At 53.5% G+C, this 57671-nt stretch carries 50 protein-coding genes and 2 pseudogenes; 38 read left to right on the top strand and 14 right to left on the bottom strand.

What is annotated here, in order from left to right; translation table 11 throughout:
- Nucleotides 1–340: 340 nt before the first annotated feature.
- Nucleotides 341–1825, bottom strand: coding sequence for a malate dehydrogenase (quinone) (gene mqo, locus Q8W22_RS12465; RefSeq protein ID WP_305414941.1), 1485 nt, complete (start codon nucleotides 1823–1825; stop codon nucleotides 341–343).
- A 586-nt stretch (nucleotides 1826–2411) separates the two neighbouring features.
- Here mqo and Q8W22_RS12460 point away from each other — a divergent pair.
- From Q8W22_RS12460 to Q8W22_RS12430, 7 genes are all read left to right on the top strand, one after another.
- On the top strand, nucleotides 2412–2768 hold the full coding sequence (locus Q8W22_RS12460) for a hypothetical protein (RefSeq protein ID WP_305452513.1): 357 nt from the start codon (nucleotides 2412–2414) through the stop codon (nucleotides 2766–2768).
- Nucleotides 2769–3118: 350 nt separating this feature from the next.
- On the top strand, nucleotides 3119–4318 hold the full coding sequence (locus tag Q8W22_RS12455) for a glycosyltransferase (RefSeq protein WP_305452512.1): 1200 nt from the start codon (nucleotides 3119–3121) through the stop codon (nucleotides 4316–4318).
- Nucleotides 4279–5364: a PilZ domain-containing protein gene (locus Q8W22_RS12450; protein WP_305452511.1), complete on the top strand. Its 1086-nt coding sequence runs from the start codon at nucleotides 4279–4281 to the stop codon at nucleotides 5362–5364. The genes Q8W22_RS12455 and Q8W22_RS12450 overlap by 40 nt, the downstream gene beginning before the upstream one ends.
- A gap of 101 nt (nucleotides 5365–5465) precedes the next feature.
- Nucleotides 5466–7727, top strand: coding sequence for a cellulose biosynthesis cyclic di-GMP-binding regulatory protein BcsB (locus Q8W22_RS12445; RefSeq protein ID WP_303434772.1), 2262 nt, complete (start codon nucleotides 5466–5468; stop codon nucleotides 7725–7727).
- Entirely contained in the window at nucleotides 7727–8788 is a 1062-nt protein-coding gene (locus tag Q8W22_RS12440; protein ID WP_303434770.1) for a glycosyl hydrolase family 8, read from the top strand. Before Q8W22_RS12445 ends, Q8W22_RS12440 begins: the two co-directional genes overlap by 1 nt.
- Nucleotides 8785–11340 (top strand): cellulose synthase subunit BcsC-related outer membrane protein, encoded by a 2556-nt coding sequence (locus Q8W22_RS12435; protein WP_305452509.1) that lies wholly within the window; start codon nucleotides 8785–8787, stop codon nucleotides 11338–11340. The genes Q8W22_RS12440 and Q8W22_RS12435 overlap by 4 nt, the downstream gene beginning before the upstream one ends.
- 374 nt (nucleotides 11341–11714) lie before the next feature.
- Entirely contained in the window at nucleotides 11715–13169 is a 1455-nt protein-coding gene (locus Q8W22_RS12430; RefSeq protein WP_303434767.1) for a sigma-54 dependent transcriptional regulator, read from the top strand.
- A gap of 54 nt (nucleotides 13170–13223) precedes the next feature.
- Here the strand turns inward: Q8W22_RS12430 and Q8W22_RS12425 are convergent, their stop codons facing one another.
- The 3 genes from Q8W22_RS12425 to Q8W22_RS12415 form a co-directional block, all read right to left on the bottom strand.
- Entirely contained in the window at nucleotides 13224–14039 is an 816-nt protein-coding gene (locus Q8W22_RS12425; protein WP_303434765.1) for a hypothetical protein, read from the bottom strand.
- A 250-nt stretch (nucleotides 14040–14289) separates the two neighbouring features.
- Nucleotides 14290–14859 carry an NUDIX hydrolase gene (locus Q8W22_RS12420; protein WP_305414947.1) on the bottom strand — a complete coding sequence of 190 codons (570 nt, stop codon included), beginning with the start codon at nucleotides 14857–14859 and terminating at the stop codon, nucleotides 14290–14292.
- A gap of 82 nt (nucleotides 14860–14941) precedes the next feature.
- On the bottom strand, nucleotides 14942–15277 hold the full coding sequence (locus Q8W22_RS12415; RefSeq protein WP_303434763.1) for an MGMT family protein: 336 nt from the start codon (nucleotides 15275–15277) through the stop codon (nucleotides 14942–14944).
- A 339-nt stretch (nucleotides 15278–15616) separates the two neighbouring features.
- Between Q8W22_RS12415 and Q8W22_RS12410 the strand changes: the two genes are divergently transcribed.
- The 7 genes from Q8W22_RS12410 to Q8W22_RS12380 all read left to right on the top strand — a co-directional run bounded on the left by Q8W22_RS12410 (nucleotide 15617) and on the right by Q8W22_RS12380 (nucleotide 23574).
- On the top strand, nucleotides 15617–16096 hold the full coding sequence (locus tag Q8W22_RS12410) for an FxsA family protein (RefSeq protein ID WP_303434762.1): 480 nt from the start codon (nucleotides 15617–15619) through the stop codon (nucleotides 16094–16096).
- A gap of 165 nt (nucleotides 16097–16261) precedes the next feature.
- Nucleotides 16262–16555, top strand: coding sequence for a co-chaperone GroES (locus Q8W22_RS12405; RefSeq protein WP_303434760.1), 294 nt, complete (start codon nucleotides 16262–16264; stop codon nucleotides 16553–16555).
- Between the two features lie 57 nt (nucleotides 16556–16612).
- Nucleotides 16613–18253, top strand: coding sequence for a chaperonin GroEL (groL, locus tag Q8W22_RS12400; RefSeq protein ID WP_303434759.1), 1641 nt, complete (start codon nucleotides 16613–16615; stop codon nucleotides 18251–18253).
- Between the two features lie 1001 nt (nucleotides 18254–19254).
- Complete coding sequence (ltrA, locus tag Q8W22_RS12395) at nucleotides 19255–20958, top strand: group II intron reverse transcriptase/maturase (protein WP_305452508.1); 1704 nt, start codon at nucleotides 19255–19257, stop codon at nucleotides 20956–20958.
- A gap of 807 nt (nucleotides 20959–21765) precedes the next feature.
- A complete protein-coding gene (locus tag Q8W22_RS12390) occupies nucleotides 21766–22134 on the top strand; it encodes a NirD/YgiW/YdeI family stress tolerance protein (RefSeq protein WP_303434758.1) in 369 nt (122 codons plus the stop codon).
- Between the two features lie 220 nt (nucleotides 22135–22354).
- Entirely contained in the window at nucleotides 22355–22744 is a 390-nt protein-coding gene (locus tag Q8W22_RS12385) for a GFA family protein (RefSeq protein WP_305414949.1), read from the top strand.
- 41 nt (nucleotides 22745–22785) lie between these two features.
- Nucleotides 22786–23574 carry a hypothetical protein gene (locus Q8W22_RS12380; protein WP_305452507.1) on the top strand — a complete coding sequence of 263 codons (789 nt, stop codon included), beginning with the start codon at nucleotides 22786–22788 and terminating at the stop codon, nucleotides 23572–23574.
- A gap of 52 nt (nucleotides 23575–23626) precedes the next feature.
- Here Q8W22_RS12380 and Q8W22_RS12375 read toward each other — a convergent pair whose 3' ends face one another.
- A complete protein-coding gene (locus Q8W22_RS12375) occupies nucleotides 23627–24265 on the bottom strand; it encodes an NAD(P)H-dependent oxidoreductase (RefSeq protein WP_303434869.1) in 639 nt (212 codons plus the stop codon).
- 163 nt (nucleotides 24266–24428) lie between these two features.
- Entirely contained in the window at nucleotides 24429–26150 is a 1722-nt protein-coding gene (locus Q8W22_RS12370) for a sensor domain-containing diguanylate cyclase (protein ID WP_305452505.1), read from the bottom strand.
- A 364-nt stretch (nucleotides 26151–26514) separates the two neighbouring features.
- Here Q8W22_RS12370 and Q8W22_RS12365 point away from each other — a divergent pair, with 364 nt between their 5' ends.
- Together Q8W22_RS12365 and Q8W22_RS12360 are read left to right on the top strand one after the other, a co-directional pair.
- Nucleotides 26515–27432, top strand: a complete 918-nt coding sequence (locus tag Q8W22_RS12365; RefSeq protein ID WP_305414953.1) for a glutaminase — start codon at nucleotides 26515–26517, stop codon at nucleotides 27430–27432.
- A 96-nt stretch (nucleotides 27433–27528) separates the two neighbouring features.
- Nucleotides 27529–27918 (top strand): hypothetical protein, encoded by a 390-nt coding sequence (locus Q8W22_RS12360; protein ID WP_305452504.1) that lies wholly within the window; start codon nucleotides 27529–27531, stop codon nucleotides 27916–27918.
- 55 nt (nucleotides 27919–27973) lie between these two features.
- Here Q8W22_RS12360 and Q8W22_RS12355 read toward each other — a convergent pair whose 3' ends face one another.
- Nucleotides 27974–28414, bottom strand: a complete 441-nt coding sequence (locus Q8W22_RS12355; RefSeq protein ID WP_305452503.1) for a group II truncated hemoglobin — start codon at nucleotides 28412–28414, stop codon at nucleotides 27974–27976.
- Between the two features lie 206 nt (nucleotides 28415–28620).
- Between Q8W22_RS12355 and Q8W22_RS12350 the strand changes: the two genes are divergently transcribed.
- The 14 genes and pseudogenes from Q8W22_RS12350 (at nucleotide 28621) to Q8W22_RS12285 (ending at nucleotide 45566) form a co-directional block, all read left to right on the top strand.
- Nucleotides 28621–32223, top strand: coding sequence for an ATP-binding protein (locus Q8W22_RS12350; RefSeq protein ID WP_305414955.1), 3603 nt, complete (start codon nucleotides 28621–28623; stop codon nucleotides 32221–32223).
- The gene (locus Q8W22_RS12345; protein ID WP_303434863.1) at nucleotides 32220–33155 is read left to right on the top strand and encodes a response regulator transcription factor; all 936 of its coding nucleotides are present in this window, start codon (nucleotides 32220–32222) and stop codon (nucleotides 33153–33155) included. The genes Q8W22_RS12350 and Q8W22_RS12345 overlap by 4 nt, the downstream gene beginning before the upstream one ends.
- Before the next feature lie 350 nt (nucleotides 33156–33505).
- The gene (gene urtA / locus Q8W22_RS12340) at nucleotides 33506–34792 is read left to right on the top strand and encodes an urea ABC transporter substrate-binding protein (RefSeq protein WP_305414956.1); all 1287 of its coding nucleotides are present in this window, start codon (nucleotides 33506–33508) and stop codon (nucleotides 34790–34792) included.
- 135 nt (nucleotides 34793–34927) lie between these two features.
- Nucleotides 34928–36655 (top strand): urea ABC transporter permease subunit UrtB, encoded by a 1728-nt coding sequence (gene urtB, locus Q8W22_RS12335; protein WP_305452502.1) that lies wholly within the window; start codon nucleotides 34928–34930, stop codon nucleotides 36653–36655.
- The gene (gene urtC / locus Q8W22_RS12330) at nucleotides 36652–37878 is read left to right on the top strand and encodes an urea ABC transporter permease subunit UrtC (protein ID WP_305414959.1); all 1227 of its coding nucleotides are present in this window, start codon (nucleotides 36652–36654) and stop codon (nucleotides 37876–37878) included. Before urtB ends, urtC begins: the two co-directional genes overlap by 4 nt.
- Nucleotides 37875–38720: an urea ABC transporter ATP-binding protein UrtD gene (urtD, locus tag Q8W22_RS12325; RefSeq protein ID WP_305414960.1), complete on the top strand. Its 846-nt coding sequence runs from the start codon at nucleotides 37875–37877 to the stop codon at nucleotides 38718–38720. Before urtC ends, urtD begins: the two co-directional genes overlap by 4 nt.
- Complete coding sequence (gene urtE, locus Q8W22_RS12320) at nucleotides 38717–39439, top strand: urea ABC transporter ATP-binding subunit UrtE (RefSeq protein WP_303433080.1); 723 nt, start codon at nucleotides 38717–38719, stop codon at nucleotides 39437–39439. Before urtD ends, urtE begins: the two co-directional genes overlap by 4 nt.
- A 49-nt stretch (nucleotides 39440–39488) precedes the next feature.
- Nucleotides 39489–40415, top strand: coding sequence for an urease accessory protein UreD (locus Q8W22_RS12315; protein ID WP_305452500.1), 927 nt, complete (start codon nucleotides 39489–39491; stop codon nucleotides 40413–40415).
- 48 nt (nucleotides 40416–40463) lie between these two features.
- Nucleotides 40464–40766, top strand: a complete 303-nt coding sequence (locus Q8W22_RS12310; RefSeq protein ID WP_303433078.1) for an urease subunit gamma — start codon at nucleotides 40464–40466, stop codon at nucleotides 40764–40766.
- 109 nt (nucleotides 40767–40875) lie between these two features.
- A complete protein-coding gene (gene ureC / locus Q8W22_RS12305) occupies nucleotides 40876–42936 on the top strand; it encodes an urease subunit alpha (RefSeq protein WP_305452499.1) in 2061 nt (686 codons plus the stop codon).
- Between the two features lie 18 nt (nucleotides 42937–42954).
- Nucleotides 42955–43404, top strand: a pseudogene (ureE, locus tag Q8W22_RS12300) (urease accessory protein UreE); the annotation flags it as partial.
- Between the two features lie 10 nt (nucleotides 43405–43414).
- Nucleotides 43415–44188: an urease accessory protein UreF gene (locus tag Q8W22_RS12295; RefSeq protein WP_370693292.1), complete on the top strand. Its 774-nt coding sequence runs from the start codon at nucleotides 43415–43417 to the stop codon at nucleotides 44186–44188.
- A gap of 37 nt (nucleotides 44189–44225) precedes the next feature.
- Nucleotides 44226–44873, top strand: coding sequence for an urease accessory protein UreG (ureG, locus tag Q8W22_RS12290; RefSeq protein ID WP_303433076.1), 648 nt, complete (start codon nucleotides 44226–44228; stop codon nucleotides 44871–44873).
- 105 nt (nucleotides 44874–44978) lie between these two features.
- Nucleotides 44979–45566, top strand: coding sequence for a HupE/UreJ family protein (locus tag Q8W22_RS12285; RefSeq protein WP_305452498.1), 588 nt, complete (start codon nucleotides 44979–44981; stop codon nucleotides 45564–45566).
- Between the two features lie 93 nt (nucleotides 45567–45659).
- On the opposite strand, the gene Q8W22_RS12280 is transcribed toward Q8W22_RS12285, so the two are convergent.
- The gene (locus tag Q8W22_RS12280) at nucleotides 45660–47213 is read right to left on the bottom strand and encodes a tetratricopeptide repeat-containing sulfotransferase family protein (protein ID WP_305452497.1); all 1554 of its coding nucleotides are present in this window, start codon (nucleotides 47211–47213) and stop codon (nucleotides 45660–45662) included.
- 133 nt (nucleotides 47214–47346) lie between these two features.
- On the opposite strand from Q8W22_RS12280, the gene nudC reads away from it, so the two are divergent.
- The 4 genes from nudC (at nucleotide 47347) to Q8W22_RS16710 (ending at nucleotide 49477) form a co-directional block, all read left to right on the top strand.
- A complete protein-coding gene (gene nudC / locus Q8W22_RS12275; RefSeq protein WP_305452495.1) occupies nucleotides 47347–48198 on the top strand; it encodes an NAD(+) diphosphatase in 852 nt (283 codons plus the stop codon).
- Entirely contained in the window at nucleotides 48195–48740 is a 546-nt protein-coding gene (locus Q8W22_RS12270; protein WP_303433072.1) for a sugar O-acetyltransferase, read from the top strand. Before nudC ends, Q8W22_RS12270 begins: the two co-directional genes overlap by 4 nt.
- Nucleotides 48741–48820: 80 nt before the next feature.
- Nucleotides 48821–49171 (top strand): VOC family protein, encoded by a 351-nt coding sequence (locus tag Q8W22_RS12265; RefSeq protein ID WP_305452494.1) that lies wholly within the window; start codon nucleotides 48821–48823, stop codon nucleotides 49169–49171.
- A gap of 21 nt (nucleotides 49172–49192) precedes the next feature.
- A complete protein-coding gene (locus Q8W22_RS16710) occupies nucleotides 49193–49477 on the top strand; it encodes a cysteine-rich CWC family protein (RefSeq protein ID WP_370693291.1) in 285 nt (94 codons plus the stop codon).
- Nucleotides 49478–49533: 56 nt separating this feature from the next.
- On the opposite strand, the gene arsB is transcribed toward Q8W22_RS16710, so the two are convergent.
- Genes arsB through Q8W22_RS16705 form a run of 4 tightly spaced genes read right to left on the bottom strand, consistent with a single transcriptional unit; the run spans nucleotide 49534 to nucleotide 52497 of the window.
- Nucleotides 49534–50550, bottom strand: a complete 1017-nt coding sequence (gene arsB, locus Q8W22_RS12260; protein WP_305414969.1) for an ACR3 family arsenite efflux transporter — start codon at nucleotides 50548–50550, stop codon at nucleotides 49534–49536.
- A gap of 12 nt (nucleotides 50551–50562) precedes the next feature.
- Nucleotides 50563–51282, bottom strand: coding sequence for an arsenical resistance protein ArsH (gene arsH / locus Q8W22_RS12255; RefSeq protein WP_303433067.1), 720 nt, complete (start codon nucleotides 51280–51282; stop codon nucleotides 50563–50565).
- Nucleotides 51282–51746, bottom strand: coding sequence for an arsenate reductase ArsC (locus Q8W22_RS12250; RefSeq protein ID WP_303433066.1), 465 nt, complete (start codon nucleotides 51744–51746; stop codon nucleotides 51282–51284). Before Q8W22_RS12250 ends, arsH begins: the two co-directional genes overlap by 1 nt.
- Nucleotide 51747: 1 nt before the next feature.
- A complete protein-coding gene (locus Q8W22_RS16705; RefSeq protein ID WP_370694178.1) occupies nucleotides 51748–52497 on the bottom strand; it encodes a metalloregulator ArsR/SmtB family transcription factor in 750 nt (249 codons plus the stop codon).
- Between the two features lie 338 nt (nucleotides 52498–52835).
- Between Q8W22_RS16705 and Q8W22_RS12235 the strand changes: the two genes are divergently transcribed.
- Nucleotides 52836–54542 (top strand): ATP-binding protein, encoded by a 1707-nt coding sequence (locus tag Q8W22_RS12235; protein ID WP_305452493.1) that lies wholly within the window; start codon nucleotides 52836–52838, stop codon nucleotides 54540–54542.
- Here the strand turns inward: Q8W22_RS12235 and Q8W22_RS12230 are convergent.
- Complete coding sequence (locus tag Q8W22_RS12230; protein ID WP_305452492.1) at nucleotides 54527–54694, bottom strand: hypothetical protein; 168 nt, start codon at nucleotides 54692–54694, stop codon at nucleotides 54527–54529. The two genes, Q8W22_RS12235 and Q8W22_RS12230, sit on opposite strands and share 16 nt — an antisense overlap.
- Nucleotides 54695–54991: 297 nt before the next feature.
- On the opposite strand from Q8W22_RS12230, the gene Q8W22_RS12225 reads away from it, so the two are divergent.
- Genes Q8W22_RS12225 through Q8W22_RS12215 form a run of 3 tightly spaced genes read left to right on the top strand, consistent with a single transcriptional unit; the run spans nucleotide 54992 to nucleotide 57395 of the window.
- Nucleotides 54992–55297: an STAS domain-containing protein gene (locus tag Q8W22_RS12225; protein ID WP_303433064.1), complete on the top strand. Its 306-nt coding sequence runs from the start codon at nucleotides 54992–54994 to the stop codon at nucleotides 55295–55297.
- A gap of 10 nt (nucleotides 55298–55307) precedes the next feature.
- Nucleotides 55308–57032 (top strand): SpoIIE family protein phosphatase, encoded by a 1725-nt coding sequence (locus Q8W22_RS12220; RefSeq protein WP_305452491.1) that lies wholly within the window; start codon nucleotides 55308–55310, stop codon nucleotides 57030–57032.
- 3 nt (nucleotides 57033–57035) lie between these two features.
- Nucleotides 57036–57395, top strand: a complete 360-nt coding sequence (locus Q8W22_RS12215) for an Hpt domain-containing protein (protein WP_303433062.1) — start codon at nucleotides 57036–57038, stop codon at nucleotides 57393–57395.
- A 155-nt stretch (nucleotides 57396–57550) separates the two neighbouring features.
- Here the strand turns inward: Q8W22_RS12215 and Q8W22_RS16700 are convergent.
- Nucleotides 57551–57671: pseudogene (locus Q8W22_RS16700) on the bottom strand (IS256 family transposase); the annotation flags it as partial.

The raw sequence follows: 57671 nt of genomic DNA, 5'->3' as shown, positions 1-57671 counted from the left end.
GTTGAGTGTAGGTTTTGTTAGAACTGTCACTTTGTTTATTTATCTTATATCGATCCTGGCTGAGGCTTGTTTTTAGGGATAACGTGGAAAATGCTTAAAAAGAAGACAAGCGGCTGTGAATAAAGGACAAGCGGCTGTAAATAAAAGATAAGTGGTTGTGAATAAAAGGGCGGTTTACTGGAGTTTTTAGCCTGGTGTGCTTGATGCGGTGGTTGTGCAGATTCCATTGCCTGTTATTGCAATATGGTCCACCGGGTATGAAGAGGGAAGGGGGAGAGTCACAAAAAAAGCCCCTTCAGGCGAGGGGCTTTTTTGTGACGTGATGATGCTGACGCTGTATTTATGGCTTCAGTTCAAGCGTACTTAATGTGCGTTGGCGTACACGCTCCAGCAGTTCGCTGTCTTCGATCAGAGACTGGCCATAGGATGGAATCATGGTTTTTAACCTGTCCTGCCAGGCGCCGGTCATTTTGTCGGCAAAACATTTTTCCAGAACTTCCAGCATGGCATAAGCTGCAACCGATGCACCTGGAGATGCTCCCAGCAGGGCCGCCAGAGAGCCATCCGCAGCAGATACCAGTTCGGTACCAAACTCCAGTTTCCCTTTGCCATTGGCGTCTTTCTTGATGACTTGCACACGTTGTCCGGCGTGGGCGAGTGTCCAGTCGCTGGATTGGCACTCAGGGAAGTAGCCGCGTAATGTTTCTACCCGGTTATCGTGGGATTGCATCACTTCACTGATCAGGTACTTGGTCAGATCCATGTTATGGATACCAACCGACATCATTGGAAACAGATTGTTGGTACTAACGGATTTGATCAGGTCGAGCTTGGAGCCAGCTTTCAGGAATTTGGTAGTGAACCCGGCATAAGGACCGAACAACAAGGCGGGTTCACCGTTGATAATTCGGGTATCCAGGTGGGGAACCGACATCGGAGGAGCACCGATGGCTGCTTTGCCATACACTTTGGCATGATGCTGCGAGACAATTTTCTTGTCTTTGCAGACCAGCCACTGACCACTGACCGGGAAGCCGCCATAACCTTCTGCTTCTTCGATACCTGAAGCCTGCAGCAGTGGCAGGGAACCACCACCGGCGCCAAGAAAAACAAAACCGGTATTGACGGTTTTGGTTTTGCCAGACTGACGGTCTCGCAGTGCCACCGTCCAGCGTTTTTCTTGCTGGTGACGTTCGAAATCAACCACTTCATGGTTCACTAGCAGATTGAAGTTGTCCTGTTGCTCCAGCTGCTGAACCAGGTTGCGAGTCAGGGAGCCGAAATCAACGTCAGAACCGTAGGCAATACGGGTCGCCGCAACTTTCTCATTGGCATCGCGGCCGTTCATCACCAGTGGTATCCACTGCTTCAGTACTTCTGGGTCTTCGCTGTATTCCATGTCTTTGAACAAGTGGTGAGCGGACAGTTTTTCTGCACGCTGACGCAGGAATGCAACGTTTTTTTCACCCCATACAAAGCTGATGTGGGGCGTGGTGTTGATGAATTGCGTGGGTTGTGGGAGACCTCCCGTTTCGACCAGGTAGCTCCAGAGCTGGAGCGACAGTTCGAAATTGGCATTGATGGTTAATGCCCGATCGATGCTCACATTACCGTTGGCATCTTCTGCGGTGTAGTTGAGTTCACAGTAACCAGCGTGACCGGTACCTGCGTTGTTCCATCCATCGGTACTCTCATGAGCGACATGATCCAAACGTTCTACCATCATGAGTTTGAGCGTTGGATCGAGCTTGCTTAGCAGCGTACCCAGGGTCGCACTCATCACTCCTCCGCCAACCAGGAGTACATCGACCTGTTGTGTAGTCATTACGATTTCGCCTTTTGATCAGAAAGTCGTTTTATCAGGAATCCGGGAATGCCGGTATTCCTGTTGCGATCAACTCCCAGGCTTTTGGCCTGCCGCCCCAAAACCATATAGATATTACAGTTAGACAGGTGGTCGGGTAAGTTGATGCAGAGCCGGGGCTTTATACACAGACTGCGGAATCCGTACAACTGTCCTCTCAAGGACTGCTACTAATGTATATTGTTACCACTCGCTCAAGCCAGCGGGGATAAACACCAGTTGCACCCAGCTATCAAACGTTGTATTAGAGCTGACAGCATGGTGCACGGTTCGTTCTGGAAAACTCCGGCATTGGATGTTAATTGCTGAAATTATACATCTAAACGAGACAAATGTTTCTGTCGTGTTGGCTGTGCACTTGAAATATTCGTTTGAAGTTGACAGTTGTCAAAGACTGCACACTGGGAAACCAGGGTTTTCAAACCCGGTAGCGAGCCATGAGGTTGTGATGGCTGCGGGATTATCCGGGCTGGAGGCTGGTCGGAAGTAGCATTTACAGAGGTTGAATAACGTCATCAGGCATCTGCCAATCGTGGCAGCATCAGGTATGATGGGCGTTTTTCAGCGGAGTGGTATCAGCGTGTTGGGCAGCATGATTAACAAGGGACTAACGGCCCTGATCGAGAAAAAACTGGTCGGTGCCGGAGCGGTAGAGCATATCGAACTGGACAAACAGCAGCGCAATATCCAGGTGACGCTGTTACTGGAAGGCGAAACAGAATCCGTACGGATCTGCCTGGAAGGGTATCGACTGGAGACAAAAAATGGCCGTACCCACATTGCATTTGAACGGATCATCACATCACGTCGCTGGCTCTCAATGCTGCTGCATGAATATGGACAAGGCATGAGCTTTCCTGTGCCGTCCAAATACGCCAGCATGGTGAGTCTGATTTTACCGTAACAGGGCAGCGCTGGTTGTTGTTCCGGGCGGTATTCTGTCAGGCAAGGCGGTGGTTCAGGCACGGTTTGCCTGGTGGGCTGTGATAAAACACAGGGTTACGAATGCAGATAGCCAGGGTGGCGTCATGAATATTTGTGATTACATGCCAATCTGATAAATTGTACTTCGTCAATGCATATATAAAAAAACAGGGGATGTGGCCATTTCGTCTATTGTTGCTTTGCAATTGTCATGTCTCTGATCTATTTTAACTCATATGTGTACAAAAAAATGACAGTGCATGGTCATGATGTAAATATTGTCTCGTTGGCCTGGCAGCAGCTGCCCGTCAACGATTATTCGGGGATTTCATGAAGATTGATTTGTCGGATCGTGCACGAGGCTGGTTGATGGGCGGAGGAGGAGTGCTCGTTATCCTTCTCAGCCTGTACATCTCCCAGCTGCGCGTGGATGTTGCGTCTCAAGCGGTCCTGGCCTACAGCATGGTGGGCGTCGTTATTCTCTTGCGCTTTTTTGAAAGCCGGGTCATAAGAAACAATGGCTCGATTGAAGTGCAACGATTGCTCCGGATTCTTATTCTTATTACTGCTTTTTTTGTTTCCATGCGCTATTTTGCCTGGCGCCAGCAGGAAACAATCACCTATTACGATTTGCTCAGCTTTGTTTGTATGCTTATTCTTTTTATGGCTGAGATATACGGCATTATTATTTCCTTCCTGGGGAGTTTTGTAAATATACAAGGCAGGAAACGCGAGCATATTCCTCTGCCGGACGACCCGGATAAAATACCATCCGTCGATATCTTTATTCCCAGCTATAACGAACCCCAGGAAATGCTGGAAATTACCCTGCTGGCTGCCCTGCAAGTCAGATATCCCGCAGACAAGTTGAACGTTTGCTTGCTGGATGATGGTGGTACCGTCGGCCGCCGGAATTCTGAAGACCCTGAGCGTGCTAGCAGCTCCCAGGAACGTTACGACACTCTGAAGGCTATGTGCGAGCGTATCGGCGCGACCTACCTGACCCGGGAAAAGAACAACCATGCCAAGGCCGGTAATATTAACGCGGCCCTGGAAAAAACCAACGGCGAACACATTCTGATTCTGGATGCCGACCACGTACCGACCCGAGATATTCTTGAGCGCATGGTCGGTATTATGATCAATGATCCCAAGATGTTTTTGGTGCAAAGCCCCCACTTTTTTATCAACCCTGACCCGGTGGAAAAAAACCTCCAGACCTACGGTAAAATGCCGGGGGAAAACGAGATGTTTTACGGGGTTATCCAGGAAGGTCTGGATTTTTGGGACTCCTCTTTCTTCTGCGGCTCTGCCGCACTTATTCGTCGAAAATACCTGCTGGAAGTGGGTGGTATTTCCGGGGATTCCATTACCGAGGATGCAGAAACCGCGTTTTTGCTGCATGCCAAAGGTTACCGTAGTGCTTATGTCAACCGCCCTATGATTGCTGGCTTGCAGCCTGAAACCTATTCCGGGTTGTGGTGCAGCGGATGCGTTGGGCGCAAGGCATGGTGCAGATCTTCATGCTGAAAAACCCTTTGTTTTTTAAAGGATTAAAACCCTGGCAAAGGCTGTGTTACACCAGTAGCTCCGGGTTCTGGTTCTTCCCGTTTGCGCGGGCTACCTTTTTGGTTGCACCATCGGCGTACCTGTTTTTTGGCCTGAAAATCTACGACGCCAACATGACCGAGTTCTTTTCCTATGCCTTGCCGCACTTGATGGGTGCCCTGATCGTGACCGACTTCCTGTTTGGTCGATACCGTTGGGCCCTGGTGTCGGAATTGTATGAGTTGATGCAGTCCCTGTATTCCCTGCCCGCGATTCTTGAAGTAATCAAAAGCCCTCGTTCACCGGAGTTTGCGGTAACGCCAAAAGGGGAGTTCATGGATGAGAACTTTATTACCTCGCTTGCCGGGCCGTTTTACTGGTTGCTGGCCTTTAACCTGGCCTCGTTAACGGCTGGATTTATCCGTTTGCAGGTGATTCCACAAGACAGCGATGTGATTCTGATCACCATGTTCTGGGAGGCTTTTAACCTGTCACTGATGGTGTGTGCAATCGGAGCCCTGTATGAATTGAAGCAGCGGCGTCAGGAACCCAGGGTTAATGCCGATATTGCTGCTCGCGTGATTGTGAATGGCAAGTCAGTCCCTGCTACTATTGTTGATATGTCTTCCGGTGGCCTGGGTGTTCGCATCAAGGGCAGTGTATTCCAGAAACTGAATATGAATTTGACCGGGCAAGAGCTGGTGGTGCGTGCTTACAGTGCCGCCATGGAAGCGGAAGTGAATTTGCCAGGCTCAGTTATCGCTACGGTCCATAAACCTGATGACAGTGTTGTTATTGGTATCAAGGTGGATCTGCATGAGTTGGATCACAAGCGTCAGTTGGTGGCGCTTGTTTACGGTGACAGTGAATTATGGGTCAAGGAACGGGCAGCGCGGATGCCAACATGTACCGTCAGAGAAACTCTCTGGTTTCTGTTCAGTTCCGGGGCACGCAGTTCCGCGGCACATTTTCGGCAACTATGGATTGATACCATGGCGGCCATGCGGCGCAAGTTGCGTGGCGCTTGATATCTGGCCAGTGCATGGCTAACAGAAAAATCGAACGGAACCACAGGCAGCGCTGTGAATGCTGTGTTTCGTACCATTTAAGTAACGGGAAAAGTGACAACATGATTCAGTCTTTATTTCGCGCTTGGTTAATGACGCTTCTAGGGGCTGGTTTACTGAGCTGGACAACCCTGGCTCTGGGGGCCAGCAATGCGGCATTGCCGCCGAATACCATGACACTGGCCAAGCTGGTTGGGCAAACCAACCCTATTGACTTGCGTGGTACCCAAACAATTTTCCCGGTCTACATTCCTTTGTCTGAACGGATGGTGCCAGACAAGGTGGTACTGCATCTGGAATACGTCAACTCGATCGCCCTGATTGGTGAGCGCTCACAACTGGTTGTCAAACTGAATGAAAGTGTGGTTGCCCAAATACCGCTGAACCCGGCTCGCCCGGAAGGGATCGCTGATATTCGTCTGCCCAGCAAGCGTTTCAAATCGGGGTATAACCTGATCTCTTTTAATATCGTTCAGCATTACGAATCCAACTGTGAAGACCCGGACGCTCCAGAGCTGTGGTCACAGCTGGATACCCAGAATTCTTATGTAAAGTTTGAAGGTGAGCTGGCCAAGGTAAACCCGAAACTGTCAGAGATTGACTCGCTGTTTGATCAACGCTGGCTGGGTGATTACCAACTGACCGTGGCTACACCGGTATTCCCGACGTCTGACTACGCAACCTGGGGGGCCATGGTATCTCAGGCTGCGGCGGTGCATCTGGAATACAAAACGCCACAAATCTTCCATGAAGTATTACAGTATAAAAATACCTCCGACCAAAAGCGTCTGAAAAATTACCAGTTCCCATACCTTGATCAGAAACCGTTACGTGGACGTGATGCCATCATCATCGGAACCCAGGCCGACTTGCAGCAAATGTTGGGTAGCCGCTGGTCGAGCACAGTTTCTGGCCCTTACCTTGGCGTGTTCCCCATGGATGAAGACCCCCAGCACTTTATTATGGTGGTTTCCGGCATCCAGGCAGAAGACGTGGCGATTGCCGCACGTATTCTTGGTTACATGAATTTTCCTCTGCCCGACCAGGCAGTAGCCAATTTCAATGGTTTGAAAATGGATCACCTGCCACGTTTTGCGGCCTCCAATATGGTGTCCCAGAATACGACCTACCGGCTCTATGATTTTGGTTACGAAACCACCACCATGAGTGGTGCTGGAGGCGGTAGTGTTGATGTAGGGATCATGCTTCCACCAGACACTTATGTGGCAGAGACCAGCAGTGTGGATCTGAACCTGCATTTTGCTTATGGCGCTGGCATGCGGGGTGATTCGGTATTCAATATCTTTATTAACGGTCGTTTTGAAAACGTGGTTCGCCTCAGCGAAATTGAAGGCGAAGCGGTTCGTCGTCACACGATTACGATTCCGACCCGGTCGCTCAAGCCAGGTATGAATACCCTGACGTTTGCGGCTCGGATGATGACCGACAGCTCGGCTGAGTGCCAACTGCGTAATGATGCCAACTTGCTCTTTACCCTGTACGACGATACCACCATTGAATTCAGTGGGCTGGACAGCTATGTCGAAATGCCGAACATGAAATTGCTGGCCACCACTGGTTACCCTTACAGCTATAACGATGATGGTGAAACGACCGTAGTGGGTTTGAGCAGTAATGATTCTGATGTTTTGGCCGCTTCCTGGACCTTGATGGGCAAGCTGGCAGAAGTCATGCGGCATGTATCGACCGACTTGCAATACCGCCTTGGTGACCTCAGTGGCCTGGATAGCGACAATCTGATTGTTGTGGGTACGGTACAAGGTCTGGATGCCAATCTGTTGAAACTGGCACCCATCAAGCTGGGTGAAGAAAGCCTGCTGCAATACGCCCGTGCCGCCGAAGCCGGTCAGCAGCCGCGTTACGAAGGCTCGCGTTTGTGGATAAACGCGGATGAGTACGGTGCTCGCGAATTTAACTATGTCAATCCATCCCTGCAGGGGAATGGCCTGGGTGATTTCGGTTTGCTGATGCAATTCCAGGGGGGCGACTACGCCAATACCGTTACCTTGTTCACCGCTGGCTCCGGCAAGAATTTGTTGGCAACTTCGCGAGAGCTGATTACCCCGGAAATCTGGAGTAACGTGCAAGGGGATGTAACGGCCTGGAAGGCAGGAGAAGAAGAGGTTTACGCCCGCTCTCTGGGAGAGAGCTATCATATCGGTCAACCAAGATTTTCAAACTGGCTGATCTATCACTTGTCCGCTGACCCATGGATGTTTATCGGCGTATTGCTGCTGTTCTTGCTGCTGCTTGCCCTGTTTATCCGTTGGTTGCTGACACGCTTCAGGGAAACCCATCACTAATGCATCGACTGGTACATGCGTTTTGCTACCTGAGCGTAGCAATCGCTGCAGTGTGTGGTGCCAGTCAATCGGTCGCCATGATGGATAATGGCTGGGAACAGTACAAACAGGCGTTTGTACAAACCAGTGGAGCGGTAATGGATAGCGGTAACAAAGGCATCAGTCACTCGGAAGGGCAGGGCTATGCGATGTTGCTGGCTGCTGCCTATGGTGATCGGTCCGGCTTTCGCAAACTGTGGAGCTGGACCCGCACACACTTGCAAGTACGGGACGACCGGCTATTTGCCTGGAACTGGTCTGCTACCCATGGAGTACAAGACAAAAACAATGCCACCGATGGTGATCTACTGATTGCCTGGGCTTTACTGCGTGGAGCGGAGCGCTGGAATAATCCCGACTATCATGAAGCGGCGCGACGGATTACGGTAGATATTCTCGATAAGCTGATCCTGAAGCTGGGGGCTTACACAATATTGATGCCCGCCGAATACGGTTTTCAGCATGGTAATCGCTGGCAGATTAACCTGTCGTACTGGGTGTACCCGGCCTTACAGGATCTGGCACAACTGGTGCCAGACCGCCGCTGGCAAGCTCTGATTGACGATGGCAAGAAATTAACCGAGATAGCGTCACGAGGCCGCTGGCAACTGCCGCCAGACTGGATTGAAATGACTGCTATTACGCCACCGGTTCCTGCCATGAAACGCCCACCACGTTTTGGTTATGAGGCAATACGCCTGCCGTTGTATCTGGTGTGGTCAGGGGAAAAAGACGCGGACGTGTTACACAACAGCCGTACCTTTTGGCAGCAAACCAGTCAACGCAAATATATGCCGGCCTGGGTTGATATCCTGTCTGGAGAAGAAGCGGAATATCCCGCCCCGGATGGCTTTCGGGCAATCTGGCAGCTGACCGACAGGGCAATTGATAACGGCCAGAGTAAAGGTCAGATTGCTGCTCCGAATACAGCAATTACCAAAGATATTTACGGTCAGGATTATTATTCCGCCAGCCTGCTGTTACTCAGCCGGGTGGCCTATAAGGAGCAATTTCTTAAATGATATTATCGACACCTCGTTTCTGGCTACTGGGTGGCCTGATAGTTTCATCAACTCAGCTAGTGCAGGGGGCAGAAAAAGGAGCAGATCCGTTTACTGCCGCCCATGGAGCGCCTCTGTTTCTGGCGATTGGTACTTCCGGACAAGCCAATATCCTGGAAGACGATCTGCCAACACTTGAAGCGGCCAAGCCCCAGGTTGCCCCCCAGGCACCTCGACGCACGACGCCGGTTCAGGCCGCACCCGACCCTGTGCTTGAAGCGCAACGGCGGGAAGAAATGCGTTTGTGGCAATGGCTGCAAATGGAAGAATATCAGCGCATGGATAGCAAGATTACCGAGCTGAAAAGAATATCGCCAGAATGGAACCCGCCAGACAAAATGATGGAATTGCTGGAAGCGGGCAAAAATAAAAAAGAACTGGATCAGGCCATGGCGAACGGAGACTGGCGTAGTATTGTCTACCTGTCCCAGCGTGACCCCGGCTTGTTTACCTGCGAGCAATACTACAATCTTTGGACGCTGGCCGACGCCTACTACGAGCTGGATGATCCGGACAGTACCCGCCAGATTTACCTTTCGATGATGAAAGACTGCCGCGAAGATGAAACCCGTGTTAATACATTCCGCCGGGCGCAACAGCAGCTGACAGCGGCAGAAATTGATGCCATGTACGAACAGGAAGACACCCGAACGAGTAATCGTATCAGCCAGAGCAACCTGACCCTGATGAAGCGGGAACTGATGCGTACGCGGGTTCTGAATGCGGCTCGGGATGGCGATGACGGTGTTGTCATTGATGCTATTCCAGACTTTGAAGAAGAAGTCATGTCGCAGCGCGACAGTGGCTTTGCACTGATGTTTGGCTGGGCACTGTACCGGGATGAGCAACTGATTCAGGCAGAAGAATGGTTCCAGCGAGCACACGACTGGACACCTTCCGAACAGACCACCCGTGCCATGGCAACGATCCAGGGGCGTCTCGGGAATCTGGATGAAGCCGAATTACTGGCGCGTAACAACATCAGCGACCCATTGATGAGCGAAATGCTGGGCAGTATCCTGTCACAGCGGGCGAGTGCGGCCTTTAATGAAGAGGATTATGAAAGCACCATTGCCTACCTGAAAGAAGCCGAGCAATACGCCCCTCGCAGTCTGGATGATGAGGCCATGTATGGCTGGGCATCCTACCATATGGGTGACAAGGACAGCGCCGCCCTGGCGTTCGAAAAAGCCTATCGTGAGAACCCGACTGAAGACGTTGCCCAGGGGCTGTATTACAGCCTGTATGATACCGATCGGGTACAACTGGAAAAAACCGCGGAAGACCAGTCCGGCCCCTTGCAGGAGTTGCTGACGGTCAAAAACAGTGAAGAAGCCTATAACACCGGACGCTACCTGACCGCCTATGATGAAGCGCCGGACAAATACCCCGAACTGAAAGGCGTCAGCTCGCCAGGCTTGATGGGGGGCATGCTGTTTTATTTCCGCTCCGGCGATAGTGGGACCAGTCAATTGGATACCCAGCGTTTGCCGTTGCTTAGCGGAGAGTTCAGCTATCGCCGCCATATGTTTGATTTGCAGCTTTCCGGGGTTAATTTGAGCAGTGGTTCTCTGGAAGACTATTCTCTGGTGGGTAACTACCCTGGCCAGGAAGAAGACTACGGCTACACCCCCACAACAGAAATCAGCAATGCGGTTGATGTGAAATTCGATTACCGCTATGAAGGGAAAGTCTCGCCCTATTTCTCCATTGGACTGACGCCGAGCAATGCGCCTATCTCCGCCCGTACAGAAGGTGCATTGGGGGTGGATTTCCAGATGCAGCGCGGCAATATCAATCTCGAACTGTTTTCTCGCTCGGTGAAAGAATCAATTCTTTCCTATGTCGGAATGTATGACCCCTACGATGGCGAGGCCTGGGGAGCGGTCAGCAGCAAGGGCGTCCGGGCAGGGGTTTTTCTGGATCTGAGCAATAATTATGGTGCGGCGTTGGGACTGAAAAGCGCATCACTGACCGGTACACAGGTAGCTTCCAACGATGAAATGGAATTCTCACTCAGGGCCCAGAAACAGTGGACTGGGGATAGCTGGGAACGGATCACACTGGGACCTACCTTTACCTTCCAACGGTTCGATCAAAACCTGAGCAAATACACCATTGGCCATGGTGGCTATTTCAGCCCACAACAGTTGTTCAAATACGGCGGTGAACTCTCTGCCCAGACACGGGAACAACGCAACTTTGTCGCCAGAGGCAAGATCAGCTTCGGCTATCAGCAGCACCAGGAAGACTGCGCCCCTCTGTTACCGCTGGAGAGTAGCCTGTGCTCGGAGTTCTATACCGATAACGAAGCCAGTGGCATGTATATGGGATTTGAACTGGTGGGAATGGTGCAAGCCGACCCGCGTGCGCAGCTGGGTGGAGGGGTCTTTTATGGCCTGTCTCCCGACTTCAACGAATTCGGCTTTATGCTGGCAGTTCGCCTGACACTGGATTCCCGCCGCTTTGTTCTGGCGTCCGACCTGCCAAACTGGTCCAGCAGTATCCGCTAGTACCCAACAATGGGTGTTGCAACAGGCGTTGCATGGTTGCAACGCCTGCTTTTTTGCCAACTTCATCACATCATCAGCCTGCCGCTGCCCTGTCGTTAAAAACAAGACAAAACCAAAGTACCAGCCGTGACATTTCTGCTGAATGGCTGCTCTGATTATTTGATATAGTCAAAATACGCACTTCTTGAAAGGTCATCAGTCTATGGATACCTCAACAGACGTCATGATCGTGCCGTGCTTTGGAATAATATCGCAGCATCCGTCGATCGCTGGCTTTACCGAAGTGATCAAGCGGTAACACAATGCGTTGTTATGCCGTAGCTCTGGAAGCAGCAGTAGAATGGGGCAATGCCTGACATAAAGGAAGATTGCGTATGTGGAGAGATATAAAAATCCTGCTTATCGACGATGATCAACAGCGTCGTCATGACATGCGGGTGATTCTGGACTTTCTTGGAGAAGAAGTCATTGTCAGTGATAGCCAGCATTGGCAACAAGAAGTCACGCAACGCACCGACGACAGTCATCGTATATCGGCTGTGCTGATCGGGGACGATAGCCAGGGGCTGTTTCGTACCGTTATAACCGCCGTGCATCAGTGGGACAAGGCCGCGCCAATTCTGTGCCTTGGCCGAGATCATGGCCTGGACAGCCTGCCGGATGCCGTGCGCCGTTCCGTGATTGCCACCGTAGAATCGCCACCCAGCTACAACAGCCTGCTCGACAGCCTGCACCGCTGCCAGCTGTACCGTGAACAATATTCCCAGGAAGAAGGCCGCCGAGAACGCCGTGATATCCAGCTGTTCCGTAGTCTGGTGGGAACCAGTCGCTCGATTCAGCAGGTCCGTGAGCTGATTATGCAAGTGGCCGATAAAGACGTCAGCGTGTTGATTCTGGGAGAATCCGGTACCGGCAAAGAAGTCGTAGCCCGTAACCTGCACTACCATTCCAGCCGACGTAACAAGCCATTTGTGCCGGTTAACTGTGGTGCCATTCCGGCTGAATTATTGGAAAGCGAATTGTTTGGCCATGAAAAAGGCTCCTTTACCGGAGCCATTGCCAACCGGATCGGGCGCTTTGAAATGGCCGAAGGCGGCACCCTGTTTCTCGATGAAATCGGCGATATGCCGCTGAGCATGCAAGTCAAAATGCTGAGGGTCTTGCAAGAACACACTTACGAGCGGGTTGGCAGCAATAAAACCCTGGAAACCAACGTTCGTATTATTGCCGCCACTCACAAAAACCTCGAACACATGATCGAAGAAGGCGATTTTCGGGAAGACTTGTACTATCGTCTGAATGTCTTCCCCATTGAAATGCCTTCCTTGCGTGAACGTGTTGAAGACTTACCGCTGTTGCTGAATGAGCTGATTGTACGGTTGGAAAATGAAAAGCGAGGATCCATTCGTTTTAATTCCGCCGCCATTATGTCGTTGTGCCGCCATGAATGGCACGGCAACGTCCGGGAGCTGGCCAACCTGGTCGAGCGGCTGGCGATTCTTTTTCCATATGGTGTGATCGGGGTAAACGAACTGCCGAAAAAACTCCGCCATCTGGATGACGAAGAAGTGGCATCCCTGGCCACAACCGCCGATACCGACCCGGCTCAAGCAGAGGCATCGATGGAGAGTACTGCAGTGCTGCCCGAGGATGGACTGGATCTGCGGGAATATCTGTCAGAGCTGGAATCGTCGCTGATCCAACAGGCGCTGGATGATGCCAATGGCGTTGTTGCCAGAGCGGCAGAAAAATTGAATATTCGTCGCACCACACTGGTTGAAAAAATGCGCAAGTACCACCTGCAGCGCAAAGAAAAAGAATGTGTCTGACGCTTGTCCGGTGCCAACGCAAACAGAGCGTTGCACCGGATCATGGTGAGCCAGCTATCGGGCAGGGCGCAGCAGGCGCTGTCGTATTGCTCCATAAACAACCAGATACAGGGTCGCAGCCAGCAAGCTGACGACCGTGCCCCAGTGTAGCCCGAGCAGTGGATAGCTGTAGCTGACACACAAGGCGTAGACCACCAGAGCGCCCAAACCATCCGGGTAAGAACGAATGGTACGCGCCACCACATTTGCCCCCTGGCCTAGGTGCAAAATCAGCAGCAACGGGAAAAAACTCACCGGAAATGCCGCCAGCAGCCCGGCGCGCTGCGGGCCAAGCACATCCGCCAACCCGGTAATCAGCAAGATGGTCAATGTCGCCATGGCGGCACGAAATACCAGTTTCACCAGAGGCTGATGGAACCAGGTGGCGTGAATATGAGGATCGTGCCGTGTCGGCGCCGTGTCGTGAATGACGCCAAACAGAGTACGAAACAGCAAAATTGCCAAGACAACCACCAATAGCCCTACACCACGATGTGGCGGCAATTGCTGCAACAACCAGCTGCTGGTAAAAAAGCACAACAAGCCAGCGGCAATAGCCACCGGCACCCAACCCAAGCCGGAACGCCAGTGGATCACCCGCCAATAGCCCCAAGCCAGGCAAACGGCCGAAGTTAGCCCCGACAAGGTAAATACCGCGCTGGTGGCGGCAAAATCAGCCCCTTGTTGCCAGCCAAAAAAATACAGAGCGATACCGGTTCCCAGTGGAAAGCCCGCCAACAAGCCAGCGTGCCGGGGGCTCATTTTTTCGGCTACCCGCACCAGTAATACAACGCTTAAAAAAGTAATCAGGATCTTGGCCAGCACCAACATGCAAAAACCTCAGCATAATGAGAGTACAGGCTGGCTTGGCGGCGATGGCCTGAACGGTAAACAAGGATATTGATTGTTATTGTTTGGCTGCTTTATCCGCATCCGACATGGCAGCTTGTGTGCCGCGGGCAGCAACGCGGCAGACAATATCCGGCTAATAAAAACAGAGCAACAGGCAGCCGCCAGAAATTACCACATCACGGCGGCGCGAGAGAGCTTTGGATTGACTGGTTTCTGCTGTCGGATTGGACTATTTCGGCAGACACACTGCACTGGATTCCGGTAACAAGCCATCACGTAACGCTTGTTGTAACGACAAGCGACCCGCAAACCACAACGGATATGATTTAGTCGCCACCTGGGCATCGGCAACGTCATCACCACTGCGCAAGGCGCTGACCAGATCTTCCAGATTGACCCAGATCCAGTCCTTGCGTTCGCCGATCGTGCCGCAGGAAGACGCCGCAATCGCCGCGGGGTCGACATATTCAACCTCAGCAACATAGGTATAAAAAGGGCCAACCCGTGAGCGTTCACGTCCTTCAAGATCTGCTGGCTGCGGAGTTGCAAACATACAGCTGGTTTCTTCACGGAACTCACGGGCAGCCGTATCCGCGATACTTTCCCCTTTGGCACCATGGCCACCAAAAGCGGCCCAGCCATTACGATCCTTGCCGTTATCATATGCCAGCAGCACCTGGGCCCGGGAATCAACGCAAGCGTAGGCAATCACCCCCGCCGGTGGCTCGGCAACGACCGCGATGGACGCGGTTACCAGTAAGGGCAATAGCACAAAACCAATCAAAACAGACGTCAGCATACAATGGCTCCATAACCAGACGGCGACAACCAACAAGGATTCGACAAGCAGTTACCCGGATGGCCCTGAATGTCGTACCTGATTATGGCATCCAGCGGTACAGCCGCAAACTGATACGTCCCTCCGCCGACACCACCACACCTTCCGCCCGTAAGCGTTCGGCCTGCCTGCGGCCGCCTTCCAGCATCGACAGACTGATGCGCCCCTGGGCATTGATTACCCGATGCCAGGGCAAGCTACTGTCTTGGGGTAATTGCTTCAGGATCTGACCCACCCAGCGTGCGCGCCGTGGTGCACCGATCATCTCGGCCAGCTGGCCATAGGTAACGACGCGGCCAGCTGGAACGCTGGCAAGCAGGGTAAACAAACGGATATCGTTGGGCGTGACCGGAGCCACAAACCGGGGCACACGGACCATGAGACGGCCTGTTATGGAAGTTTTTGGGCCGACAGTGTAACCACAATGGCAGGGAGCTGGACACCCCGGCCTAAAACTGCAATCAATGTTAGCCATGCCTCATGCTGCAATAATGCCGGCAGATTCAACGCTGGATCGGCTTTCACCACCACGAGTAGTCACAGTGGTTACACTGGATTGTAATCCGTTGCTTGCCAGCCCTTGCTTTTTACCCACTACGCCCCGATTAACCATAGAACGAGGCGCTCTGGTTGCCTTCTGCGTATCCGATTGGGTGGAATTTTTGGGCGTGGGAGTATCCAACCCTACAGAATATAAAGTACAGACCAGGAGGCAATTGTGCCGTTTTTAGTATTGTTTATCGTAGTACCACTGTTGGAACTGGCCGTTTTAATCAAGGTGGGTGGTTATATCGGTGTTATCTGGACGCTGGTGATCATCTTTTTGACCGCCATTATTGGTGTCAACATCCTTAAAAAACAGGGCATGGATGTACTGATGCGTGCCAGCCAGAAAATGCAGGAAGGTACCTTGCCAGCGCGTGAGCTGGCAGAAGGATTTTTGCTGGCCCTGGCCGGTGCCTTATTGCTGACCCCCGGTTTCCTGACCGATGCTGTTGGCTGTGCCTTGCTGGTACCGGCCACCCGCCTGGCATTGGTCAGCCATGTGCTCAAACTGATCAAGCCACGGGTCGTCATGGAAAGTGGTGGCTTTGCCAGTCGGCCAATGGGAGAGCGCCCATCGCCGTTTGCAGACCGACCCGAGCCGCATCGCCACCGTCCGGATGTGATCGAAGGTGAATATCGCCGCGAAGACTGAGTGGTGCAGGGTTCAAATAGCACCAAATGCAATTTTTTTTCACATCGGGTGTTGAAAACCATCGCAGCGTCCCAATTATCGAAACACACAGATTTGGGGCGGGTGTATGACACCATCTGCCCCGCACACCGCAAACATTGCTTTATACATTGGAGATAACCTCAAATGAAAATCCGTCCTTTACACGATCGTGTTGTTGTTCGTCGCAAGGAAGAAGAGCAAACCACCGCTGGCGGTATCTTGCTTCCAGGTTCTGTTGCTGAAAAACCGAATCAAGGAGAAGTGGTTGCTGTTGGTACGGGTCGCGTTTTGACCAATGGTGATGTACAGGCTCTGGCAGTTGCAGTGGGCGACACCGTGGTCTTCGGCAAGTACTCCGGTTCCAACACCATCGACATCGATGGTGAAGAACTGCTGATTCTGAATGAAAGCGACATCTACGGCGTATTGGAAGCCTGATTCACGCTTCCTGTTGATCCCCGTTTGTAACTGAATAAATTTTGAGGAAAAAACATTATGTCCGCTAAAGAAGTTAAATTTGGCAACGATGCTCGTCAAAAAATGCTGGCAGGCGTTAACGTCCTGGCAAACGCCGTCAAAGTGACTCTGGGTCCCAAAGGCCGCAACGTTGTACTGGAAAAATCATTTGGCGCACCCACCATCACCAAAGATGGTGTCTCGGTTGCACGTGAAATCGAACTGGAAGACAAGTTCGAAAACATGGGCGCACAAATGGTCAAGGAAGTTGCTTCCCAGACCAACGACAAAGCCGGTGACGGCACCACCACTGCAACAGTACTGGCACAAGCCATTGTCAACGAAGGCCTGAAAGCCGTCGCTGCAGGCATGAACCCAATGGACCTGAAACGCGGTATAGACAAGGCAACCTCTGCCGTTGTTGAACAGCTGAAAGCCCAGGCCAAACCATGTGAAGACAGCAAAGCCATTGCCCAGGTCGGCACCATCTCTGCCAACTCAGATTCCACGGTTGGTACTCTGATTGCAGAAGCCATGGCAAAAGTAGGCAAAGAAGGCGTTATCACCGTTGAAGAAGGCAAAGGCTTCGAAGACGAGCTGGAAGTTGTTGAAGGTATGCAGTTTGACCGTGGCTACCTGTCACCTTACTTCGTCAACAACCAGGAAAAAATGACCGCCGAACTGGAAAACCCACTGATCCTGCTGGTTGACAAAAAAGTCGACAACCTGCAAGAGCTGATTCCAGTACTGGAAAACGTTGCCAAGTCCGGCCGTCCACTGCTGATCGTGGCAGAAGACGTAGAAGGACAAGCGCTGGCAACACTGGTTGTCAACAACCTGCGTGGCACATTCAAAGTGGCTGCGGTTAAAGCTCCAGGCTTCGGCGATCGTCGTAAAGCCATGCTGCAAGACATCGCCATCCTGACCGGTGGTCAAGTGATCAGCGAAGAAGTGGGCATGTCACTGGAAACCGTCGGCATTGAAATGCTGGGTACCGCTAAGAAAGTGGTTATCAGCAAAGAAAACACCGTGGTGGTTGATGGCGCTGGTTCTGGCACCGAAGTCTCTGCCCGTGTTGAACAGATCCGTGCCGAAATGGCCGCATCCACTTCTGACTACGACAAAGAAAAACTGCAGGAACGTGTTGCCAAACTGGCCGGCGGCGTCGCCGTGATCAAAGTGGGTGCCGGTTCTGAAGTTGAAATGAAAGAGAAAAAAGACCGCGTTGACGACGCCCTGAACGCTACCCGTGCTGCGGTAGAAGAAGGCGTGGTTGCTGGTGGTGGTGTTGCCCTGGTACGTGCCCTGAGCAACGTAACCGTCGTGGGTGACAACGAAGACCAAAACGTCGGTATTGCCCTGGCCCTGCGTGCGATGGAAGCACCTATCCGTCAAATCGCTGCCAACGCCGGTGCCGAAGGTTCCGTAGTGGTCGACAAAGTCAAAGCTGGCGAAGGAGCATTTGGCTTTAACGCCGCCTCTGGCGAATACGGCGACATGATCGACCTGGGTATCCTTGACCCTGCCAAAGTGACTCGTTCATCCCTGCAAGCAGCAGCCTCTGTTGCTGGCCTGATGATCACCACTGAAGCCATGGTTGCCGAGATCCCTAAAGAAACTCCAGCAATGCCTGATATGGGCGGCATGGGCGGAATGGGAGGCATGGGCGGCATGATGTGATGCGACGAGAGTCGCGCAGGTAGCTAGCCTGGCTGGGATTACTCCAAGCCCAGTGAGTGCCGACTTCAGACGAAGTTGGTGCTCATTAACCAGCGAAAAATAGCAAAACAATGTACCCGACATTCGGGCTTGTCCCGAATGTCGGATATCCTCTTGATTGAGGAATCAAACATCGGGCATGTCTGTGCCTATCAACAACGGCGCACACTGAAGCGACTGATTTATTGGTCGTCATGAAGTGGGAATCGTCGTGTCTTTGAATAGCTAAGCGCCTGCCGGTGTGAAGCTGTTTTCTGCAATTGTTTCGCTAACACACTCCTTAAGAGGACTTGTCCTGTAGTGTCGTTAGAGAGAAACCAAAAATGCAACTTTTTGTAGCCTAGGGATAGTGCGTCACTGGTAACGGTGGGGTGTGAAGCTTCCTGACAATGTACTCCCCTCGCGGCATGTTCCACCGTGAGGTGGCTTACATGGATTCTGCCAGTCACAGGCGGATGAGAGGCTAGGCTGAGCTATATGGTTAACACACGTGAACTGCTAACAAGCACCGTCAGCCGCATAAAGCGCAAGTGACTGTTCGCTTTGACCAAAAGGTACAGGGTTGGTTACTCCTCTTACATCTGGGAGTACGTTGTCATTGAACCCTCGGTGTATTGGCAGAACCTAAGTAGCTCGTGTTGCAGAAAACGGAACTCGGAAACCCCATATCTCCGCCACGAATGTGGCAGGCTGACCGTAAGGGAAGCTGTTGGAGGTGCGGGATTGGGAGGTTGGAAAAAGCGAATGCCAGGCTGTAATGGTCTGGATAGGGGGTTAAAGGTTCCTCCGCCGGAAACGGTTGCCCACGTCCAACTGGTCTCTGATCGCGTGAAAATGTGTAAAGCAATCAACTGAAACAGGTCTGAGCTTCGGCAATGACCTTCACCCCTGACGGGAAGTACCTCTCCCGTCAGGGAGCAGTGTGCTCTCCGTCTGGTAACAGGAATAAGGAGAGCAGCAAGATGAGTGAATCGCTCAATCTGAACGAAACACCTGCGTTCTCCGACTGGGCGGAGAACTGGCATGCCATCAATTGGCAGCTGGCTCACCAAACGGTTCGAGAGCTACAGGTACGAATCGCGAAGGCAACTCAAGCAAAGCAATGGCGCAAGGTGAAAGCCTTGCAGCGACTGCTGACCCGATCTTTCTCTGCCAGAGCGTTGGCAGTGAAGCGGGTAACAGAAAACCGGGGTAAGAATACACCCGGCGTAGACGGTGAATCCTGGAGTACACCGAATACAAAATGGCAAGCGATCAGCCGACTGCAACGACAAGGGTATAAACCCAAGCCGTTGCGGCGTGTTTACATTCCCAAAGCCAACGGCAAACGTCGTCCTTTGGGGATTCCAACGATGCTGGACAGAGCAATGCAGGCGTTATACCTGCTGGCGCTCGAACCCGTGTCGGAAACAACAGCAGATCGCAACAGCTATGGGTTTCGCCCCATGCGCTCTACAGCCGATGCAATTGAGCAATTGTTCGTCAATCTCAGTCGCAAACACTCGGCCCAATGGGTGCTTGAAGGCGATATTCAAGGTTGTTTTGACAACATCAGCCATGACTGGTTACTGGCCAACATTCCGTTGGATAAAACTGTACTCAGAAAATGGCTGAAAGCTGGATTTATGGAATCCAACCACCTTTACCGAACCGAGGCAGGAACTCCGCAAGGGGGGATTATCTCTCCGGTTTTGGCCAATATGGCGCTTGATGGACTGGAAGACGTGTTACTGGCCCGCTTTGGGCAAAAGAACACCAAAGCCAGCTACAAGACCAAGGTCAATTACGTGCGTTATGCAGACGACTTCGTCATCACTGGTATCTCGAAAGAGCTGTTAGTCGAGGAAGTTCAACCTCTGGTTGAAGCCTTTATGGCTGAGCGAGGTTTGCAGCTATCGCCTGAAAAGACGGTAGTAACACACATAAAAGATGGTTTTGATTTTCTGGGGCAAAACGTGCGCAAGTACAACGACAAACTGCTGATCAAGCCAAGTCGTAAAAACATGCGTCATCACCTTCAGAAACTCAAAGAGATAGTGCGCAAGAACAGAACATCTGAACAAGGTATTCTGATCAAACAACTCAATCCGGTCATCCGGGGTTGGGCGAATTATCATCAGCACATTGTGGCTGTTGATACGTTCAAATACGTGGACTATCGAATATGGAAACTCCTGTGGCGCTGGTCTTGCCGACGCCACAAGAATCGCTCCAAACGATGGGTGAAAAGACGGTATTTTCACCGCGTTGATGGAGTAGATTGGGTCTTTCAGGCCGTCTATGTGGATGATGGGGCTACCCGCCTGATCAAAAGCACAGATACAAAAATCCAGCGGCACCGAAAGATCAAGGCAGAGGCTAATCCCTATGCGCCGGAATACGAAAGCTACTTTGAACAACGTTTGGAGTACGTCTGGAAGCATTCCGTTGCAGGCAGGAAAAAGCTGATTTCCTTGTGGGTTCGACAGCTCAAGCGCTGTCCTATGTGCAAGCAGTTTATAACGTCCGAAACGGGGTGGAATATTCATCACGTACTCGAACGGCACAAGGGCGGAAGTGACAAGCTGGAAAATCTGGTGCTGTTACATCCCAATTGCCATCGGCAGTTGCATGTGGTGGACTGTAGTGGACAAAAGTTAATGGAGAGGCTTGAAATGTGCTCTTAATGCCACAATGAATTACCTGTGCATGCTCTATTTGCTGTATTGCTTAGCACAGATGGCAATTCAACTATCATATGGAGTAATTTCATGTCTTCACCGTCATCGCCGTACTACTACAAGAAATCTAGTGATACCTATCACTGGGAGCTTAGCTGTCATTTGAATTACTACTCATCTAGTAACCCTGATTGGGTTAAAACTAGTACAAGGCCATCAGGGAGGGAGCAGTGTAACTCTTGTAAAGCTAAGTGAGTAGCCGGTCTGTACTTCGGTACTGACTTATAGAGGCTTGAGCCGGATGCGGGGAAACTCGCAAGTCCGGTTCTTAGGGGGCGGCGGCGCAGTAATGCGCTGCTGCTACCCGTCAGGTAAATAACCTCCATTAGCCTCCGGCTACCACGCTTGATAAAAAACCCGCGCTGAATAATCAGCGCGGGTTTTTTATTGGCCAGGTTGTATGGGGGCTGCCACCTGTCGAGCCTTGCTGTACGCTAATAACACAGGATTTCTGGCGGTGTCTTCAACGACACTTTGCATCACCCAAGCTTCTATCGGTAGATTTTCTTCGTTGCTTTTGTCTTGAAAATGTAAAGATCATGGTCACTACGTTGTCGTGACCATGGCAGCAGTAGAAAATAGCTTCCCTACCTGCGGGTTGGCGTTTATTACCTTGGGGTATAAACGGTTACAGGACAAGGACTGCGCAATAAAAGGCACCATGGCTGTCAGCTTGTTTATCCAGGGTCGTTGAATCCGGGCAGGTACATGGATTCATATTTGGTACATGATGTGATTTTAAAGGAGATTATTATGCCAGGATTGAAATTGAAAACGCTTGCATTGGCCAGTGTAACTTTATTGGGGACGAGCCAATGGGTGCACGCTCAATATGTTGGCCCTTCGGCTCAGCAGTCTGTTTCATCGGTCGCAGACATATTTAAACATGCATCGGATGATCAACGCGTTATATTACGTGGTTATTTGATCAAACAAGTCAGCTCAGAGAAATATCTGTTTTCTGACGGTAGCGGCGATATTCGGGTAGAAATTGATGCTGAAGATTTTCGTGGCCAAACGGTGAATGAAAAAACTCAGGTTGAGCTTATTGGTGAGGTGGAAAAAGATTTTCTTGAGTCACCGGAAGTGGATGTGGATATCATTAATGTTGTGCCAGGCTGACCTGAAGCCGGTATAAAAGACTGATGAAGGGCGTCGACAGGGCGAGCCGTTGGTTGTAGCTAACGATGGTTGGTCAATGATGACTAACCTCGTTTTTGGCTTTGACGGGTCTTTTTACGCTCACATCACAAGGCTGGCGCCTGCCTTATCTTGTCCCCATCTCCGGCATGTTGCCGGGGTGTTGTGGGGCGTCTCTGATCAATCAACAGAAGGAATCGTAATGATCACAGGGAGCTGCCTTTGTGGCGCAGTAACGTACACCATTACTGGCAAGGTCGGGGATATCGTTCATTGTCATTGTGTTACATGCCGCAAGGCACATGCGGCGGCTTTTTCCAGTGTAGCGGCGGTTGCCGATGCGGATTTTGTGGTGTCGGGGCGTGAATCGTTGACGGCGTATGAATCATCACCTGGCAAGCAGCGCTATTTTTGTTCACGCTGTGGTTGTCAGATTTATGCCAAGCGAGACAACACCAAACACCTGGTGTTACGTCTTGGTTCTTTGGACGATCACCCGGGAGTGGATGAAAAGTGTCATATCTGGGTATCAGAAAAAGCCGAATGGTATGATATTAACAGCACCTTGCCGGTATATCCTCAATCGGAATAATGGCGGTTTTTTGGGTCAACCTGGGTAGATGAGTCGTTGTTATGGTAGATAATGAATTTTTATATGGCTATAGCAGCGTATTAATCGCCGTTGTGTTGTTTCTGGTGATTATTGTTTTTAACGAAGTCGGTTTTGTTTCTGGTCGTTATGTACAGTCCCGTACTGATGATGAAGTCAAAACCCTGACCGGTTCTATCCAGGCCAGTATTCTGGGTTTATTGGCTTTGCTGCTGGGTTTTACCTTCAGCATGGCGATGCAGCGCTACGATAACCGCACCATGGCGTTGATTGATGAAGCCAATACCATGGGAACCGCGATGTTGCGGGCGCAGTTGTTACCCGGCGAGTACCAAACCAAAGCCGATAATACATTACGGGACTATATTCGTTTGCGGGTAGAGATGGGGCAGGTTGATCTTACTCGTATCGATGTGCGTAGCGATTACCAGCGCCAAATCGTGGCGTTACAGAATCAGCTATGGGGGATTACCCTGGCAGCAACGGAAACAGACCCCAGACCGGTGACAACCGGCTCATTCTTGCAATCCCTGAATGCGATGATCGATGCCCAGGGCAAACGGAACGCACTGCTGCAATTGCATGTGCCGGAGAGCATTTTACTGCTGTTGTTCGTGGTCTTTATCGCCAGCGGCAGCATTATGGGGTATTCAGCCGGTTTGAGTGGCAAGCGCATGGTGGTGCCTATTGTGCTGGTATCTTTGTTGATTACGCTGATTGTGTTCACCATTATTGATCTTGACCGGCCCAAGCGAGGATTGATTCAGGTAGATCAGAATGTGATGAGTGCGTTATTGAAACAAGCAAGATAACGGTGTGTAACCGTTATCTCTGTACCCAAAAGCCTGGACATTCGTTATCGGGCTATTTAACTTCGGTAATAAACTGTTCTTTTGGGCGGCGTACTTTTTTCAAATCGACCAGCCAGTCGCCTTCTTCGGCCCGATAACCCAGCGGCAGCAGTAACACACTGCGCAGGCCGCGTTCCCGCAGGTTGAGGATAGTGTCGAGGTCGTCCGGGGTAAAACCTTCCATCGGCGTGCAATCCACTTCTTCTGCCGCTGCGGCAATCAAGGCACTGCCGAGGCCGATGTAGGCCTGACGGGCGGCATGCTGGAAATTGTCTTCCGCATCACGGGCAGGGTACATCTGTAACAGCATTTGCCGATAACGTTCCCAGCCTTCATTGGTGATGGCACGCTCTTCATTGGTGAGGTCGAACATCATGTTGATGCGTTCTGGGGTGTAGTTGTCCCAGGCGGCAAAAACCAGCAGGTGTGAGCAGTCGGTAATTTGTGCCTGATTCCAGGCGATGGCCTGGATTTGCTGTCGAATGTCGGGGTTGGTGACAACCAGCACTTCATAAGGCTGCAAGCCACTGGAGGTAGCGGTCAGGCGAATGGCTTCCAGTATGCGTTCGACCTTGTCTTCCGGGACGGCTTGGGTTGGGTTCATTTTTTTGGTGGCATAGCGCCAGTTTAATAAGTCGATGACGTCAGTCATGATGGATCTCCAGAATAGTCAACCGGAACGGTGTGTGTCTTAGTGGCTATAGTGACAGATTCCTGATGCCCGATAGATGGGCCTTTGGCGAACAATTTATTCAGTGCAGCCGGGTAATAACGATGTTGGGGTGGAGCGTCATGATGACGCTCGCCGGGCCAGGTCAGTCGTGTGTTGATGAGGGGATCAGCCCGGGGCAATAGCGGTGGCGGCCGCTGGATTTGGCTTCGTATAGAGCCTGGTCGGCAGTGGCCAATATATCGGTGAGTGTTCGTCCTGGGGTTGCCAGGCTGCTGCCAGCGCTGATGGTGAGGGGCAGCACTTCTTTCAGCTCACTGAGCAGTTCGTATTGCTGGATTGCGCTACAGAGACGCAGACCGAGCTGATCAAGCAAGAGTTGTTGGTCGGTGTTGATCAGCAGCAAAAATTCATCGCCACCCCAGCGACAGGCAAAGTCTCCCTGGCGGATATGATCCTGAATGATCTGGGCGGTGGTTTTCAGCGCCAGGTCACCTGTGGCGTGACCGTATTGGTCATTGATGTTCTTGAAACGGTCGAGATCGAGCCAGAGTACGCCAAAGGTTTCTTGATCTTGCTGTAGCCGCCTCATATGTTGCTGCAGCTCTTCCATCATGCCGCGGCGGTTGAGCAAGCCGGTGACCGGGTCGGTATAGGTCAGTCTTTCCAGTTCTTCGGTACGCTGCCGAACCCGGATCTCCAGCCGTTCTTGTGATTTCAGTACCTCGTCGGCCATACGCTTGAAGTGGCTCATGAGACGGCCAATTTCACCATGCCGGTAGTGGGGAGCGTCGTCTTCTATCTGTATCTGCCTGCCATCTCGCAGGTGCTCAATATTGTTTTCCAGCTGGCGCAGTGGTTTTGAAACGTAGCAATTGAGGGCCAGATTAAACAGCAGCAGGGCGATAAAAATGCTGGCTCCCGCCAGTAAAAACAGATTGTTGAAGGTGCTGAGCGGCAACAAGGTATCGAGATCCAGCAGGGTCATGACAAACCAGTCCACCTCTGGCAAATAGATAACCCCGGCCTGATGTTCTCGGCCGTGGCTGCTAACGTGGGTGCTGACCACAAGCCCGGGGCTGGCTCGGGCGGTATCCAGTATGTTCACCAGCCTGGCCCGCTGGTTGTCGTTGTCGAGCTGCTTCCAGATGGTTTTACGCTCGCTGGCTTCTTTGGTGATGCTGGCAAAGTCGATCTGGGAAATATCTTCAGATACCTGGATGGCCCCTTCGTGATCAAAAAACAGATTACTGACGCCGGGTTGTGGCGTCGTGGTGAACTGGCGAATAAACGTGGTGAGGTCAAGACCGGTACCGACGACACCAATAATCTTGTCGCCGTCGCGCATCAGCACATCGATCCAGAGTTTGGTCACCTTGAGAGGGATATCCGGGTTAACGTTCAGATGAATATCACGATTTTGTTCGATGATGCTGTAAAACCAGCGATCGTCCGGGTTATCGGCAGACAGGGTGTAACGGTATTGGTCGTTGGCGAATTCGTTGCTGGCGTTGTTGTGGTAATAGTTACCGGATTCCGGCAAAGCAACAAAGTAGCTGTGGTCGGAAAAATTGTTGCGATAGGATTCCAGCTCCGCCATGGCTTGCTGCTTTTTTTCTGCATTATGTTCGTCCTTGGCCCAGCGCCGTAATATTTGTGAATCAGACAGCTGGCGGGCCAGAGCGACTTCCCGGATGATGGGTTGCAGCGAGCGCTCTTTTTCCAGCTTGACCTGGGTTTCGAAGTGACTGAGTGCAGAGGTTTTGAGCACATTGAGTGCAATTTGCTGGCTGAAAAACCAGATGGCCAAGCCAGATAACAGCATCAGTAATGCAGTAAGAAGCAGAAAACGTGGCTTGAGGTTCATTTCAGCTTCCCGAGTCGATTGGCCAGTTTCGATTGAGCGGACGGTTTGCGCTACCGTTGTACCGGTTCTGTACGACAAATTGCCACAGTAATCTGCGCTCATGTGTTGATTGAACACGCGTACCCGGGAACAACCTGGTTAATTGTCAGGCGACTGGTAAGCCTATCACGCTTTGGCACAACAGGCATATTATTCAGTCCACTTTGATGGTAGAGCCATCGTGTGTCAGAGACAACCGGCTTTACATTTACGCCATGTATGGTGCGTACGGCAGGATGCATCGAGTATCACTGCCGGAAGAAAATCACCATCCCGCCTGCCAACTGGCTACAATCCCTCCTGAGACCGTCTGTGGAGCTTATTTGTGCAAGAAATACTGGATGACATCGTTGCCACCATTGGGGCCAGTGACGATCGTGGCAAGGTGGCGGATTATATTCCGCAACTGGCTTGTATCGACCCGAACCAGTTTGCCATTTCGGTGGTGCTGGCGGATGGACGGGTGTTCAGCTCGGGAGACTATCAACAGCTGTTTTCGATTCAGAGCATTTCCAAGGTATTTACCCTGACCATTGCCCTGGGCAAATTGGGTGATGGAGTTTGGGCCAAGGTCGGACGTGAGCCATCCGGTGATCCGTTTAACTCCATCGTGCAGCTGGAGCATGAGAACGGCAAGCCAAGAAACCCGTTTATCAATGCCGGTGCCATCGCTATTGCGGATGCCATTATGGTAGGGCACCAGCCGAAAGAGACGCTGGCAGAAATCCTGCAATTTGTACGTTTTATTGCCGACGACGAAAGCATTTGTATAGACCACAAAGTGGCAGAATCCGAGCTGAAAACCGCCGATCGCAATGCATCACTGGCGCACTTTATGGCTTCGTTTGGACGCATGAAAAACCCGGTTGATTATGTGTTGGGCACCTATTTTCACCAGTGCTCGATTGCCATGACGTGTGAGCAGCTGGCCAGATCCGGCTTGTTTCTGGCCGGTGATGGCGAAAACCCGGTGACCGGAACACGCGTGGTATCGGCGCGCCGGGCGCGGCGGATCAACTCCCTGATGATGATGTGCGGCCACTACGATGGCTCGGGAGAATTTGCCTACCGGGTCGGATTACCCGGTAAAAGCGGCGTTGGCGGCGGCATTCTGGCCGTTGCCCCTGGGCATGCATCGATTGCTGTCTGGTCGCCGGGGCTGGATGACGTTGGCAATAGCAAGCTGGGCACCGAGGCCCTGGAAAGACTGGTACAGCATACAGGCTGGTCAGTATTTGCCTGATCGGGGGAGTTTCTGTATTGGATAATCGAGGCTGGAAGTCGCTGCAGGATACTGGCAGGATGGCGCAATTTTTCAATCTGCACTGCGGAGATCACCATGACAAGTGAGTTTAAAGCCAAAGCCTGGTTAAAAAGTTCCTGCCCCTACTGCTTTCGTTTTTTACTGTTTATCACGGAAGCAGGCTTGCTGGAAGAGATCGAAGTGATTCGGGTGGATGCCGATGATGAAGACCAGCTGAATACCAAACGGGCAGAATTGCAGCGCCTGACCGGCGAAGTGGCGTCTTTTCCGACGGTTGAATTGTCACCGGGTCAGTTCATGCGCGATACCGATGCCCTGATCCAGCATTTTGCCGATATTCACGGTATTAACCCGGCCGACTTGCCGACCCTGACGTTTTACGAAACCGGCATGCTGCCCACCGCGCAGGCACGCTTCAAGGAAATACGTGCCCTGAAAGAACAACTGTCGATGTTATCTGCCTGATCAGCGTAGGGTCGGCCGACTCTGTCCGGCCCAGTCCGGCTCCGTTGGGACGTCTCTACGAACCTGTCGTATGTTTGGCAGCGTGGAATTGGCACATCAAGCGAATGCTTTCGGCCGGTCGGGCCAGTTGCTGCATCAGATAATGGCGAAAATCATCCGGGTAGCCGAGGTCTTGTAACGCCAGATCCATACAGGTCAACCAGGCCTGGACGCTGCTGGCGTCGGCGGGCAGGTGGGCATGCGCCATGGGGATGTTGATGGCACCAACGTGTTCGGCATATAGCTTGGGGCCACCAGTCCAGCCCGACAGGAACCAGGTCAGTCGTTGCCGCGAGGTGGTCAGGTCGGCGGGATGCATATCACGGAGGATTCTGGCGGCTGGCAGGGTATCCATCCGTTGATAAAAGCGGTCAACCAGAGCGGTGATGCCTTCCAGGCCGCCAGCTGCCTGGTAAGTGGCGTCGGCTTGTCCATAAATCGGGAGGTTTGAAGTCATAGTCATTGCCTGCATGTCGGTCGGGAAGCGATAAAAAGATCATAGTAGCAGCCCGAACAGCCGATCGACTGATCTGTAACAGTATGGCGGTTGCTGACCTTTGGCCAGTGCGTCGGTTGTATCCTGTTGTGGTGTGGCGCAATTGCAGTCTTCTGGCGGCGGTTTGGGTATGCTGCGCGCTGACCGTTTGTGTATTTGACTAGCCTATGCCTGCCTCTCAAAAGATTTTCAAGGTTCGACGCCACTACAACCGCTGGGTAGCGGATCAGACGCTGGAAGATTTTGCCCTGCGTTTTACCGCTCGCAGCGGCCGCCGCATGTCGATCGAACGGGTTGCACAAACCGCGTTGGGGGCCACGGCGTTTCTGGCGCTGGAAGGATTGGCCGCGGCGGTGACGTTGAATTACGGCTTTACCAACACCGTGTACGCCATGCTGGTGGTGTGTCTGCTGTTCTTTATTACCGGTGTGCCAATTACCTACTACGCCGCCAAGCACGGGCTGGATATCGATCTGTTGACCCGCGGGGCCGGATTTGGGTATCTGGGGTCAACGGTGACGTCGCTGATTTATGCGATGTTTACCTTTATCTTTTTTGCCATCGAGGCGGTGATTCTGGCGGGTGCCTTACAGGCGTTACTCGGTGTGCCGCTGGCGGTGGGGTATTTTCTGTGTGCGGCGGCGGTCATTCCGATTGTGATCCACGGTATTTCTGCCATCAGCCGGTTCCAGGCTGCCACGCAACTGGTCTGGGTGGTGTTGCAGTGTCTGGCACTGGCGGTGGTGGTGGTGAATGAATCCGGCCAGCTGGACGCCTGGACGCACTTCCATGGCCTGGCGATTGATCAATTGCCCGGCGCAACCGTACCGGGGCCGGGGAACGATACCCTGATACCCGGGGTGGGGGCTGGCAGTTTTAATATCCTGTTATTTGGCGCGGCCGCGTCGGTGTTTTTTGCTCTGGTACCACAAATCGGCGAGCAGGTGGATTACCTGCGGTTTATGCCCCCAAAGACCCCACACAATGCGCGCCGCTGGTGGTTCTGGTTGATGCTGGCGGGGCCAGGCTGGGTATCGATCGGTATTGTCAAAATGCTGCTGGGATCGTTTCTGGCGTATCTGGCCATTACCCAGGGGGTTGCGTATGAGCTGGCCACCGACCCGACCCATATGTATCAGCGCGTGTTTTTCTATCTGACCCATTCCGAAGGGCTGGCGCTGTTGCTGGCGGCGACCATGGTGATTGTGTCGCAGATGAAAATCAACGTCACCAATGCCTATGCCGGATCGATTGCCTGGTCGAATTTCTTCTCGCGGCTGACGCATTCTCACCCCGGTCGGGTGGTGTGGCTGGTGTTTAATGTCACCATCGCCCTGCTGCTGATGGAATTGGGTATCTATCAGGCATTGGAGGCGGTGCTCGGGGTGTTTGCGATTGTGGCGGTAAGCTGGCTGGGATCGCTGGCCGCCGATCTGTTGATCAACAAGCCGCTGGGGCTAAGCCCGGATATTGTGGAATTCAAACGGGCGCATTTATACGACATCAACCCGGTCGGGACGGGTTCAATGCTGCTGGCCACCACTGCCGGTATGCTCAGCTATCTGGGGTTATTTGGCGAAGTCACGGCGACCTTGAGCCACTTTGTCAGTCTCGGCATCTGTTTTGTTACCGTTCCCCTGATTGCCTGGTGGACCGGCGGCCGTTACTACATTGCCCGTACCTCTCCGGAGCTGGATCTGCTGGTCACGGATATTGCCCCGACCGATTTGTCGCGCTTGCCGGAGGATGTGCGGCATCAGCATGTGCCGACGATCCAGTGCGGCGTGTGTGAAAATCATTTTGAGCAGGAAGACATGAGTTTCTGCCCGGCCTATGGCCTGCCGATCTGTTCACTCTGCTGCACGCTGGATGTGCGCTGTATGGATATCTGCAAGCCGCACGCGCATGTAACCCGTCAGCTGGCTTATTTTTTGTCCAAGTTTGTACCGCCCCGGGTGGTGCGGGTGGTGAATTCCCGCCTGGGTCATTTTGTCAGCCTGCTGTTTATTGTGAACTTGCTGATTGCCGTGCTGCTGGCCGTGGTCTACCGGCAAATGGCACCGGTGACGGCGACAGAAGTCGAGCTGTTGCAACAAACCATGTGGACGCTGTTTTTTGCTCTGATGATTGCTTCCGGGGTACTGGCCTGGCTGTTTTTGCTGGCCCATGAAAGCCGTTTGGTGGCACAGAAAGAGTCCAACCGCCAGACACGCAAACTGATCACCGAGATTGAGGCGCACCAGGAAACCGACCTGGCATTACAGCAAGCCAAGGAACTGGCAGAGTCGGCCAACGCGGCGAAAAGCCGCTACCTGACTGGTATCAGCCACGAATTACGCACGCCGTTGCAAGCGGTGATTGGTTACGCCCAGTTATTAACCAACAAGGACGATACGCCACCGGGGCACAAGAACGGCCTGGCGATTATCCAGCGCAGCGGCCAGTACCTGACCGACCTGATTGACGGCTTGCTGGATATTTCCCGGATTGAAGCTGGCAAGCTGGATCTGTACCGCTCCCGTGTGGAATTACCGGTATTGCTGGAACAGCTGAACGCCATGTTTGCCATGCAGGCAGAACAGAAAGGCGTGCAGTTCCATGTCAGCGTAAAAGGAACCCTGCCGCAATGGACCATGACGGATGAAAAGCGCCTGCGCCAGATTCTGATCAACCTGCTTTCCAATGCCGTCAAATACACCGTCTGTGGCCGCGTCGACTTTGATATTCGATACCGCAACCAGGTGGCCGAGTTCCGCATCCGGGATACCGGCCCCGGAATCGACGACGAGTCGCTAGAGCGGATTTTTGACCCCTTTGAACGGGTACGCAATCGCGCCACCGCCAACTTGCCGGGTACCGGGTTGGGGCTGACGATCGTCAAGCTGCTGACCGAGATCATGGGCGGCGACCTCAAGGTCGACAGCACCCCCGGCCAGGGGAGCTGCTTTACCGTGGCACTGATGCTGCCCTGGGTGAACCTGCATTCCGACCAGCAACGGCAACAGGCCGAATTGCTGGAGCACAAACGCATCATTGGTTATGAAGGTTTCCAACGCACCATACTGCTGGTGGATGATGACCCGGTCGTACGGGGATTGTTGGCCGACGTACTGGTACCGCTCGGCTTTTTGACACTCGAAGCCCACGATGGAGAGCACTGCCTGGCCATGCTGGACGAACTGGAACAGGCCGGAGAACGGGGGCCGGACTTGTTCCTGATGGACGTTTCCATGCCGGGCATCACCGGCCTTGAAGTTGCTCATCGGTTGCGTACACGTGGCATCTCGGTACCGATTGTGATGCTCTCTGCCGATGCCCAGGAAGGAGACCGCAGCGAATACGACCGCGCGATTTATAACGATTATCTGGTGAAACCGGTGAGCAACAGCCGCTTGTTAAACACCATTGGCACAGTGCTGGATTTATCCTGGACCTGGCAGCATGGCCCCGGTCCGGCGGCAGCAACCGTCAGCCTGCCCACGACCGGCTTGCTGCAGGAACCCCAGGCACCGCCGGTCGGGATTCATGACGCCGCCTCGTTTGGGGTGCTGCAACCCCATCCGCAACTGCGGGAGCTGCAAGCCTATGCCGAAATGGGCTATCGCAAAGGGGTGGTGCAAGAGTTGCAAAGCCTGAAAACATCACCGGCATTAACGGCCCGTCAATTGGCCTGTTTGCAACAACTGGCCGACGGATTTCAGCTGCAGGAACTGGCAGAATTACTGAAAATTGCGCTGGCCGAAACCGACGGAGGAAGCACAGACTCATGAAGCCAACCAGCAGCACAACAGCAGGCGTGGATATGCCGTCGGACATGGTTCTGGTGGTGGATGACTCTCCCGATTCCCTGAGTCTGATCAACGATGCCCTCGAAGGAGCCGGTATCGATGTACTGGTGGCGCTGGAAGGCCGCCAGGCGTTGAGCATTGCCCGCAAAATGAAGCCAGACATGATCCTTATGGATGCCATCATGCCGAATATGGACGGTTTTGAAGCCTGTCGGCTGCTCAAAACCGACCCGGCGCTGGCGTCGATTCCGGTGATCTTCATGACCGGCCTGACCGATACCAGCGACATTGTACGAGGGCTGGAAGCCGGTGGTGTCGACTATCTCACCAAACCCATCAACCCCGATGAATTACTGGCGCGGATGCGGGTACATCTGTCTAACGCTCGTTTGACCAGTAGCGCCCAGTCGGCTCTCGACAGCACCGGCCAACACCTGATGACAGTATCGACCCAGGGGGAATTACGCTGGGCCACACCACAAACCTACGCCTTGCTGGCACGCGCCCGAGTTGACGACCTCAGCCAGAAATCCCTGCTGGCACCACAGATTGCCCGCTGGCTGGAACATCACCCTGAACCCGGCAACAGCCTGCGTCTGGACGGCCTTGGTTATCCGCTGGCTGCCAAACTGGTCAACGAACAAGGCAACGGCGAAATGCTGCTGAAGCTGGTCGACGGACAACGCCCGACCGGTGCCGCCATGTTGCGGGAACACCTGAACCTTACCGAACGGGAATCCGAAGTGCTGTACTGGATTGCCAACGGCAAAGCCAACCGCGAAGCCGCTGAAATCCTCAATATGAGCCCACGTACTGTCAACAAACACCTGGAACAGATCTTTACCAAGCTGGGTGTAGAAAACCGCACCGCCGCCGCCGGCGTCGCATTGCGATTACTGGCGGTGGAAGCCTGACAACAGTCATGGCGGTAGTCGCCTTGCACTGTGGTCAATTGCTGGACGTTAACAACGGACTTGAAGATAGAGGCGCCTTGCCTGAACGGCGGGCGGGCCGCCCGCGCTCCCGTGAATGGCGTTAATGTCTGGGCGCTCCCGTGAATGGCGTTAACGTCTGCGCTCTCGCTTGTGGCCCGGATGGCGCCGGTCTCTGCGGCTATACGTCAAATGACGTATACCTGTGCGTTAATTACCCCATACCTGAATGCAGGGCTTTTCCGAATAATTGACTGGCAGATTACAGAAGAGGGGAGGCCCGTCAGCGGGCGTCACCAGGCCAATAAAAGTAGATTAAAGGAAGCTTCGGTATGACATTCAAAAAGCTGGTTACCGGCGTCGCTCTGGCGGTTGGTGCTACTATGGCAAGCTACAGTGCACTTGCAGCCGACACCATCAAGGTGGGTGTGTTGCATTCGTTGTCTGGCACCATGGCGATTTCAGAAACAACGCTGAAAGACACGGTTCTGATGATGGTGGAAGAGCAAAACAAGAAGGGTGGTTTGTTGGGTAAGCAGCTGGAAGCCGTGGTGGTTGATCCTGCCTCTAACTGGCCTTTGTTTGCTGAAAAAACCCGCGAATTGCTGACCAAAGACGAGGTGGATGTCATCTTCGGTTGCTGGACGTCGGTTTCCCGTAAATCCGTTTTGCCGGTGATTGAAGAGCTGAACGGTCTGATGTTCTACCCGGTGCAGTACGAAGGGGAAGAATCTTCCAAAAACGTATTCTACACTGGCGCTGCGCCAAACCAGCAGGCCATTCCTGCGGTTGATTATCTGATGAATGATCTGGGCGTCAAACGCTGGGTTCTGGCCGGTACCGATTACGTTTATCCCCGTACTACCAACAAGATTCTGGAAGCATATCTGAAGTCCAAGGGTGTCAAGGAATCAGACATCATGATCAATTACACGCCGTTTGGTCATTCTGACTGGCAGTCCATTGTGTCGGATATCAAGAAGTTCGGCAGCAAGGGTAAAAAAGCCGCAGTGGTTTCTACCATTAACGGTGATGCCAACGTGCCTTTCTACAAGGAACTGGGTAACCAGGGTGTTTCGGCTGAAGACATTCCCGTTGTTGCTTTCTCGGTTGGTGAAGAAGAACTGTCCGGTATCGATACCAAGCCTCTGGTGGGTCACCTGGCCGCCTGGAACTACTTCCAGAGCGTGGATAGCGATGAAAACGAAGCCTTTATCGAAAGCTGGCAGAAATTTACCGGTAACGACGAGCGCGTAACCAACGATCCTATGGAAGCGACTTATATCGGTTTCCAAATGTGGACCCAGGCCGTTGCCAAAGCCGGTACCACCGATGTCGACAAGGTTGAACAAGCTTTGATCGGCCAGAAAGCGCCGAACCTGACTGGCGGCATGGCGGTGATGAACAAAAACCACCATCTGAGCAAGCCAGTACTGATCGGTGAGATTCAGGACGATGGCCAGTTCGAAGTTGTCTGGGAAACCGATGGCCTGGTCGCTGGTGATGCCTGGTCCGACTTCCTGCCGGGTTCCAAGGATCTGATTGCCGATTGGACGGCACCTACCAAGTGCGGTAACTACAACACCAAAACCAAAACCTGCTCTGGCCAGAACTACTAGGCCGACGCCGGACCCCCAAGCCCTGCCACTTCTGGCAGGGTATCTGACTACCTGATTCCGCCCGCCGACATTCTGGTTCTTATCTGGACCGGGGTGTCTGTTGGTTTTCCTGATCATCAGACGCGGAGCCTCATTGTGAAAAAACTGTTTATTACCTGCTGCTGCCTGCTCGGCATGCTGGCCGGGCCGGTGTTTGCCGAGTTGGATGACGCGGTACGAGCGCCCGACGCTGAGACAACGCCAGTCGCTGTTGAGCCATCTGAATTAACGACGGTTGCGCTGGAAGCTGGCCTGGATGCTGAGGCGCTGGCTCCGGTTGTGACGATCGAGTCATTGCTGCTTGAGTTGACCGAAACCTCGCTGAACAAAACGATCCCGGTGCTGGAGCAACTGCATGACCTGGGCGGCAAGGAGATACTGCCGCTGTTCAAAACCCTGCTCGCCGGGGATCTCTACTACGTGAAAGCAACACGCCAGGTGGTCGGCAAGATCGAGACCAAGGGCGAAACCGAATATAAAGACCCGCTGACCAGTGTTCTGGTCTCAGACCTGGGCAAGCGTGATGTGAAAAAGATTCGGGTAAATAACCGCTTGCGCAACTATTTGAATGGCGTGATAGCCCGGATTCGTTTGTCGTCCGAACGGGCTGAAGTACGCGAGACGGCGGTGAAAAACCTGCTGTCGGAGCTGGATGCCGATACCATCGTGACGATTCAGGCAGCGCGTCAGCATGAAACCGTAGCATCAGTTCAAGAAATCATGGATCTGGCGCTGGCCATGTATCAGCTGGAAAGTTCGACACAACAAGCCGATCAACTGGCGGCCATTGAAGCCATTGGTGGCAGTCTGGAAGGTGATGCCCGCAACGTTCTGCGTTACTTCGCGGATATGGCAACGGATCACAGTGACTACAACCCGGTGGTCAGTAAGGCAGCGGCGAAGGCGCTGGACCGTATTCAGGAACGGGTGGAACTGTACGGTTTTGTTGACCAGTTGTTTTTTGGCCTGAGCCTTGGCTCGGTCTTGCTGCTGGCGGCGATTGGTCTGGCCATTACCTTCGGGGTTATGGGGGTGATCAATATGGCCCATGGTGAAATGATCATGCTGGGGGCTTATACGACGTATGTGATTCAGCTGATCATGCCCAACCTGATCGATTATTCACTGTGGGTGGCGATCCCGGCTGCCTTTATTGTATCGGGTCTGATGGGCGTCCTGATTGAGCGGCTGGTCATTCGCCATTTGCACGGTCGCCCATTGGAAACCCTGCTGGCGACTTTCGGGATCAGCCTGATCCTGCAGCAGCTGGTGCGTACGATTTTCTCGCCGCTGAACCGGCAGGTGGCATCTCCTGAGTGGATGAGTGGCTCGGTCGAGATCAACCCGGTGTTGTCGCTGACCCTGAATCGTTTGTACATTCTGGCGTTTGCGTTGTTGGTGTTTTTTGCCCTGCAACTGATCTTGAAGAAAACCAATCTGGGCCTGAATGTTCGGGCGGTCTCGCAGAATCGTTCCATGGCCCGGGCCATGGGGGTGCGCTCCGACCGGGTCGATGCCATGACCTTTGGTCTGGGTTCCGGCATTGCCGGTATTGCCGGGGTGGCGTTGAGCCAGCTGACCAACGTGGGGCCGAACCTGGGCCAGGCGTATATTATTGATTCGTTTATGGTGGTGGTCTTTGGCGGTGTCGGCAATCTGCTCGGCACGCTGGTGGCAGCCTTCTCGCTGGGTATTGCCAACAAGTTTCTGGAACCGGTTACGGGAGCGGTGCTGGCCAGTATCCTGGTGTTGGTCTTTATCATTCTGTTTATCCAGAAACGTCCGAAAGGATTGTTTCCTCAAAAAGGGAGGGCGGCAGAATGAACGCACTTGCTGCTGTATTTCAGACCTTGCTGAAAAACAAGGGTCAGCCTGGTGGTCGGGTCGCCCCCTTTGTGATTCTGCTGCTGGTGGTGACCGTGTTGGCATCGGCGGCCAATTTGCTGGTGCCGGAAACATCGGCATTTCATGTCAGCACCTACACCATTACCTTGTTGGGCAAATACCTCAGCTACGCCATGTTGGCGTTGGCGGTGGATGTGATTTGGGGCTATTGCGGCATTCTCAGTCTTGGCCACGGGGCATTTTTTGCGCTGGGTGGTTATGGCATGGGCATGTACCTGATGCGCCAGATTGGTGATCGCGGGGTTTATGGCAACCCGGAATTACCCGACTTTATGGTGTTCCTCGACTGGAGTGAGTTGCCCTGGTTCTGGCAGGGGATGGATCAGTTCTGGTTTGCCATGCTGATGGCGGTGCTGGTGCCCGGTATTCTGGCGTATGTGTTTGGCTGGTTGGCGTTTCGCTCGCGGGTGACCGGGGTGTATCTGTCGATCATGACCCAGGCGCTGACCTATGCCTTGCTGCTGTCGTTTTTCCGTAACGAAATGGGGTTTGGTGGCAACAATGGCCTGACTGACTTCAAGGATATTCTCGGCTTTGATCTGCAGTCGGACAGCACCCGGGTGGCGCTGTTTCTGATCACGGCATTAATGCTGTCGCTGACACTGATTACCAGTCACTGGATTATGAAGTCGCGGCTTGGCAAGGTGATTGTAGCCATTCGGGATGGCGAATCCCGCGCCCGCTTTATCGGTTATCGCACCGAGCAGTACAAGGTTTGGCTGTTTGTCTATTCCGCAGTGATTGCGGCAATTGCCGGGGCCTTGTATGTGCCTCAGGTGGGTATTATCAACCCCGGAGAGTTTTCCCCCATCAACTCGATTGAGGTGGTGATCTGGGTGGCGGTTGGTGGCCGTGGCACGCTGATTGGTGCGGTTATTGGGGCGTTGCTGGTGAACTACGCCAAGACACGGTTTACGGCCATTATGCCGGATGGCTGGCTGTTTGCGCTGGGTGCACTGTTTGTATTGGTAACGCTGTATTTGCCAAAAGGCTTGATGGGTATTTACGGTCAGCTGCAGCAGCGTTTTGCGACTCGACCCGCCGCGCCTGAAGCATCTGCATCCACCGCGGCAACATCAACACCTGCAACGTCAGCAGCGCCAACAACATCAACGTCGGATTCCAGCGGGGTGTCCTCATGAGTGTGATTGAAACAGTTTCCGATCAGGCCCGGGATGCCTTGCGGCCGGATCAGGTCTGGCCCTTTCTGATGCCGAAGCAGCCAGAGGTCAATGTCTCGCAGCAGATGATTCTGTATGTCGAAGGGGTGAACCTCAGCTTTGACGGTTTCAAGGCCTTGAATAACCTCAATCTGTACGTCAACGATGGTGAGTTGCGTTGCCTGATTGGTGCCAACGGGGCCGGTAAAACCACCATGATGGATGTGATTACCGGCAAGACCCAACCGGACTCCGGTACGGTGTATTTTGGCAGCAATCATAATTTGCTGAACCGCTCGGAAGCGGAAATTGCCGAACTGGGCATTGGTCGCAAGTTCCAGAAACCGACGGTGTTTGAAGCACACAGCGTATTCGACAACCTGGAGCTGTCGCTGAAGTCCAACAAGGGGGTGTTGCCCACGCTGTTTGCCCGTCTCAGTCCGACGGAAATCGGTCGTATCGAAGAAGTGCTGGAAATCATCGGCCTGACGGAACAGCGCTCGATGCTGGCCGGTGCCTTGTCCCACGGTCAGAAGCAATGGCTGGAGATCGGCATGTTGCTGATGGCACAACCCCGGCTGCTGCTGGTGGATGAGCCGGTGGCTGGCATGACCCCGCAGGAAACCGAACGCACCGCTGAGTTGCTGACCTCGCTGGCCGGGAAACACACGGTGATTGTGGTGGAACACGATATGGAATTTGTCCGCAGTATTGCCCGAACCGTGACCGTCTTGCACCAGGGAGCCGTTCTGGCCGAAGGCACCATGGACCAGATTCAGAGCAACCGCGACGTGATTGAAGTGTATCTGGGGGAAGAAGCATGATTGCCATTAACAAGGTCAACCAACTGTATGGCGGCACCCAGATTTTGTGGGATCTCGATCTGGCGATCGAGCAAGGCTCCTGTACCTGCATTATGGGGCGTAATGGAGTCGGCAAAACCACACTGCTGAAATGCCTGATGGGACTATTGCCGATTTCGAATGGTGAAATCCTGCTCGACGGTGAGCCGCTGCACAAGAAAAATGCCGAAGCCCGGGCCGTGGCCGGCATTGGTTACGTGCCGCAAGGACGGGATATTTTCCCGATGCTGTCGGTGGAAGAAAACCTGCGGATTGGTCTGCCCATTCGCAAGCAGCGGTTAAAAATGCTGGGGCGTGAGGATGATTCGGCCGAGATTCCGGAAAAAATCTTTACCCTGTTTCCAGTCTTGAAAGAAATGCTGCACCGCCGTGGCGGTGACCTTTCCGGTGGTCAGCAGCAGCAGCTGGCTATCGGGCGGGCACTGGTGATCGAACCCAATGTCCTGATTCTGGATGAACCCAACGAAGGCATTCAGCCCAATATCGTCCGTCAGATTGGTGATGTCATCCTCAAGCTGAACGAAGAAGAAGGGCTGACGGTAATTCTGGTTGAGCAGAAACTCGGTTTTGCGCGCCGGGTCGGTAAAGAGTTCCGGCTGATGGAAAAGGGCCGGGTTGTTGCAAGTGACAAGATGGCCAATTTGAACGATGCCCTGATTCGACAATATCTGGCAGTATGATGGCAAGCAACCCTCGCTTATTGGCATAACAGATCAAGGAGTACGCGGCATGAATATGCCGGTTAAAGAGCCAGCGTCAGTCCCTCCAGCGGAGCCATCCCGCTGGAACGCATCACTGGCGTTAGGCATCAGCCGAACCGCGCGCGGCTCGGTGTTAAAAAGCAACGTCCATCACGGGCCGTTGTATGTGCAAAAGCCGTTTTACCCGGAAGGGCGCGAGCTGGCGCATGTGTATTTGCTGCATCCTCCCGGTGGTATGGTCTCAGGGGATACGCTGGCCATCAGCGCCAGTCTTGGCCCAGCGGCGTCAGCGTTGATCACCACTCCCGGTGCCGGTCGGGCCTACAAGGCCCGTGCTGATAAAACCTTGCAACGACAAACCCTTCGCTTTGAACTGGCCGAACAGGCAACACTGGAATGGCTGCCGCTGGAGAGCATCATTTATCCGGGGGCCAATACGCGTCTGGATACCGATGTTTACCTGTCAGCCGGGGCAAGTTATATCGGTTGGGATGTCACCAGTCTGGGATTACCGGCTTCAAGCCAACCGTTCAGCGCCGACAGTTCATTCACCCAGAATCTCAATCTGTTCCGTGATGGTCGGCTGGTGCTGCGAGAACGCCTGGTGGTGGATGGCCAGCAAGGTCTCTACGCCGCCATGACCGGACTGCAATCCATGCCCATCAGCGGCATGATGGTGGCCGGGCCGTTTTTATCGGACGGCAGCCCCGGCCAACCCGATGGCCAGGCCTTGCTGACCGAAGAGCATATCCAGCAGTTGCGCGAATTACTGCAACCGGACGGGTCTGGAAAAGCATATCTAACAGGTGTTACTCTTAATCATGATTTTCTGATTATCCGTTATCTTGGTCATTGCTCGGAACAAGGGCGCTCACTGTTTACCCGCTGCTGGCAAGAAATCCGCCCGTTGCTGACAGGGCGCAATGCCTGCGCCCCACGAATCTGGGCCACCTGACCGGCGGCTCCAACCTGAATAATACGACCAACATCAAAGAGGTCCGGCATGGAACTACTGCCAAGAGAAAAAGACAAGCTGTTGATATTTACTGCCGCCTTGCTGGCTGAACGACGCCTGAATCGTGGCTTGAAACTGAACTACCCGGAAGCCATGGCCTATATCACCATGGAAATTGTTGAAGGGGCGCGTGACGGTAAAACCGTGGCTGAACTGATGAGTTATGGCAAAACCCTGCTCAGCAGTGATCAGGTGATGGACGGGGTACCTGAGCTGATCCATGAAGTGCAGGTAGAAGCCACCTTTCCGGATGGCACCAAGTTGGTCACTGTGCACGAGCCTATTTGCTAGATTGTCCGGCGGGTGATCCGTCGTGGCCGTCGTCAGTCACCGGGCATACCGGGCTGGCGCAAAGCATCCAGCAAGAACACGTTTAAACCCCATTACAGGGAGACACTCCATGTTTATACCAGGTGAAGTACAAGCTGCCAGCGGCGAAATCGAACTGAACGCTGGCCGTAAAACCCTGACCGTCCGGGTGGAAAACACCGGGGACCGCCCGATTCAGGTTGGCTCCCATTATCATTTTGCCGAAACCAATCCGGCACTCAGCTTTGATCGTGAGGCCGCACTGGGATTCCATCTCAATATTGCTTCTGGAACGGCGGTCCGGTTTGAGCCGGGTCAAGGGCGTGAAGTGGAACTGGTGGAGTTTGCGGGCAAGCGTGAAATCTATGGCTTCCGTGGTGATGTCATGGGCAAGTTGCCCGCTGCTGCTGCCGCTGACGAGAGCACCGTCTCGGTAAAAATGGATCGCACCGCTTACGCCCAGATGTTTGGTCCTACCGTGGGCGACAAGGTACGCCTGGGTGATACCGACCTGTGGATCGAAGTGGAGCAGGATTTCACGGTTTATGGTGACGAAGTCAAATTTGGCGGTGGCAAGGTTATCCGTGACGGCATGGGCCAGAGCCAGGCGCTGAATAATCCCCCCGAAGGTGAGCCCGCCATGGATCTGGTGATTACCAACGCACTGGTGCTGGATCATTGGGGGATTGTCAAAGGTGACGTCGGCATCAAGAACGGTCGTATTGTCAAAGTCGGCAAGGCCGGTAATCCGGATATTCAGGACAGTGTCGATATTATCGTTGGCCCCGGTACGGAAGTGATCGCCGGAGAAGGCTCGATCCTGACCGCAGGGGGCATCGATGCCCATATTCACTTTATTTGTCCGCAACAGATTGAAGAAGCATTGATGAGCGGCGTTACCACCATGATCGGTGGTGGTACTGGCCCGGCCACTGGCACCAATGCCACAACCTGTACGCCGGGGCCATGGTATCTGGCCAAAATGATCCAGAGCACTGATGATATGCCGATGAACCTCGGCTTTCTGGGCAAGGGTAACGCCAGCCTGCCAGACGCCCTGGAAGAACAGCTGCAAGCCGGCGCCTGTGGCCTGAAGCTGCACGAAGACTGGGGCACCACCCCTGCGGCCATCGACTGTTGCCTGGGCGTGGCGGAGCAATACGATGTACAGGTGGCGATTCACACCGACACCCTGAATGAATCCGGTTTTGTCGACGACACCATCGGAGCGTTCAAGGATCGGGTGATTCATACCTATCACACCGAAGGTGCCGGGGGCGGTCACGCACCGGATATTATCCGTGCCTGTTCCTACCCGAATGTATTGCCGTCCTCCACCAACCCGACCCGGCCCTATACCGTAAACACGGTGGATGAGCATCTGGACATGCTGATGGTTTGTCACCATCTGGATACCTCGATTCCGGAAGACGTTGCCTTTGCTGATTCACGTATCCGCAAGGAAACCATCGCAGCGGAAGATATCTTTCACGATCGCGGTGCCTTTTCGATGATCTCGTCCGACTCCCAGGCCATGGGACGAGTCGGCGAAGTGGTCACACGCACCTGGCAAACCGCCCATAAAATGAAGCAGCAGTTTGGTTTTCTGGAAGAAGACCAGGCGCAAGGGAATGACAACTTCCGTGCCCGTCGCTATATCGCCAAGTACACCATCAACCCGGCGATTACCCACGGCATCTCCCACGAAGTGGGTTCGATTGAACCGGGTAAACTGGCGGATCTGGTGTTGTGGAAGCCGGCTTTTTTTGGCGTCAAACCTTCCATGATCATCAAGGGCGGCATGATTGCGGCGGCACAAATGGGTGATCCGAACGCGTCGATACCGACTCCACAACCAGTGCATTACCGGCCGATGTTTGGTGCCCATGGTTCGGCGGCGGCCAAAACCTCGTTCACCATGGTGTCCCAGGCGGCGCTGGATAATGGCCTGAAAGAGCAACTGGGCATCAAGCGCGAGCTGGTGGCCTGTAAAAATACCCGCAACATTCGCAAAAGCGATATGGTGCACAACAGCTGGCAGCCGAATATCACCGTCGACCCGCAAACCTATGAAGTGCGTGCCGACGGCGAGCTGTTAACCTGTGAACCGGCAACCGAACTGCCTTTGGCGCAGTTGTATTGCCTGTTCTGAGTGAATTTGGAGAACACAATGCTGGAAGTTTACGAACGCCTTGGCCTTGAGGCCGCCGGCCCGATTTACGCCACGGTTTGCCTGACGCATGAGCAGCGCGACCGTGGGCGTTTACGCCTGGTCAGCACAGACGGTGAAGAAGTGCGGGTGTTTCTGGAACGTGGCAAGCCGCTGCTGGTTGGCGAGTTTCTGAAAACGCAATGCGGCAAAATAGTACAGATTGATGGTGCAGTCGAAGCCGTTGCAGAAGCAACGTGTGATGACTGGCGCACTTTTTCCCGGGCCTGTTATCACCTGGGTAATCGCCATGTGAAATTGCAAGTCGGGGAGCGCTGGCTGCGTATTACACCGGATCATGTGTTGGAAGAAATGCTGGTATTACTCGGCCTGACGGTCAGTGCGACCGAGGCTGTTTTTGTGCCGGAATCGGGGGCTTATGCCAACGGCGGTCATGGCGGTCATTCACACGGTCACGACCATGATCACAGCCACAGCCATGATGACGATCACGACCATTCACAAGGTCACGGCCACTCCCACGGGCATGCCGATGGCCATCATCACTGAAGCGGCCGCCGGGGCCACCTTGAGTGACGCCGGTCTGATCCGCTTGATGCAGCTGTGCTCGGTCAGTTTGCCGGTGGGCGGGTATGCGTTTTCCCACGGCATGGAATACGCCATTGAGGCGGGCTGGATTCGCAACGCCGATCAGGTCAGTCAATGGGTGAGCGAGCAGCTGGTATACAGCCTGGCGACCACGGATGTGCCGGTCTTGCGGCGGTGTATGGCCGCCATTGACGCGAATGACCCGGCAGAATTACAGCGCCTGAATGACTTGCTGCTGGCCTGTCGGGAAACCCGTGAATTGCGGCTGACCGATACCGCCATGGGAGAAGCCTTGCACCGTCTGCTGACCAGCCTGAATATGGATCTGCCTTTTGCCAAAGGAGAGCCGGTCAGTTTTGTCTGCCTGTTTGCGCTGGCGGCTGGTGGATGGGGAATTCCTTATCGGTCGGCAGCGCTGGGATTGTTATGGTCCTGGCTGGAAAACCAGATTGCCGCAGCAACCAAGCTAGTGCCTTTGGGGCAAACCCAGGCCCAGCAACTGCTGGGTGCCTTACAGCCGGCGTTACAACAGGCATTGGATCGAGCCGACACCATCGACGACGATGGGATAGGAGCAGGCTTGCCCGCTCTGGCGATTGTCAGTTCTCAACATGAACATATGTACTCACGCCTGTTTCGCTCCTGAACGAGTCGAACGGCGTTAAAAAGACAAGGGGATTTGTATGTCGAAACCAAAACAGACATTACGCGTAGGCGTAGGCGGCCCGGTTGGCTCAGGCAAGACGGCGCTGCTGCGTTCGTTGTGTACCGCGATGCGTGACCATTACGATATTGCCGTGGTGACCAACGATATTTACACCAAGGAAGACGCAAAATTCCTTACCGAAAACGAGGCGCTCAGCTCGGATCGTATTCTTGGGGTTGAAACCGGCGGCTGCCCGCACACCGCCATTCGTGAAGATGCTTCCATGAACCTGGCAGCCATTGACCAGCTGCTGGAGCGCCACGGTGCGCTGGATGTGGTGTTTGTCGAAAGTGGTGGCGATAACCTCAGTGCGACCTTCAGCCCGGAGCTGTCGGACTTGACGATCTACGTGATTGACGTGTCGGCGGGGGACAAGATTCCTCGCAAAGGTGGCCCGGGCATTACCAAATCGGACTTGTTGATCATCAACAAAACCGATCTGGCACCTCTGGTTGGTGCTTCTCTGGAAGTCATGGATCGTGATGCCAGGAAAATGCGTGGCACCCGGCCATTTGTATTCTCCAACCTGAAACAGGCCCAGGGTCTGGATGACATCATTCACTTTATTGTGACCGAAGGCATGCTGGAGCCAAAAGAGATTCCACCTGCCAAAGCAGTGGTGTAAGCGACAACATTGTTTGCACGACGCTGGCGCGACTGAAACATTACACGACGAAAGATTAAGAGATTAAACAACTCTTGTTGAACGAACGACATCAAGGAAACCGCTATGAAACCTATTTTTAAAACTGCCCTCACGGCGTCCATGACTGTTGCGGCACTGGTGCCAACGGTAGCCATGGCGCATACCGGTCACGAAACCTCGGGTCTGATGGCGGGTCTGAGCCATCCGTTTACCGGGCTGGATCACCTGTTGGCCATGGTGGCAGTCGGCCTGTGGGCAGCCCAAATGGGCGGGAAAGCCATCTGGCAACTGCCATTGGCGTTTATCGCGACCATGGCGTTGGGCGCTGGCCTGTCGATGGCAGGCATGACCGTCCCCTTTGTGGAAAGCGGTATTCTGGCGTCGGTGATCGCCGCCGGTTTGTTGGTGGCTTTTGCAGCCCGCTTTAATCTGCTGCTGTGCACTGCCCTGACGGCGGCCATGGCGATGTTTCACGGTGTTGCTCACGGTGCCGAAATGCCACTTGCGGCTAGCGGTGTGGGCTATATGAGCGGCTTTATGCTGGCTACGCTGGTCTTGCATCTGGCTGGTATCGCCCTGATCAAGGCCGGTAAACCTGCACTTGCTACCCTGGTGGCTCGTGTTGCGGGTGGTTCTATCGCTGCCGGTGGTCTGGTGCTGGCGGTGATGTAATCACGCCGCTTGTGCTGTTTTCAGGTTCCCATGCCGATCTTTGGTATGGGAGCCTGGCGCCTGAGCGAAACGGTTTTATGCTGCAGGCAGGGTTCAGGGCTGGTTAAGCCGTTGCAACATCGGTTGCAGTTGCTCTTCGTAACGCCGCCACTGCGCTACCCGGCTGTTTGATAGCGGCTGGCGTACCTGGGTCGCCGACAGGGTACGGACACTGCGCTTGTTGTTATGAAAATTCAGGCAGGCGTCATCCCACGGCAGGCCAACAAAATCCAGCAGTGCCCGGATGGTCGGCTCTGGCTCGGCAATCAGGGCTTCATACTCCATAACAAAAATATCGGCTCCGGTGTTCTGCCAGTGCTGAATCAGCTTGTCGCTGGCGTTCCAAATATCGGCCAACTCTTCCTGCTGGTAGGTGAAGTACATGCCTTCGGAGAAAAACTGGCGGTAACAGCCCCACAAATTGTCCATCGGGTGACGTCGGCAGACCACCATCCTGGCCTCTGGCAAGGCCTGACGAATCACGCCGATCGCCTTGTAGTTTTGCAGGTTTTTGTCGGTAAACCAGCCGCTGCCTTGCAGTGCTCTGGTGCTTTTGCGGTAGGCGCTGCCAATGGCTTGCCAGCCTTCCTGTGGCATATCGGCGCCCCAGTCCGGAAAGCTTTTCCGAATGCCTCGACGGGTCAGGTATTGACCACAGGCCAATGGCAGGTCGTTAAGTTCGTCGCCAGCAGTCACACTGGGGTGGCTGGACAAAATGTGTTCGGTCAGTGTGGTGCCACTACGGGGCAAGCCACAGATAAAGACCGGTATCACATCGCTTGCCGGGTCTGCGGAAGGAGAAAGACGCGCAAGGTGCGAGGCAGGAAAGGCGCTGATGGTTTTTTCGATCTGGTTGAGTTCGGCCTGATGCTGGTATGGCACTAACGAGCGATAGAGGTCGGCACCCGCTTTGATATTGTCGAACTGGCGGGCATATTCCTGGGCTGCCTCATCACTGCGACTGAGGGCGTAATACACCATTACCCGCTGTCTCGGGGGGAGATTGTCGCCGCTCGCCAGCGCCGCATAACCCTGATATTCCTGCTCTGGCAAGACACCGATCATGTCGGAACGGTTCCAGATGGCATTGGCATTACCGGGCTGCAGCGCCAGACAGCGGTTAAAGCTGGCAAGTGCATCATCACTGCGGCCTGTTTCTTTCAGAATAACACCACGGTGGTTGTGCAATTCTGCCAGTGCCGGTTCCAGCTTGATGGCTTTGTCGATCAGCTGTAAGGCACTCTGGTGTTGCTGGGTCAGCCTCATGGCCTGGGACAGGTTGGTCAGGGCCGGAATAAAACGGGGTTTGCTGCTCAGGCAGCGCTGCGCTTCATGAATCAGGCCTTGCTGGTCTCCGGTTTTATTGAGGGTGGCAAACAGCAGCATCCAGGCATCGGCAAAACCGGGCAGTTGTTGCGTGACCTGTTTGAGCAGATCCAGTGCGGGCAAGGGCTGGCCACTGCCTGACCAGCGTTGTGCCAGTCCCATGGCTTCCTGTGCTGGCAGGGTGCGTTGGCCTTGTCCGGGCAACTGGATGCTGACCGGTTTCAGAGCGGCCTTGTTTGCCTTGCCGGTTTTGCTGTTTTTTGTTGCTGTTTTTTTAACCACGCCAGTATTCGCCTTTCGTAAACACCATCAATTGGTCGGTGGATTATGCCTGAATGAATCACACGGAGCATTTGCCGCCTTTGGCAGCCGGGGTTATCGTTACACTTTCAAGCCAAGGTTACAGGCGCTCACCATGAGCCATATTTTTACTTTTGAACTGTGCGATTACCTGCCAGAGCAACATGATCAAGCACCTCGTTATCTGCTGGTGAGTGAGGGACAGTTATTATCGGGTATCGAGGCACAACTGACGCTGTATGCTGATGAGGAGGCGCAGCGCTTGTCTGGAATGGCCGATCTGCCCATCCAGGATCAGGCCATTTATGTCGGCATCGCCAACGGCAAGACACCGTGTTTTGTGGTTGAGCTGGCACAGCCGACCGCCTCTTCGCAACATCAGTGGCTGTCTCCCCGGGTGCTGATGGCCATTGCCTCTGCGGCGGAATATCTGGCTCTGGCGCGGGCGTTGCAGTTGTGCATCTGGGTTCGCGAGCATCGCTTTTGTGGGCTGTGCGGACAACCCACCCAGCGGCACCGGGTTGAGCGGGCAATGACGTGTGAGCCGTGCAACAAAATGTATTATCCGCGTATTTCACCCTGCATGATTACCATTGTGATCAAGGGAGAATATTGCCTGCTGGCGCATCACACCCGTTACAAAACCAATTTTTACAGCACATTGGCAGGGTTTATCGAAGCCGGTGAATCGATCGAAGATGCGGTACACCGTGAGGTCAAGGAAGAAGTTGGCGTGCGGGTGCAGGATCTTGAATACTTTGGTAGCCAGAGCTGGCCTTTTCCGGGCCAACTGATGGTCGGGTTTATCAGCCGTTACGCCAGTGGCGAGATTGTGATCGATGATGATGAAATATCGGATGCCCAATGGTTTCACTACACCAACTTGCCAGAAATCCCGCCACCGATGTCTATTTCCGGTCAACTGATCCAGACCTTTGTTGACCGCTGTCGGCAAGGGACGGTATGACCGAACGTGAAAAAATGCTGGCCGGTTTGCCTTATAACGCCTGGGATAACGAGCTGCTGCAAGCACGCCTGTTGGCCAAATCGGTTTGTCATGCCTTTAACCAGGCCGATCCTCGCCAGCCTGCGGCTCGTATGGCATTACTGGATGGCTTGCTGACCTTGCATGGCAGTGCCTATATCGAGCCTAATTTCTTTTGTGATTATGGGGTGAATATCGAGATCGGTGATCATTTTTACGCCAATCATAATCTCACGATTCTGGATGTTTGCCCGGTAATAATCGCTGAACACGTGATGATGGGGCCGGGCTGTATGATCGCAACGGCCAAACACCCGTTAGACCCTGTTGAACGAGAGACGATCGAATCCGGCGCGCCGGTTGTGATTGGGCACCATGTCTGGCTTGGTGGCAATGTGTCGGTATTGCCCGGAGTAACGATTGGTGACCGTTGTGTCATTGGGGCTGGCAGTGTGGTGAACCGGGATATTCCCGCCGGTGCTGTGGCAGCCGGTAACCCGGCACGGGTAATTCGTATGTTATAAGCCAATGTGTTCGGTCAGTATCAGCAACCGGCGCGATCAACAGACGTTACCAACAGACGTTATTCATAAAGGGCAAAGCCATGAATCAGCACGGCAAACTGAACTACGTAGAAATGGCAGCCAGTAATCTGGAAGCCACCAAGGCATTTTTTAACGCTGTCTTTGGCTGGCAGTTTATTGACTACGGCCCGGATTACACTGCGTTTGCCGACGCAGGACTCGACGGCGGATTTTATCGGGCGGAGCTGGCCTCCCGAGTGGAGCAAGGCGGTGCGCTATTGGTATTTTTCAGTAACCATCTGGAAGAGACTCTGGCGGCGGTTGAGCAAGCTGGTGGGGTGATTATTCAGCCGATATTTACTTTCCCGGGGGGCCGCCGTTTTCATTTTACCGAACCCAGTGGTAATGAATTGGCCGTGTGGTCTGAATAGCAGTCAGGCTAGTGCCTGTTAATGGAATTGGAAATCAAGATGACTGACCCGGTGACGACTGTCATACCATCAGAGCGGACGGTGCAAGGGACAGACCTCGGAGAACCCTCGCCGCGGCTGTGTCCCTTGTGTGCCAGGGATAATGAATGCGCCGTGGCCAACCAGCGGGATGCGGCGCAGTGCTGGTGTATGACAGCGACCTTCCCGCCGCAATTGCTGGAACAAAATCGTGATTCTGCCGGACAACGGTGTATTTGCGTGCAGTGCCTGAACGCGTTTGATATTACAACGGTGCCACGGCCGTAGGGCCGGAATCACGATGCCGGGGCGCCCTCCATGGCAGCCCTTCGTGGTCTCAAATATCAATCAAACCAGTGACGGGTACGGTTGGCGAACCAGACCAGCGACAGCATCACCGGCACTTCCACCAAGACACCGACCACGGTGGCCAGAGCGGCTCCGGAATGCAGGCCAAACAGTGAAATCGCGACGGCAACGGCCAGCTCAAAGAAGTTGGACGAGCCAATCATACTGGCGGGTGCAGCTACGTTGTGTGCCAGTTTCATCCGTTTGGCGGCGAAGTAGCTCAAGGCAAAGATGCCGTAGGTCTGAATTAACAGCGGAATGGCAATCAGGCCGATAACCAGGGGTTTTTCCAGCAGGGTTTCGGCCTGAAAACCAAACAGCAAAATCACTGTGGTCAGCAAGCCAACGATCGACCAGGGTTTCAGAGCGGCAACAAAACTGTTCAGGCGCTGGTGATCGTTTCCCCGGTCAAGTTTCTTGCGGGTCAGGGCACCGGCAATCAATGGCAAAACAACGTATAACAGGACGGAAATCAGCAGGGTTTCCCATGGCACCTGAATATCACTGATCCCCAGCAAAAAAGCGGTAATCGGTGCAAAGGCAAAAATCATGATGATGTCGTTGATCGAGACTTGAACCAATGTGTAATTGGCGTCGCCCCGTGTCAGTTGGCTCCAGACAAACACCATCGCGGTGCAGGGAGCAACCCCGAGCAGGATCATCCCGGCAATATACTCTTCTGCGGATTGTGGATCGACCCAGCCGGCAAACAAGACCTTGAAGAACAACCAGCCCAGCATTGCCATGGTGAAAGGCTTGATCAGCCAGTTGACGACCAGTGTCAGGGCCAGGCCTTTGGGTTTTTTGCCCACGTCTTTCAGTGAGCTGAAATCGATCTGGATCATCATGGGATAGATCATCAGCCAGATCAGCACGGCCACAACCAGGTTTACATGGGCGTATTCCCATGTGGCGATCAGGGTAAACACCGTCGGCAGCAGATTGCCAAGCAGTACGCCTGCCGCAATACACAAGGCGACCCACACCGATAGATAACGTTCAAACAGTCCCATGCTGGTTTGCTCCTAGATAGATCGTTGATTGACGCGTTGCATCAGTGCCTCGGCACTTTCTACCCGCTCGGAATACCGGTCGACCAGATAGGCGCTGTTATGGCGGGTGAGCAGGGTAAATTTCATCAGCTCTTCCATCACATCGACGATGCGGTTGTAGTAGCCAGATGGTTTCATGCGATTGTTGTCGTCGAACTCCATAAAGGCCTTGGCCACCGAAGACTGGTTCGGGATGGTGATCATGCGCATCCAGCGGCCGAGCACGCGCAGCTGGTTGACGGCATTAAACGACTGCGAGCCACCTTCGACCTGCATCACGGCCAGGGTTTTGCCCTGGGTCGGCCGCACTGCGCCCATCGACAGGGGTACCCAGTCAATCTGGGTTTTCATGATGCCGGTGATCGAACCATGGCGTTCCGGTGAACACCAGACTTGTCCTTCCGACCAGACAACCAGTTCGCGTAATTCCTTGACCTTGGGATGCTGATCATCGGCATCGTCCGGTAGTGGTAATCCGGATGGATTAAAAATACGGACTTCGCCGCCCATATGGACCAGCAGCCGGGCGCATTCTTCAATAACCAGACGGCTGAAAGAGCGGTCGCGCAAGGAACCGTACAGCAGCAAGAAACGCGGCTTATGCTCCGGCCCCGCAAGGCTGAATGACGCTGGCTTCGGGATTTGGAAGTGATTTTCGTCGAGGTTGGGCAGTGACATATCGTGCAGATCCATTATTTGGCCCCCTGTTGTGCCAGTGCGGCTGGCCACAGGCTTTTATCCAGCCGGGCGATGTCCTGCAGGGCGTCGACGCGTGTTTCGATTTGCTGGATGGTATGGCGAAACGCCGCTGCAATCTCATCATCGCTGCCTTGTAATTTGGACGGATCTTCCAATCCCCAGTGCACCTTGAGGGATTGTCCGAACCAGACCGGGCATGCTTCTCCGGCGGCAGAATCACACACAGTCACTACCAGGTCTGGCGCAAAATCTTCGAGATCATCCCAGGACTGGCTTTGCAGGCCGGTGGTATCCATACCGGCTTCGGCGAGATATTTCAGTGACAGTGGGTGTACTTCTCCGGACGGTTGGCTCCCGGCACTTCTGGCCACCAGCGAGCCGTCAGACTTATGGTTGGTGACGGCTTCCGAAAGAATGCTGCGGCAGCGGTTGTGGGTGCAGATATACAGGATTTTCATGTCAAGCGTCTCCGGTCGTGGTGGCATCGGCAGACAGGCGTTGCAGCGCCTCTGCCAGGTAGTCGGTGTTGTTGGCGAAGGTGATGTGCAAAACATCCCTGGCCCAGGAGGGCATCAGGGGGTGCAGTTGGTAGTACACCCATTGCCCTTGGCGGCGGTCTTTCAAAATGTTGTTCTTGCGCAGTTGCGCCAGATGGCGTGAGATTTTGGGTTGTGATTCGTTCAGGGCGGTCATCAGCTCACAAACGCATAATTCTCCCCGGTCGGCGATCAGCAGCAAGGATTGCAGGCGAGTGTCATCGGCCATGGCTTTGAAAAATTCGACCGGCGTAAACGACGGATCTGGTTTGCTGGCCTTGCTGTTGACCAGCACAAACAGACGGATGCGCTCGCTGATTTCCTGCAAGGTACGGGTGAACGCCAGGGGGTCGTCGCTGGCTTTGGGGTCAGGAAAGTCCCAGGCCATCGTCACTCCGGCGGTTGGCCATTGGCGGCATTCCTGATGTGCCTTGTCGCAGAGCGTAATTACATAATCAAATGACTGCGCGGCAAATTCGGTCAGGTTCTTGGAGCGCAGGCCCACGGTTGGCAAGCCGGCTTTATCCAGTGTCTGGAGTGTTCTGCTATCGATGCCTTCCGGCTGCGTTCCTGCACTGAAGACTTCAAAGTGGTCGCCGGCCATATTGCGCAGTACCACTTCCGCCAGTTGCGAGCGGGCAGAGTTGCCGGTGCAGATAAATAACACTTTCATGATGTGCTGTGTCCTGTGTGAATACGCGCATGCTAACAACCATATATGCGAAATTCCATATATATTTATCGGTCAACGGATTCTTTGGTTTTGAACGTCTGTCTGGGGTGTTTGTTTGGGGTGTCTGTTTTGCTGGCAGGTTTCAGCGCTATTAACAAGACCGCCATTAACAAGACAATCTTTCGGGCTGTCGCTTTCGCTTCAGTGCCACTGATTGGTACATTCAGGCTGTATGATTTGCGACAGCTGAGGCTGCTATTCCACACAAAATCAACAAGTTAGTGACTGGTCTGGCGCTTGCAACAAGGCCTGTAACTGACGTTTTTCAAGTGTTGATTATGAAACTGAACATTCATCGTATTTATGTAGAAGCTCTGGTTGAGCGTTTTCCGACCTTGTCGTATCTGGCTGACCAGCTGCGATTTGGCCATCGGGCTGAGGTGCCATTTGTCCAGCTGACTGTCGAGCAACTGGACTTTCTGGAAACCCTGTATCTGGAAGCCGGGCCGTCGATGGCGGGTCAGGCTGCGCAACTCGCCACTCTGAAGCAGGCCATGGGAACAGCCGGGGAACGTTTTGAGGCGGGTAATCTGGAATTATTGGTGGCGGCGATCACCGAGTATTTATTACAGGATGCCATTCGTGGCTGGCTGTTCCGGGTGGTGACATCGGGGAAACCCATTGCTTATCTGGTCACGCGTATCGACTTTACTCCCCCAGGGGAGGAAGAAACGGGCCGGATTCTGCTGGAATTAAAAGCCAATGCCATGGCCCGCATCGCAACAGAAAATCTGGTGATTCGTGAACGTGATATTGAAGGCCATACGCTGGCCGAAATCTTCGCCAGCAAGGGTTTTCTGAAAGAAACCCCGGCCCTGATGGCGGCCTACGAGGCGTCGTCGAACCGCTATTTTGACTGGCGTTCTGATTACGGCATGCAGTTTTCAGGGGCTGGTACCGGCATTTTTGCGGAAGATCCCGGTGCCAGCCACCGTACCACCGACTGGTCACGCAAAAACCGGGTGGTGCTGTCGTCGGGTGGGGGAACTGCCCGGCTGGTTAATGATGAAGAAGTCCTGAAAGAACGAGAGCTGACGCTGGATGCACCGGGCCAGATTCTGGGCAAGTATTTGCGCAAGGCCGGACGCAGCATGAACTACAACGAGAAGGTCGAGCAGCGGGTCGAAGCCTTGATGGCCAATGTGCCAGAGGATGTCTTCACCCAGCTGCCGGTTCACGGCTATATGCTGATGTTTCACTTGGAGTTGCATCATCATGTCTGGGTGCATGTGGATGATATGTCGCCTTATGTGTATCAACCCGAGTTGAAAGACAAGCTGATTCTGCCCCCTGAACAAACCGATCTGATTGATATTCTGACCGCAGAAATGGATGTGTTGATGGACGATATCGTGGAGGGCAAGTCCGGCGGTACCACAGTGCTGTGTGCCGGGCCGCCCGGGGTGGGTAAAACCCTGACGGCGGAGGTATATTCGGAGATTATCAAACGGCCGTTATATCGGGTACATTCTGGCCAGCTGGGCCTGAATGTAAAGGAAATGGAGCTGGCACTGAAGGACACTCTGACCCGGGCGCAGCGCTGGGGCGCGGTGATGCTGATCGACGAAGCGGATGTCTATATCAAACGCCGGGATGACAATATTGCCGCCAATGCGGTGGTGGGGGTCTTTTTGCGGGTGCTGGAATATTTTAATGGCTTGCTGTTCCTGACCACCAATCGGGTGGAAGATATCGATGAAGCCATCGTCTCGCGCTGTATTGCCCTGATCAAGTACCATCCACCAGAACGGGACGACCGACAAAAAATCTGGGACGTTATGACGCGCCAGTTTGGTCTGGATATCAGCCCGGCATTGCTGGCTACTCTGACGGATGTATTTCCGGCTGCGACCGGGCGGGATATCAAAGGGCTGTCGCGGCTGGTTTCCAAGTATTGTTTGTATAAATCGGTGGCGCCAACGCTGGAAGCGTTTGAGCGCTGCAGTATTTTCCGGGGTATGGATATTGATCACAGCCAGCGCTGATTGCTTGCCAATCTAACGTCAATACCCACCGGGCCGGTGCGATAGGAGTCATCATGTGTGTCTCTGGTGATCGTGGCGGCCTGCGTCCCGTCCATCTGCTTCTCTTTCTTTTCTTTCCCCTGTACGTCATCACCGCGGCTGAAGTGAGTCATCGGCGCCGACCGGCTGTTATGATGCCTTTGTACGGCATATTTCAGTTGCTGGTGGCGATTGGCAGACACTTCATTTTGCGTCGATAGCCGCTGCTGATGGCATAACGGCAGGGGTATTACTTGATGTAAACGCATATAATGGCTGTTATATAGGAAAAACCGCGCTGAGCTGTGCAAATTTAACAGCGTGTGCTAAACGTTTATTAAGAATAATTGTAGCCTGGTCGGTTTGAGCAGGATCGGGTGTAAAAAACTGTTTGGGAGCGGCCGCTCTCGAGTATATGAGGTAATAGATCAATGACTGTAGAAACCCTGGTGTCCGCCGATGGTAAAGAATTAACGATCAAGGTATTTGGCCGTTTTGATTTCAGTGTGCACCAAGCATTTCGGGATGCTTATGATGCGCACCAGCCAGCGGCACTGCGTTATGTACTGGACCTGGCAGGAACCTCTTACCTCGACAGTTCGGCGTTGGGCATGTTGCTGCTGCTGCGTGATCATGCGGGCGGTGATGCAGCAGATATCAGCATTGTGAATTGTAATCAGGATGTGAAAAAGATTTTGACAATCTCCAACTTCGAGCAACTTTTTACTATTCGCTGAGGCGACTGACATGCTGCCAATCCGGATCTTAATTGCCGACGACAACCTGGTCGACCGCAAGATTCTGGGGCGTATCCTCCAGAAGCAGGGGCATGAAGTACTGGATGCCGAAAATGGTGCAGATGCTGTGGCACTGTTCAAGCAAGAATCGCCGGATATCGTGCTGCTGGATGTGATGATGCCGGTGATGGATGGCAAGGAGGCTGCGCGCCAGATCAAGCAGCTGGCTGGCGAAGATATGGTGCCTGTGATCTTTCTGACCTCCATGACCGATGCCTATGGTCTGGCGGACTGTCTGGAAAGTGGTGGCGATGATTTTCTGAACAAGCCTTACAATCCGGTGGTCTTGCAGGCCAAGGTACGCTCTTTCTACCGCATGCGGGAAATGCATCAGACCTTGCAGCAACAGCGCGATACCATTGTTTGCCATAACGAACATCTGATCCAGGAACAGGAAGCAGCCAAAGCGGTATTTGACAATGTGGCCCACCTTGGCTGTCTGTCCGCCCCGAATATCCGTTATCTGATCTCGCCGCTGGCGGTCTTTAATGGTGATGTCCTGCTGGCTGCACGTCAGCCTAACGGCAGTATGAATCTGCTGCTGGGCGATTTTACCGGTCATGGCCTACCGGCAGCCATTGGTGCCTTGCCGTTGGCGGAAATCTTTTATGGTATGACCGCCAAGGGTTTTGGCATTCGCGATATCATTCGTGAAGTGAATCGTAAGATGAATTCGATTTTGCCGGTGGGTTTTTTCTGCTGCGCAGTGATGGTCGAAATGAATTTTGAACGCAAATCCACCAGTATCTGGATGGGCGGCATTCCGGATTGTTATCTGTATCGGGTCGCTGATGCGTCACTGCATACCTTGCGCTCCCAGCACTTGCCTTTGGGAGTGTTCGGTGACAGCCGCTTTGTTGATTCCTTGCAAGAGTACACCATGGAACCGGGCGATCGTTTGTTGCTGTGGTCTGATGGCATTCTTGAAGCGCGTAATCCGGCTGGCGATATGTTCGGGCAGCAACGGCTTGAGGATGCGATCAACTCTGCCGCGGCAGCCGAGATGATTTTTCCAACGATCAAGTCAACACTGGCCGAGTTCCAGAACAACAGCGAACGTGATGATGATATCACCTTGCTGGAGATTCAGATGGTGTTGCCGGACGATATTGCAGTCGACCCTAAAGCGGTTGCGACGACGTCGGATGTTGGGCCAATGGACTGGTCTTTCAGTTACGAACTGGGCCCGGTCAGTCTGCGTAATTTCAACCCCTTGCCTTTGGTGATGCATCTGATGATGGAAGTACCGGGCCTGCGTATGATGAGTGGCCAGCTGTATACCGTTATGGGTGAGCTGTTTGCCAATGCGTTGGAGCATGGGGTGTTGAAGCTGGATTCCACCATGAAACGTTCGCCCGAAGGTTTTATGAAATATTACCAGCAGCGCCAGGAACATCTGGAACAGCTGGAAGATGAGTGGATTCGGATTGATATGGAACATCAGGGCGATGGCGTGACCGGGCAGCTACGGGTCCGCTTTGTTGATAGTGGCGATGGGTTTGATTATCAGTCACTGCAACGAGAAGAGGACTCTGACTTGCTGGAAGTTACCAAGCATCAGTATTCCGGTAGAGGTATCTCTCTGGTGAGTCAGATATGCAAATCGATTACTTATTATGGGAAGGGGAATGAAGTGGAAGCGATTATTCATTGGCCTCACCAGGAGGAGGAGTAGTTCATGACACTACAGGATCATTTTGATGATGAGTCGCTGGACATGTTGCGCGAAGTGATGGAAGAGGAGTTTGATGAGCTGATCACTTTGTTTCTGGATGATTGCGAGAGCCGCTTACCTAAAATGAATGAAGCGCTGGCGCAACAGGATGTGACCGGGCTGGGAGGCCAGGCCCACAGCTTCAAGGGAGCCAGCGGCAATGTGTGTGCCATTCCTCTGTCGGATTGCAATAAAAAGCTGGAAGATATGCTGCGCGACAGAAAAACCGAAGAGGTTGACTGGGAAGAAGCCAGTCGCTTGCTGTCTGCCATCCAACAGGAGTTTATTGCCGTCAAGGCCTGTATCCAGAATAATTTTTGCTGATTATTATCGACCTTGTCGATAAGGCCAGGGTTGATACTCCACGCTCGGCAGGGCACCAGCCGTGTACGGGCTGACAAGCATAACAAACCGGGGCATGCCTGATGGCTTGCCCCTGTTTTCCTCCATGCGAGGGTGTTCATAGTTCTGTGTCACCCATTACTTACAGATCCACGTAGCCGTCGATCCGTCCTTCGAAGTGGATGCACCGCCTCAACCGCATTGGTCGTGTAAATCGCTTTGCGCACCTGTTCCGGGTACTTGAAGTAAACGGAGAGA

This window comes from Oceanobacter sp. 1_MG-2023, assembly GCF_030689025.1.
Classification (GTDB): domain Bacteria; phylum Pseudomonadota; class Gammaproteobacteria; order Pseudomonadales; family Oceanobacteraceae; genus Oceanobacter.
The sequence above is the reverse complement of the archived record's forward strand: the minus strand, read 5'-3'. Positions and strand labels throughout refer to the sequence as shown.

Excerpts from the sequence above, each read along its gene's own strand:
- mqo (WP_305414941.1), bottom strand. The coding sequence starts at position 1,825 with ATGACTACACAACAGGTCGATGTACTCCTGGTTGGCGGAGGAGTGATG.
- Q8W22_RS12460 (WP_305452513.1), top strand. The coding sequence starts at position 2,412 with ATGATGGGCGTTTTTCAGCGGAGTGGTATCAGCGTGTTGGGCAGCATG.
- Q8W22_RS12455 (WP_305452512.1), top strand. The coding sequence starts at position 3,119 with ATGAAGATTGATTTGTCGGATCGTGCACGAGGCTGGTTGATGGGCGGA.
- Q8W22_RS12450 (WP_305452511.1), top strand. The coding sequence starts at position 4,279 with ATGCGTTGGGCGCAAGGCATGGTGCAGATCTTCATGCTGAAAAACCCT.
- Q8W22_RS12445 (WP_303434772.1), top strand. The coding sequence starts at position 5,466 with ATGATTCAGTCTTTATTTCGCGCTTGGTTAATGACGCTTCTAGGGGCT.
- Q8W22_RS12440 (WP_303434770.1), top strand. The coding sequence starts at position 7,727 with ATGCATCGACTGGTACATGCGTTTTGCTACCTGAGCGTAGCAATCGCT.
- Q8W22_RS12435 (WP_305452509.1), top strand. The coding sequence starts at position 8,785 with ATGATATTATCGACACCTCGTTTCTGGCTACTGGGTGGCCTGATAGTT.
- Q8W22_RS12430 (WP_303434767.1), top strand. The coding sequence starts at position 11,715 with ATGTGGAGAGATATAAAAATCCTGCTTATCGACGATGATCAACAGCGT.
- Q8W22_RS12425 (WP_303434765.1), bottom strand. The coding sequence starts at position 14,039 with ATGTTGGTGCTGGCCAAGATCCTGATTACTTTTTTAAGCGTTGTATTA.
- Q8W22_RS12420 (WP_305414947.1), bottom strand. The coding sequence starts at position 14,859 with ATGCTGACGTCTGTTTTGATTGGTTTTGTGCTATTGCCCTTACTGGTA.
- Q8W22_RS12415 (WP_303434763.1), bottom strand. The coding sequence starts at position 15,277 with ATGGTCCGTGTGCCCCGGTTTGTGGCTCCGGTCACGCCCAACGATATC.
- Q8W22_RS12405 (WP_303434760.1), top strand. The coding sequence starts at position 16,262 with ATGAAAATCCGTCCTTTACACGATCGTGTTGTTGTTCGTCGCAAGGAA.
- groL (WP_303434759.1), top strand. The coding sequence starts at position 16,613 with ATGTCCGCTAAAGAAGTTAAATTTGGCAACGATGCTCGTCAAAAAATG.
- ltrA (WP_305452508.1), top strand. The coding sequence starts at position 19,255 with ATGAGTGAATCGCTCAATCTGAACGAAACACCTGCGTTCTCCGACTGG.
- Q8W22_RS12390 (WP_303434758.1), top strand. The coding sequence starts at position 21,766 with ATGCCAGGATTGAAATTGAAAACGCTTGCATTGGCCAGTGTAACTTTA.
- Q8W22_RS12385 (WP_305414949.1), top strand. The coding sequence starts at position 22,355 with ATGATCACAGGGAGCTGCCTTTGTGGCGCAGTAACGTACACCATTACT.
- Q8W22_RS12380 (WP_305452507.1), top strand. The coding sequence starts at position 22,786 with ATGGTAGATAATGAATTTTTATATGGCTATAGCAGCGTATTAATCGCC.
- Q8W22_RS12375 (WP_303434869.1), bottom strand. The coding sequence starts at position 24,265 with ATGACTGACGTCATCGACTTATTAAACTGGCGCTATGCCACCAAAAAA.
- Q8W22_RS12370 (WP_305452505.1), bottom strand. The coding sequence starts at position 26,150 with ATGAACCTCAAGCCACGTTTTCTGCTTCTTACTGCATTACTGATGCTG.
- Q8W22_RS12360 (WP_305452504.1), top strand. The coding sequence starts at position 27,529 with ATGACAAGTGAGTTTAAAGCCAAAGCCTGGTTAAAAAGTTCCTGCCCC.
- Q8W22_RS12355 (WP_305452503.1), bottom strand. The coding sequence starts at position 28,414 with ATGACTTCAAACCTCCCGATTTATGGACAAGCCGACGCCACTTACCAG.
- Q8W22_RS12350 (WP_305414955.1), top strand. The coding sequence starts at position 28,621 with ATGCCTGCCTCTCAAAAGATTTTCAAGGTTCGACGCCACTACAACCGC.
- Q8W22_RS12345 (WP_303434863.1), top strand. The coding sequence starts at position 32,220 with ATGAAGCCAACCAGCAGCACAACAGCAGGCGTGGATATGCCGTCGGAC.
- urtA (WP_305414956.1), top strand. The coding sequence starts at position 33,506 with ATGACATTCAAAAAGCTGGTTACCGGCGTCGCTCTGGCGGTTGGTGCT.
- urtC (WP_305414959.1), top strand. The coding sequence starts at position 36,652 with ATGAACGCACTTGCTGCTGTATTTCAGACCTTGCTGAAAAACAAGGGT.
- urtD (WP_305414960.1), top strand. The coding sequence starts at position 37,875 with ATGAGTGTGATTGAAACAGTTTCCGATCAGGCCCGGGATGCCTTGCGG.
- urtE (WP_303433080.1), top strand. The coding sequence starts at position 38,717 with ATGATTGCCATTAACAAGGTCAACCAACTGTATGGCGGCACCCAGATT.
- Q8W22_RS12315 (WP_305452500.1), top strand. The coding sequence starts at position 39,489 with ATGAATATGCCGGTTAAAGAGCCAGCGTCAGTCCCTCCAGCGGAGCCA.
- Q8W22_RS12310 (WP_303433078.1), top strand. The coding sequence starts at position 40,464 with ATGGAACTACTGCCAAGAGAAAAAGACAAGCTGTTGATATTTACTGCC.
- ureC (WP_305452499.1), top strand. The coding sequence starts at position 40,876 with ATGTTTATACCAGGTGAAGTACAAGCTGCCAGCGGCGAAATCGAACTG.
- Q8W22_RS12295 (WP_370693292.1), top strand. The coding sequence starts at position 43,415 with ATGATCACAGCCACAGCCATGATGACGATCACGACCATTCACAAGGTC.
- ureG (WP_303433076.1), top strand. The coding sequence starts at position 44,226 with ATGTCGAAACCAAAACAGACATTACGCGTAGGCGTAGGCGGCCCGGTT.
- Q8W22_RS12285 (WP_305452498.1), top strand. The coding sequence starts at position 44,979 with ATGAAACCTATTTTTAAAACTGCCCTCACGGCGTCCATGACTGTTGCG.
- nudC (WP_305452495.1), top strand. The coding sequence starts at position 47,347 with ATGAGCCATATTTTTACTTTTGAACTGTGCGATTACCTGCCAGAGCAA.
- Q8W22_RS12270 (WP_303433072.1), top strand. The coding sequence starts at position 48,195 with ATGACCGAACGTGAAAAAATGCTGGCCGGTTTGCCTTATAACGCCTGG.
- Q8W22_RS12265 (WP_305452494.1), top strand. The coding sequence starts at position 48,821 with ATGAATCAGCACGGCAAACTGAACTACGTAGAAATGGCAGCCAGTAAT.
- Q8W22_RS16710 (WP_370693291.1), top strand. The coding sequence starts at position 49,193 with ATGGAATTGGAAATCAAGATGACTGACCCGGTGACGACTGTCATACCA.
- arsB (WP_305414969.1), bottom strand. The coding sequence starts at position 50,550 with ATGGGACTGTTTGAACGTTATCTATCGGTGTGGGTCGCCTTGTGTATT.
- arsH (WP_303433067.1), bottom strand. The coding sequence starts at position 51,282 with ATGGATCTGCACGATATGTCACTGCCCAACCTCGACGAAAATCACTTC.
- Q8W22_RS12250 (WP_303433066.1), bottom strand. The coding sequence starts at position 51,746 with ATGAAAATCCTGTATATCTGCACCCACAACCGCTGCCGCAGCATTCTT.
- Q8W22_RS16705 (WP_370694178.1), bottom strand. The coding sequence starts at position 52,497 with ATGAAAGTGTTATTTATCTGCACCGGCAACTCTGCCCGCTCGCAACTG.
- Q8W22_RS12235 (WP_305452493.1), top strand. The coding sequence starts at position 52,836 with ATGAAACTGAACATTCATCGTATTTATGTAGAAGCTCTGGTTGAGCGT.
- Q8W22_RS12230 (WP_305452492.1), bottom strand. The coding sequence starts at position 54,694 with ATGACTCACTTCAGCCGCGGTGATGACGTACAGGGGAAAGAAAAGAAA.
- Q8W22_RS12225 (WP_303433064.1), top strand. The coding sequence starts at position 54,992 with ATGACTGTAGAAACCCTGGTGTCCGCCGATGGTAAAGAATTAACGATC.
- Q8W22_RS12220 (WP_305452491.1), top strand. The coding sequence starts at position 55,308 with ATGCTGCCAATCCGGATCTTAATTGCCGACGACAACCTGGTCGACCGC.
- Q8W22_RS12215 (WP_303433062.1), top strand. The coding sequence starts at position 57,036 with ATGACACTACAGGATCATTTTGATGATGAGTCGCTGGACATGTTGCGC.